The 41,513-nt window shown below is 48.4% G+C and carries 43 protein-coding genes and 1 pseudogene (1 of these 44 cut by a window edge); 42 read left to right on the top strand and 2 right to left on the bottom strand.

The window, feature by feature from the left end:
- From AC3WRW_RS03780 to coaD, 3 genes and pseudogenes are all read left to right on the top strand, one after another.
- Positions 1 to 249, top strand: a pseudogene (locus AC3WRW_RS03780) (hypothetical protein); the annotation flags it as partial.
- A gap of 830 nt (positions 250 to 1,079) precedes the next feature.
- On the top strand, positions 1,080 to 1,640 hold the full coding sequence (gene rsmD, locus AC3WRW_RS03775; RefSeq protein WP_492545019.1) for a 16S rRNA (guanine(966)-N(2))-methyltransferase RsmD: 561 nt from the start codon (positions 1,080 to 1,082) through the stop codon (positions 1,638 to 1,640).
- Between the two features lie 24 nt (positions 1,641 to 1,664).
- Positions 1,665 to 2,165, top strand: a complete 501-nt coding sequence (coaD, locus tag AC3WRW_RS03770; protein WP_492545018.1) for a pantetheine-phosphate adenylyltransferase — start codon at positions 1,665 to 1,667, stop codon at positions 2,163 to 2,165.
- An 89-nt stretch (positions 2,166 to 2,254) separates the two neighbouring features.
- Here the strand turns inward: coaD and AC3WRW_RS03765 are convergent, their stop codons facing one another.
- Positions 2,255 to 3,535, bottom strand: a complete 1,281-nt coding sequence (locus AC3WRW_RS03765) for a nucleoside recognition domain-containing protein (RefSeq protein ID WP_492545017.1) — start codon at positions 3,533 to 3,535, stop codon at positions 2,255 to 2,257.
- Between the two features lie 129 nt (positions 3,536 to 3,664).
- Here AC3WRW_RS03765 and AC3WRW_RS03760 point away from each other — a divergent pair, with 129 nt between their 5' ends.
- The 26 genes from AC3WRW_RS03760 (at position 3,665) to AC3WRW_RS03635 (ending at position 26,383) form a co-directional block, all read left to right on the top strand.
- Positions 3,665 to 4,789 carry a SepM family pheromone-processing serine protease gene (locus tag AC3WRW_RS03760; RefSeq protein ID WP_492545016.1) on the top strand — a complete coding sequence of 375 codons (1,125 nt, stop codon included), beginning with the start codon at positions 3,665 to 3,667 and terminating at the stop codon, positions 4,787 to 4,789.
- 89 nt (positions 4,790 to 4,878) lie between these two features.
- Positions 4,879 to 5,388: a YceD family protein gene (locus AC3WRW_RS03755; protein WP_492545026.1), complete on the top strand. Its 510-nt coding sequence runs from the start codon at positions 4,879 to 4,881 to the stop codon at positions 5,386 to 5,388.
- 38 nt (positions 5,389 to 5,426) lie between these two features.
- Positions 5,427 to 5,600 (top strand): 50S ribosomal protein L32, encoded by a 174-nt coding sequence (rpmF, locus tag AC3WRW_RS03750; protein WP_029195321.1) that lies wholly within the window; start codon positions 5,427 to 5,429, stop codon positions 5,598 to 5,600.
- Positions 5,601 to 5,719: 119 nt separating this feature from the next.
- A complete protein-coding gene (gene fapR, locus AC3WRW_RS03745; protein ID WP_164819829.1) occupies positions 5,720 to 6,334 on the top strand; it encodes a transcription factor FapR in 615 nt (204 codons plus the stop codon).
- Positions 6,318 to 7,322 (top strand): phosphate acyltransferase PlsX, encoded by a 1,005-nt coding sequence (gene plsX, locus AC3WRW_RS03740; RefSeq protein WP_492545015.1) that lies wholly within the window; start codon positions 6,318 to 6,320, stop codon positions 7,320 to 7,322. Before fapR ends, plsX begins: the two co-directional genes overlap by 17 nt.
- Positions 7,319 to 8,305: a beta-ketoacyl-ACP synthase III gene (locus tag AC3WRW_RS03735; RefSeq protein ID WP_216625882.1), complete on the top strand. Its 987-nt coding sequence runs from the start codon at positions 7,319 to 7,321 to the stop codon at positions 8,303 to 8,305. Before plsX ends, AC3WRW_RS03735 begins: the two co-directional genes overlap by 4 nt.
- Before the next feature lie 48 nt (positions 8,306 to 8,353).
- Complete coding sequence (gene fabD, locus AC3WRW_RS03730; protein WP_492545014.1) at positions 8,354 to 9,307, top strand: ACP S-malonyltransferase; 954 nt, start codon at positions 8,354 to 8,356, stop codon at positions 9,305 to 9,307.
- Positions 9,294 to 10,034 carry a 3-oxoacyl-[acyl-carrier-protein] reductase gene (gene fabG, locus AC3WRW_RS03725; RefSeq protein WP_492545013.1) on the top strand — a complete coding sequence of 247 codons (741 nt, stop codon included), beginning with the start codon at positions 9,294 to 9,296 and terminating at the stop codon, positions 10,032 to 10,034. The genes fabD and fabG overlap by 14 nt, the downstream gene beginning before the upstream one ends.
- Positions 10,035 to 10,118: 84 nt before the next feature.
- Positions 10,119 to 10,352, top strand: coding sequence for an acyl carrier protein (gene acpP / locus AC3WRW_RS03720; protein WP_028558238.1), 234 nt, complete (start codon positions 10,119 to 10,121; stop codon positions 10,350 to 10,352).
- 94 nt (positions 10,353 to 10,446) lie between these two features.
- Entirely contained in the window at positions 10,447 to 11,682 is a 1,236-nt protein-coding gene (gene fabF / locus AC3WRW_RS03715; RefSeq protein WP_492545012.1) for a beta-ketoacyl-ACP synthase II, read from the top strand.
- A gap of 60 nt (positions 11,683 to 11,742) precedes the next feature.
- A complete protein-coding gene (rnc, locus tag AC3WRW_RS03710) occupies positions 11,743 to 12,444 on the top strand; it encodes a ribonuclease III (protein WP_171686368.1) in 702 nt (233 codons plus the stop codon).
- 95 nt (positions 12,445 to 12,539) lie between these two features.
- A complete protein-coding gene (gene smc / locus AC3WRW_RS03705) occupies positions 12,540 to 16,115 on the top strand; it encodes a chromosome segregation protein SMC (protein WP_492545011.1) in 3,576 nt (1,191 codons plus the stop codon).
- 27 nt (positions 16,116 to 16,142) lie between these two features.
- On the top strand, positions 16,143 to 17,129 hold the full coding sequence (gene ftsY, locus AC3WRW_RS03700) for a signal recognition particle-docking protein FtsY (RefSeq protein ID WP_492545010.1): 987 nt from the start codon (positions 16,143 to 16,145) through the stop codon (positions 17,127 to 17,129).
- 154 nt (positions 17,130 to 17,283) lie between these two features.
- Entirely contained in the window at positions 17,284 to 17,634 is a 351-nt protein-coding gene (locus AC3WRW_RS03695) for a putative DNA-binding protein (RefSeq protein ID WP_492545009.1), read from the top strand.
- A gap of 25 nt (positions 17,635 to 17,659) precedes the next feature.
- A complete protein-coding gene (ffh, locus tag AC3WRW_RS03690) occupies positions 17,660 to 19,018 on the top strand; it encodes a signal recognition particle protein (RefSeq protein ID WP_492545008.1) in 1,359 nt (452 codons plus the stop codon).
- 36 nt (positions 19,019 to 19,054) lie between these two features.
- Entirely contained in the window at positions 19,055 to 19,327 is a 273-nt protein-coding gene (gene rpsP, locus AC3WRW_RS03685; RefSeq protein WP_127458431.1) for a 30S ribosomal protein S16, read from the top strand.
- Between the two features lie 26 nt (positions 19,328 to 19,353).
- Positions 19,354 to 19,584 (top strand): KH domain-containing protein, encoded by a 231-nt coding sequence (locus AC3WRW_RS03680; protein ID WP_028558246.1) that lies wholly within the window; start codon positions 19,354 to 19,356, stop codon positions 19,582 to 19,584.
- A 72-nt stretch (positions 19,585 to 19,656) separates the two neighbouring features.
- Positions 19,657 to 20,172, top strand: coding sequence for a ribosome maturation factor RimM (rimM, locus tag AC3WRW_RS03675; RefSeq protein ID WP_492545007.1), 516 nt, complete (start codon positions 19,657 to 19,659; stop codon positions 20,170 to 20,172).
- Complete coding sequence (trmD, locus tag AC3WRW_RS03670) at positions 20,169 to 20,927, top strand: tRNA (guanosine(37)-N1)-methyltransferase TrmD (RefSeq protein ID WP_492545006.1); 759 nt, start codon at positions 20,169 to 20,171, stop codon at positions 20,925 to 20,927. Before rimM ends, trmD begins: the two co-directional genes overlap by 4 nt.
- A 164-nt stretch (positions 20,928 to 21,091) precedes the next feature.
- Positions 21,092 to 21,433, top strand: a complete 342-nt coding sequence (rplS, locus tag AC3WRW_RS03665) for a 50S ribosomal protein L19 (protein ID WP_127458434.1) — start codon at positions 21,092 to 21,094, stop codon at positions 21,431 to 21,433.
- Positions 21,434 to 21,529: 96 nt separating this feature from the next.
- The gene (gene lepB / locus AC3WRW_RS03660) at positions 21,530 to 22,147 is read left to right on the top strand and encodes a signal peptidase I (RefSeq protein WP_492545005.1); all 618 of its coding nucleotides are present in this window, start codon (positions 21,530 to 21,532) and stop codon (positions 22,145 to 22,147) included.
- 12 nt (positions 22,148 to 22,159) lie between these two features.
- A complete protein-coding gene (gene ylqF / locus AC3WRW_RS03655) occupies positions 22,160 to 23,020 on the top strand; it encodes a ribosome biogenesis GTPase YlqF (protein ID WP_492545004.1) in 861 nt (286 codons plus the stop codon).
- Positions 23,021 to 23,167: 147 nt separating this feature from the next.
- On the top strand, positions 23,168 to 23,815 hold the full coding sequence (gene rnhB, locus AC3WRW_RS03650; RefSeq protein WP_492545003.1) for a ribonuclease HII: 648 nt from the start codon (positions 23,168 to 23,170) through the stop codon (positions 23,813 to 23,815).
- Between the two features lie 74 nt (positions 23,816 to 23,889).
- Positions 23,890 to 25,695: a TP0910 N-terminal domain-containing protein gene (locus tag AC3WRW_RS03645; RefSeq protein WP_492545002.1), complete on the top strand. Its 1,806-nt coding sequence runs from the start codon at positions 23,890 to 23,892 to the stop codon at positions 25,693 to 25,695.
- Positions 25,692 to 26,009: an EscU/YscU/HrcU family type III secretion system export apparatus switch protein gene (locus AC3WRW_RS03640; RefSeq protein ID WP_492545001.1), complete on the top strand. Its 318-nt coding sequence runs from the start codon at positions 25,692 to 25,694 to the stop codon at positions 26,007 to 26,009. Before AC3WRW_RS03645 ends, AC3WRW_RS03640 begins: the two co-directional genes overlap by 4 nt.
- Positions 26,006 to 26,383, top strand: coding sequence for a YraN family protein (locus AC3WRW_RS03635; protein ID WP_492545000.1), 378 nt, complete (start codon positions 26,006 to 26,008; stop codon positions 26,381 to 26,383). The genes AC3WRW_RS03640 and AC3WRW_RS03635 overlap by 4 nt, the downstream gene beginning before the upstream one ends.
- Positions 26,384 to 26,430: 47 nt before the next feature.
- Here the strand turns inward: AC3WRW_RS03635 and AC3WRW_RS03630 are convergent, their stop codons facing one another.
- Positions 26,431 to 27,993 carry a YifB family Mg chelatase-like AAA ATPase gene (locus AC3WRW_RS03630; RefSeq protein WP_492544999.1) on the bottom strand — a complete coding sequence of 521 codons (1,563 nt, stop codon included), beginning with the start codon at positions 27,991 to 27,993 and terminating at the stop codon, positions 26,431 to 26,433.
- Positions 27,994 to 28,179: 186 nt separating this feature from the next.
- Between AC3WRW_RS03630 and AC3WRW_RS03625 the strand changes: the two genes are divergently transcribed.
- From AC3WRW_RS03625 to fliF, 13 genes are all read left to right on the top strand, one after another.
- Positions 28,180 to 28,440, top strand: a complete 261-nt coding sequence (locus AC3WRW_RS03625; protein WP_492544998.1) for a hypothetical protein — start codon at positions 28,180 to 28,182, stop codon at positions 28,438 to 28,440.
- Positions 28,441 to 28,764: 324 nt separating this feature from the next.
- Positions 28,765 to 29,925 carry an ADP-forming succinate--CoA ligase subunit beta gene (gene sucC, locus AC3WRW_RS03620; protein WP_171686003.1) on the top strand — a complete coding sequence of 387 codons (1,161 nt, stop codon included), beginning with the start codon at positions 28,765 to 28,767 and terminating at the stop codon, positions 29,923 to 29,925.
- Between the two features lie 48 nt (positions 29,926 to 29,973).
- Positions 29,974 to 30,906, top strand: a complete 933-nt coding sequence (sucD, locus tag AC3WRW_RS03615; RefSeq protein WP_492544997.1) for a succinate--CoA ligase subunit alpha — start codon at positions 29,974 to 29,976, stop codon at positions 30,904 to 30,906.
- Positions 30,907 to 31,020: 114 nt separating this feature from the next.
- Complete coding sequence (gene dprA, locus AC3WRW_RS03610; protein WP_492544996.1) at positions 31,021 to 32,112, top strand: DNA-processing protein DprA; 1,092 nt, start codon at positions 31,021 to 31,023, stop codon at positions 32,110 to 32,112.
- 70 nt (positions 32,113 to 32,182) lie between these two features.
- On the top strand, positions 32,183 to 34,285 hold the full coding sequence (gene topA / locus AC3WRW_RS03605) for a type I DNA topoisomerase (RefSeq protein WP_492544995.1): 2,103 nt from the start codon (positions 32,183 to 32,185) through the stop codon (positions 34,283 to 34,285).
- A gap of 12 nt (positions 34,286 to 34,297) precedes the next feature.
- Positions 34,298 to 35,614: an FADH(2)-oxidizing methylenetetrahydrofolate--tRNA-(uracil(54)-C(5))-methyltransferase TrmFO gene (gene trmFO, locus AC3WRW_RS03600; RefSeq protein WP_492544994.1), complete on the top strand. Its 1,317-nt coding sequence runs from the start codon at positions 34,298 to 34,300 to the stop codon at positions 35,612 to 35,614.
- A gap of 197 nt (positions 35,615 to 35,811) precedes the next feature.
- The gene (gene hslV, locus AC3WRW_RS03595; protein WP_492544993.1) at positions 35,812 to 36,366 is read left to right on the top strand and encodes an ATP-dependent protease subunit HslV; all 555 of its coding nucleotides are present in this window, start codon (positions 35,812 to 35,814) and stop codon (positions 36,364 to 36,366) included.
- Positions 36,367 to 36,404: 38 nt separating this feature from the next.
- Positions 36,405 to 37,802 carry an ATP-dependent protease ATPase subunit HslU gene (hslU, locus tag AC3WRW_RS03590; RefSeq protein ID WP_492544992.1) on the top strand — a complete coding sequence of 466 codons (1,398 nt, stop codon included), beginning with the start codon at positions 36,405 to 36,407 and terminating at the stop codon, positions 37,800 to 37,802.
- Between the two features lie 38 nt (positions 37,803 to 37,840).
- Positions 37,841 to 38,626: a GTP-sensing pleiotropic transcriptional regulator CodY gene (gene codY / locus AC3WRW_RS03585; RefSeq protein WP_171685997.1), complete on the top strand. Its 786-nt coding sequence runs from the start codon at positions 37,841 to 37,843 to the stop codon at positions 38,624 to 38,626.
- Positions 38,627 to 38,852: 226 nt separating this feature from the next.
- Entirely contained in the window at positions 38,853 to 39,260 is a 408-nt protein-coding gene (gene flgB, locus AC3WRW_RS03580) for a flagellar basal body rod protein FlgB (protein WP_492544991.1), read from the top strand.
- Positions 39,261 to 39,266: 6 nt separating this feature from the next.
- Positions 39,267 to 39,716 carry a flagellar basal body rod protein FlgC gene (flgC, locus tag AC3WRW_RS03575; RefSeq protein ID WP_171685995.1) on the top strand — a complete coding sequence of 150 codons (450 nt, stop codon included), beginning with the start codon at positions 39,267 to 39,269 and terminating at the stop codon, positions 39,714 to 39,716.
- 20 nt (positions 39,717 to 39,736) lie between these two features.
- Positions 39,737 to 40,045, top strand: coding sequence for a flagellar hook-basal body complex protein FliE (fliE, locus tag AC3WRW_RS03570; protein ID WP_492544990.1), 309 nt, complete (start codon positions 39,737 to 39,739; stop codon positions 40,043 to 40,045).
- 43 nt (positions 40,046 to 40,088) lie between these two features.
- Positions 40,089 to 41,513 carry the 5' portion of a flagellar basal-body MS-ring/collar protein FliF gene (fliF, locus tag AC3WRW_RS03565; protein WP_492544989.1) on the top strand. 162 nt of this gene lie beyond the right edge of the window, so the window shows 1,425 of its 1,587 coding nt (coding positions 1-1,425); its start codon is at positions 40,089 to 40,091; its stop codon lies beyond the right edge, outside the window.

The following is a 41,513-nucleotide window of genomic DNA, read 5'->3' as shown; positions in this document are numbered from 1 at the left end:
CTACAATTTAATATATCGCTTAAATATGGAGTTGTGGAATTTATTTGGGCTGTATGGATAAACAATGAATTGCAGTCCGGTACAGGTGGTCCATGGGGAGTGTTAAAGCTGCTACTTGATGAAAAAGACGAGGATAAGGTAAGTAAACCTGTTTTTCGTAATTATAATGATTTAGAGGAAATACTACAAGAAGCATTTGAAATGTATGAGGATTTCAAACGAGAAGTACTTCTGATCTACAATAACTGATTGTCTTTTCAGTCTCGTCTAAGTGGCTAACGCTGTTCCAACCGGAGGGTTGTGACCAGTATAATTCCGATTGCGGTCTTTGAGAGATTATAGTTTAGGGGATGACAAAAGGGACATAGTGAAACAGTTTCAGTGTTGAGTCATACTGAAGAAGTGTATGGTATGGATTAAGATGATGTAGGACAGATCATAAAAGAAGACTCATGGTCTTCCGAACGAGGCTTCTTCAACATCTGCTTCTCGGTTTAAATTAATATTACTATTTATTGTATAACGTATCTATAGATTCATTTTATCTTTTAAACAATCTTTGGAGTTGTAAAAGGTGTGAATTACCTATGGTTTTTTACCTACATTATATATACAAAAGAATTCGGTTATTTGGAGATGTTTATGTAATATTGTTATTTGAGAATGGAAGCTTGAGTTTGCAATGAATTGTTGTATGTATGTATTTATCGATCGATCTTTTGTATTTGGTCGCCAAATGGTCGCCATCGAAATTACTAGTGTTTTATTACATCACTTTCTTTTTAACTAAATGCAATCTGAATCCCTTATTCCATAAGGGTTTCACAAAACTATCCCATAAAATAATAACGACGGCCCTTTTACAGGCCGTCTCATGGGAGAGGAGAAACCGGACGAAGAGCTTATGGGGAAACGTAAGTCTTCTCCGCGGTTGTCTACGACATTCTCTGATGTCGATAGTTCAAGGATGACCGTTTTACAGGAAAATTATACATGGCAGACACAAAATTTTTGTGTCAGAATAGTGCTTGTGGTACGATAGCAAAAGAATGAGCCAGCCAGAAGGGAAATAACGCAAGATGAGAGTGATTTCAGGCACTGCCAAAGGCAGGTCGCTAAAGGCGGTACCCGGTATCAGCACGCGACCGACAACGGATAAAGTGAAAGAAGCGATCTTCAGTATGATCGGTCCGTATTTTGAAGGAGGACAGGTACTCGACCTGTTCGCAGGAACCGGCGGACTGGGCATCGAGGCTCTGAGCCGCGGGATGGATAAAGCGGTCTTCATTGATATCGAGAAGAAAAGCATCGACACGATCCAGCATAATTTGCAAGCGGCCGGTCTTAAAGATCAGGCTGAGGTTTACAGAACAGATGCCGCTCGGGCACTGAAAGCATTAGCTAAGAGGCAGCAGCAGTTCCAGCTTGTTTTTCTAGATCCTCCATATAAAATGAAAGTGATTGTGGAGCTGATAAGCAGTATGGAAGCGCACACCATCGTCGATGCGAATACCACGATTGTTGTGGAACACGATGCGAAGGATGTTCTGGAAGACGTTATTGGCGGATTTAGACAACAGAGAAGAGCCGACTACGGAGATACCGCTGTAACGATTTATAAACAGTCCGTAGATGAATAGGCGATTAAAGGAGAGGACATCAGGATGAAACAAGAACACGGCAGTACCATAGCCGTATACCCGGGAAGCTTTGACCCGGTGACATATGGCCACCTTGATATTATACATAGAGCAGCGAAGGTGTTCGATAAGCTCATTGTTGCAGTACTTAATAACACGTCCAAGAACCCTTTGTTCACGTTGGAAGAAAGAATAGAGCTTATCCGCAAAGTCACGAAGGATCTGCCGAATGTAGAAGTAGACGGGTTTCGAGACTTAATGGTAAATTATATGAAATCCCGAAATGTGCGCCTCATTGTGCGCGGTCTTCGGGCCGTTTCTGATTTTGAATACGAACTGCAGATGGCGTCCACGAATCACAAGCTTAACTCGGATGTGGAGACTTTCTTTATGACATCGAAGCCCCAGTATTCCTACTTGAGCTCGAGCATCGTCAAAGAAATCGCTCGCTTTCATGGGCCTGTTGTGGATTTAGTTCCTCCTGAAGTGGAAGAAGCGCTGCAAAAAAAGTATCCGTTAACTTAGGAGCCGTCATTGAACCAGCCTTTGAACCGTCATTGAACCGCTTTTGAAACCGCCTTTAGATCCGCCTTTGAACCGCCTTTGAAACAGGCCTAACGAGCTCTTTTTCGGAAAATGCTTACGAAGGTTGAGACGATCAGCAGGGCGAAGAGGAGAAGCAGCAATTGAACAAGGGTAACTCCCCATAACCCCCAAACCGAACTGCCGTTCATCGGAGCTGTGAATAGCGAGTTAGCGTTGGATGTTTGGTCCGTCGGAAGAAAGAGAAAGCTTGGTTCCGCATCCATCAGAAGGAACTGCAACGGTTTCCAGAACACAATGGTACAAACGAAGGAGAGCACGGCGTGCAGTAAGCGGGACTGGAAGAAAAAGCGGTATCGTGCCTCTGTTTTCTGATGAAATCCAATAACCTGTGCATGCGCGGACAAGCCTCCCCAACCAAGAAATGCGCTAATAAGCGCCATTTGCGGAAGCAAGGAGAGCCCTTGGGCTTGACTCCAGGAATAGGCTCCGAGATGAATCTCCATCAACCCCATAATCCATTGTGGGGAGGTATCCGTATGGACATTGATGAAGCCGAGCAAGAAGGAAGTCAGCGGTTTAAGCGTATCCGTAAAACGGGTAATGGTAATGACATTAATCAACACGGAAAAAATCATCATATATCCGCCGATCACCATTAAGGTTTGAACGGAGGAAACGACGGCGTCGCCGAGGAGTTTGCCGAATGCGCGGCCATCGTGCAGGTAGGCTTGCCGCATGGTGGAGAGAGCAAGCTTCCAAACGGAGCCTGATGATTTAGGAACTGCAGATTCGGTAGAGACAGCAGAAGGCTGCTGGGGCGTTTTGGCAAATCTCATCAAAATGCCGGTGATCGCGGCTGTGACGTAATGGACGATGGCGAGCATAATGCCAAGCTTTGCGCTGTGCAGAAATCCGATCCCTACAACCATAACCAAAAATAAAGGACTGCACAGATGGGAAAGAGCGGTTAACCGTTCGGTCTCAAGTCCCGAGATGAGTTTTTTTTCACGGAGAGTGGCTGTAATTTTGGCTCCGCTAGGAAATCCTACAATAAGGCCTGAGGCTAACGCCCAACCGCTTACTCCGGGCAAACGGAATAGTATTCTCATCAATGGGTCCAGCAGAACACCCGTTCCTTGGATGACGCCAAATCCGATCAACAGCTCGGTCATAATCAGAAAAGGCAGCAGCGCCGGAAATACGAGTTTCCACCAAATCGTAAGTCCCTCAAGAGAAGACTGAAACGCTTTGTCTGGGAATAGGATGATAGATACGACTACAAGGGCGGTCAGAGCCCCCAGTACCAGCGTCATCAGTTTGAGCTTAGCGCTTGCTTGTGAAGGCTGCATGGTTTCACCTCATCCTTTAGCATGCTTCATTTGTACGCAAAAGGACAATGGTTTAGACCAAGCCTTCGTTGGTTCGGCGGTAAGATCGTCATCACTTGAAGTAGGCAGGCATCGGGAAGGGGAGCCTATATGGAAAATGAAGAAGAGAATCGGATACGCTCGTGGTCCAATGATTCTTATCAATATCCGAGAAGATCGTCAACCAGGCGTTATTTAGCATCTGCGCTTGTCGGAATAGTGATTGTCTATTTGTTGTTTTTTGTCCGTTTGCCTTTCTTTATTTTCATGCCGGGAACGGCGGAAGAAATTAAACCGATGGTAACGATACCCAAGGGCTCGGATCCGGAAAAGGGAACGCTGATGCTCACGACGGTGCGTGTGGCCGATGCCAACATGGTCAATTATCTCATTGGTCTTGTTCATCCCTATGAAGAGATTCAGCCGAAAACGAGTGTTTTGCGCAAAGGCGAGTCCGAGCAGGAATATACACAGCGTCAAGAATATGTGATGCTGACCTCCCAAGCGAGTGCGATTCAAGCCGCGTATACGCATGCGAAGATTCCTTTTCACATCAATCATGAGGGTGTTATGGTGCTGCAAACTGTTCCTGGTCTATCGGGAGAAAAGGTGCTCAAGCCCGGCGATGTGCTCCTGAAGGCGGATGCCAAGGATGTGAAGGTATCTCAGGATTTGTTTAACGCGCTCAAAGGGAAGAAAGCCGGGGATTCCATTACCATAACCTATGCCAGGAAAAAAGAGGAGCAGCAAGCGACACTGACGCTTGGAACCCTTCCTCAGCAGGAAGGAGCGAAAGGCGAGCCGCGTGCGGGGATTGGCGTCGTTCCGGCTGACATGCAGGCGGTTAAAGCGGATCAGAGCGACCAGCAGGTCTCCATTAAGGCGGGGGAGATCGGAGGGCCTTCGGCCGGTCTTATGTTTTCATTAGAAATCTATAATCAGCTTGTCCCGGAGGATATTACAAAGGGGTATCGAATAGCCGGAACAGGGACGATAGAGCCGGACGGCACTGTGGGTCCGATCGGAGGCATTCAACATAAGATCATAGCCGCGGATAGACAGAAAGCGGACTTTTTCTTTGCCCCCAAAGATGTGACGTACAAGGACGGGACCAAAATCACGAATTATTCGGACGCGGTTCAAAGAGCCAATCAAATTAAGACGAAGATGAAAATTATTGAGATCGGCTCCATGGATGATGCCCTGAAGTTTCTAGCGGCACTGCCTCCGAAGTAAGATACTTAAGAAGAGAGTAAGTAGATTTATAATTGACAAAAGGTCATTGAAATGGATATAATAATCTTTGTTTGTTTGGGGTGAAAAACATGCAAATTCGTTTTAGAGAGCTAGCTCTTAAAGGGCACGCGGTCCATATGACGGAAGAAATGAATCTGACGTCTCCATTCGAAGGACGTCAAGATGTGCTTAGTCATGGTCCTGTACGTGTCGATCTTCTTGCTACGCATGAAGACGGAGTAGCAAAAGTGAACGGAACGTTAACGCTAGACTTGGAGTTAAGCTGTTCACGATGCTTAACGCACACTAATCAAACAATCGAGCTTCCTTTCGAGGAAGTCTTCATGCAGAAGCCAGAGGAAGAAGATCCCGATCTTGACGAGGACATTCATTTGGTCGTTGGAGATAAAGTCGATTTAGAGCCTTACGTTGTAGAAAATGTAGTGGTCGGTTTACCGTACATACCACTTTGTGACGAAGCGTGCAAAGGTCTCTGTCCCGTGTGCGGAGAAAATCGCAATCTCAAGGATTGCGGCTGCAAGCAGGAGAAGATTGATCCTAGACTTGCAGGTCTCGCGGACTTTTTTAACAAAGAATAAGGCAATTTCCGAAATTCAATGAAGGAGGTGTTTTGAATATGGCAGTACCTCAACGGAGAACATCCAAAACTCGTCGCGACAAGCGCCGTACTCACTTTAAATTGGAAGTTCCAGGCATGGTGAAATGTGAACAATGTGGAGAGCTGAAGCTGGCACACCGCGTGTGCAAGTCTTGCGGAACTTACAAAGGTAGAGAGATCGTAAAAGCATAAGATTAAACATAGTACTTCATCCTAGTGTGAGGTGCTATTTTTTTTGCTTTCTTTTTGGTTCTAAATTTAATATACTACAGTTTAGTATCTGGTAATAAGATGAGATCTCACGAGATAAGGTGGTGCTAGCCATCGAACGCCTTCCTAAACGACAAAGGCAGCAGCAATTGCTCCAAGCCATTGAAGCAAATCCTTTTATGACGGACGAGGAACTGATGCGAACGTTTCAGGTTAGCATCCAAACCGTCCGGTTAGACCGATTGGAGTTAGGTATTCCTGAACTGCGGGAGCGCATGAAGCACATGGCGGTCAAAACGTACGATCAAGTGCGTTCACTGTCCATTGATGAAGTCATTGGAGAAGTGATCGATTTACAACTGGATCAAAGCGGTATTTCGATTTTTGAAATTAAAGAAGATCATGTTTTCTCAAGAACCAAAATTGCAAGAGGACATCATATATTCTCACAAGCAAACTCCCTCGCCGTTGCCGTTATCGACGATCCGATCGCCTTGACAGCCTCAGCAGATATCCGGTTTATACGTTCTGTAAAGCTGGGAGAGAAATGTATCGCCAAAGCGTATGTGCGTTCCGTTTCCAAAGGGAAAGCAAGAGTTGAAGTGTCTTCCTATGTTGGCGATGAGGCTGTGTTCCGTGGTAATTTCGTGATCTTTCATTCCAAGAAAGAGCAACATCTAGAGAGGGAGGACAAGCTGCATGCGGATCGCGATTGATGCCATGGGCGGCGATAATGCCCCTAAAATCGTAGTGGAAGGTGCACTTGCAGCGGCCAAAGAGTGGAAAGACGTACATATCATTCTGGTCGGCAACAGCGCCGCGATTGAAGCCCACCTCACAGAGAGGCCGGCAAATATAAGTATCCGTCATACGGAAGAGGTCATTGAAGCGGAAGACGAGCCTGTGAAAGCGGTCCGACGCAAGAAAGACGCCTCCATGGTTGTGGCGGGTAAATTGGTAAGAGAGAAAGAAGCGGAAGCGATGATTTCCGCTGGGAACACAGGGGCTTTGATGACGACAGGCTTGCTCGTCGTTGGTCGAATTCCGGGTATTGAGCGGCCGGCGCTGGCGCCTATGATTCCAACCATGGACGGTGGCGGCGTGTTGGCGCTCGACTTGGGTGCGAACATGGATGCTACGCCGGAGCAATTGCTACAATACGCAATTATGGGCAGTATTTACCGCTCCAAAGTACACGGGATTTCGAAGCCCCGCGTAGGCCTTTTGAACGTTGGAACCGAGGCGGCCAAAGGGAATGAATTAACGAAAACGGCATATCCTTTAATGGAGCAAGCGCCGATACATTTTGTAGGAAATGTGGAATCATCCCAGGTGCTCCGCGCCAAATGCGATGTTATCGTATGTGACGGCTTTGCCGGCAATATTATGCTGAAATCGCTCGAGGGAGCTGCGTCAACCATTTTTTCAGCATTGAAACAAGAGTTTACGAAATCAATATTCACCAAGCTTGCTGCGGCCGTCTTGAAGCCGGGTCTCACCCAATTCCGCAAAAAGCTGGATTATAACGAGCATGGGGCGGCGCCATTCTTGGGTATAGATGGATTGGTCCTGAAGAGTCATGGTTCCTCTGACGCAAATGCCATTAAAAATGCGGTTCGGCAAGCAAGAATAGCTTTGCAAAATGATTTGGTTGGCACGATATCTGCCGAAATAAGCCATGGGAAGAGAGATATAACAACATGAACCTAATACCAGTAGGGGTACTTGGTACAGGTAAATATGTACCTGATCGTATATTGACGAATCAAGAATTGGAAACGATGGTTGAGACGAACGATGAGTGGATCGTAACGAGAACGGGCATCCGGGAAAGAAGGATTGCGGCTGAGGCGCAAGCAACTTCTGATCTTTGCTACGAAGCTTCCTTGATCGCGCTGGCCAACGCTGGCATTACAGCGGACCAACTGGATCTCATTATTGTTTCCACAATCACTCCGGATATGGCATTCCCATCGACGGCATGCATACTCCAAGAGAAACTGGGAGCTAAGAAGGCAGCCGCATTTGATTTATCTGCAGCCTGCTCAGGATTCGTTTATGGACTGGCTAATGCTTCGAATTTCATTGCAACCGGAACTTATAAATATGCGCTTGTCATCGGTGCAGATTGTTTATCCAAGATAACAGACTATACAGACCGCAACACATGCATTTTGTTTGGCGATGGCGCGGGAGCTGTCGTGATCGGCGAAGTTCCGGAGGAAAGAGGATTCAAATCCTTCGAGCTTGGCGCTGACGGCACAGGCGGTCCGCTGCTCAAAATTGAAGGCGGAGGCTCGCGCAATCCTGCCTCACAGACGTCCATCGATCAACGTTTGCACTACATCTACATGGCTGGCGCCGAAGTTTTCAAATTCGCCGTACGGATTATGGGGAATGCAGCGGATGAAGCTTTGCGCAAAGCGGGCTGGGACAAAACGGACATTGATTTGCTGGTTCCGCATCAAGCCAATATGAGGATTATTCAAGCCTCCTTAAACCGTCTGGAATTGACAGAAGATAAATGCATGATTAATCTTGATAAATATGGGAATATGTCTGCCGCTTCCATCCCAGTAGCGCTTGCAGAAGCTGCCGAGCAAGGCAGATTGACGGAAGGCGACCGCTTAGTGCTTGTCGGTTTCGGCGGAGGTCTGACTTGGGGCGCGACCGCGATGGTGTGGTAGTCCATTTTTTGATTTAAAATCTATTGCCAAAGGGGAACCTATTCTCGTATGGGTAAAATTGCTTTTGTTTTTCCTGGCCAAGGCTCACAGACTGTGGGGATGGGTCATGATTTATACGCGAATCATCCGGCTGCCAAAGCCTATTTTGACCGCGCGGACGAGGCGCTGGGCTTTTCCTTGTCCGATCTGATCTTCCAAGGTCCGGAGGACCAACTGAAGATCACGTATCACACGCAGCCTGCGCTGCTGACAACAAGCATCGCTTGTCTGGAAGCGTTCAAGGCTGCGGGCATTGCCCCGGACTATGTCGCCGGACATAGTCTCGGTGAATACAGCGCGCTCGTCGCAGCCGGCGTGCTTGCGTTCGAAGACGCGGTCCGCACGGTGCGGGCCCGCGGCGAGTTCATGGAACAGGCCGTCCCTGGCGGCCTGGGGGCGATGGCGGCCGTGCTCGGAGCCGAGCGCGAAGCGCTTGCGGAGCTGTGCAAGGCCATCACAAGCGGCGGCTCCGTCGTGGAGCTCGCCAATGTGAACTGCCCGGGACAGATCGTCGTATCGGGCAGTAAAGAAGGCGTTGCAGCTGTTGTCGAACGCTGCAAGGAAGCTGGCGCGAAGCGTGCCATACCGCTCGAGGTGAGCGGGCCCTTTCACTCTTCGCTCATGAAGCCGGCTTCGGAGCGCCTCGCAGAGGTGCTCGCGTCCGTTGGGATGAGCGAGGCGACCGTGCCCGTTGTTGCCAACGTAACGGCCCGACCTGTCACAACGCCAAGCGATATTCGCGGCTTGCTAGTAGAGCAGGTATACTCCCCGGTACTATGGGAGGACACGATTGCTTACTTGATCAGCGAAGGCGTAGATACGTTCATTGAGCTGGGCTCAGGAACTGTGCTTGCCGGCCTTATCAAAAAGGTCGACAAAACGGTGAAAACCGTGTCGATCGGAAGCCTGGAAGCTTTGGATAAGTACTTGAAGGAGGCTGGTGACGATCATGCTAACAGGTAAAGTGGCACTGGTAACCGGGGCGTCCCGCGGGATCGGCCGGGCAATTGCTCTGCATTTGGCTGAGCATGGCGCCGATGTTGCGGTGAACTATGCAGGAAGTGAAGCGGCTGCCGGAGAAGTAGTAGCAGCGATCGAAGCAATGGGACGCAAAGCCATCAAACTGCGTGCCGACGTAAGCAGCTATCAGGAAGCTGAAGAATTAGTCAAGCAAACCATTGAAAAATTTGGTAAGATTGATATTCTTGTGAATAACGCAGGTATCACAAGAGACAATCTAATCATGCGAATGAAGGAAGAAGAGTTCGATCAAGTCATTGCTACGAATCTAAAGGGCGTGTTTAACTGTGTGAAAGCCGCTACCCGTCCTATGATGAAGCAAAGATCGGGTCGAATAATTAATATATCTTCTGTAGTCGGCGTGCTCGGAAACCCGGGTCAAGCCAACTATGTAGCAGCAAAAGCCGGTGTTATTGGGTTAACCAAAGCAACGGCGAAGGAGCTTTCCTCCCGGGGCATTACCGTGAATGCGGTGGCGCCTGGTTTTATCGAAACCGATATGACCGACAAATTGACAGGCGAGACGCGTGAGCAAATGCTGAAGCAAATTCCATTGGAACGCCTTGGTCAACCGGAGGAAATCGCGAAGGTTGTCCGCTTCCTGGCATCCGACGATGCATCCTACATGACAGGCCAAACACTCCATGTGGATGGCGGTATGTACATGTAAGATTCGCCAAAAAGAGAATCTCAAAATTGCCTACTGGCAATCTGTCAAAGATTCTCGTATAATACCAAAGAGGAGGTGAACCGGATGTCCGACGTATTGGATCGTGTTAAACGAATTGTAGTCGATCGTCTAGGGGTTGATGAAGCTGAAGTCACCCTCGAAGCATCTTTCAAAGAAGATCTTGGTGCTGATTCTCTCGATGTAGTTGAATTAGTAATGGAATTAGAAGATGAGTTCGATTTAGAAATTTCCGATGAAGATGCTGAGAAGATTACGACAGTAGGAGAAGTTACGAATTACATAAAATCTCATACGTAATAGTCTACAGAGTCCCGTTTCTAATCAAGACGGGACTTCTCTCCATTCTTAATCAATTAAAAAATGAAGATTCACTACATAGAAGGTGGTACAAATGAAAAGAGTTGTAATTACAGGTATGGGCGTAGTTACTGCCCTTGGTCAAGATTTGGATACGTTTTGGGGCAACTTGACGTCAGGCAAGTCTGGTGTCAGCTTGATCGAGAATTTCGATGTAAGCGAATACCCAACGCGCATTGCAGCAGAAGTGAAAGATTTTAATATCGAAGATTATGTGGATCGCAAAGAATCCCGCCGTATGGACCGTTTCGTACAGTTCGCTGTAGCAGGGGCGCTGAACGCTCTGAAAGACGCGAATTTGAACTTGAAGGAAGATACGGATCCTGAACGCGTAGGCGTATCGGTCGGTTCTGGCATCGGTGGTTTGAACACGTGGGAAGAACAGCATAGAGTGCTTTTGGAAAAAGGCCCGAAACGCGTTTCTCCGTTCTTTATTCCGATGATGATCGCGAATATGGCTTCCGGCCATATTTCGATGGTTACCGGGGCGAAAGGTCCCAATTCCACAGCTGTTACGGCTTGTGCGACAGGGACGCATTCCATCGGAGATTCCTTCAAAATGATTCAACGCGGCGATGCCGACGTCATGATCTGCGGCGGAGCAGAAGCAACGATTACGCCGATTGGCGTGGCTGGGTTCTGCGCACTGCGCGCGATGTCTACGCGCAATGACGAGCCTCAACTGGCCAGCCGTCCGTTTGATACGGACCGCGATGGCTTCGTGATGGGCGAAGGCGCGGGCGTGCTGATTTTGGAATCGCTTGAGCATGCGGAGCAGCGTGGAGCGCGCATCTATGCGGAAGTGATCGGCTACGGGATGAGCGGTGACGCCTACCACATGACAGATCCGGATCCGGATGGAGCAGCACGTTGTATGGCCAAAGCGATCAAAGATGCTGGCATTGCGCCGGAATCTATTTCCTACATCAATGCACACGGAACGTCGACGCCGGTTGGCGATAAGTCGGAAACGACAGCGATCAAGAAGGCGCTGGGCGACCATGCCTATAAAGTAGCGGTATCTTCCACGAAATCGATGACAGGGCACTTGCTCGGCGCTGCCGGCGGCGTTGAAGCGGTCATCTGCGGTCTCACGATTTCCAACAGTGTGATTGCACCAACGATCAACCTGGTTAATCAAGATCCGGAATGCGATTTGGATTATGTGCCGAACGTTGCCCGTCAAGCAGAGGTGGACATCGCGATGTCCAATTCGTTTGGATTTGGCGGTCACAATGCTACGATTATTATGAAAAGGTTCCAAGCATAATTTGCCTGCCTGGGAAGAAAGATAACGAAATAGCATTCTCTCTGGGTGGTGAATCAAGCAATGAACCGCAATATTAAGGAACTGCAGCAGCGAATTGGGATAACTTTTCGGAAATCCGAGCTGCTGAAGCAAGCTTTTACCCATTCTTCCTATGTCAATGAACACCGTATAGCGGGGCATAAAGATAACGAGCGTCTGGAATTTCTCGGAGATGCCGTGCTGGAGCTGACGGTTTCGGAATTTTTATATGATACGTATCCCGGGCGTTCGGAAGGCGAGCTGACGAAGCTGCGAGCATCGATTGTTTGTGAGCCGTCACTCGTTACGTTTGCTGAAGATTTGGATTTCGGCGCCTTCGTCTTGCTTGGAAAAGGAGAGGAATTGACCGGAGGCCGTCATCGGCCTGCGCTCCTTGCGGACGTTTTTGAATCGTTCGTTGGTGCTCTGTATCTGGATCAAGGTATAGACGTTGTCAAAGGCTTTCTGAAGAAGCATGTATTTGCGAATATTTCCAGCGAAGGCAAGCTGCTCGTTATTGATTACAAGACTCAACTCCAAGAGCATACCCAGCATCACGGCATGGGTTCTCTGGAATACCGCATCGTGAATGAGCGGGGACCTGCTCATGAGCGTGAGTTTGTAGCTGAAGTACACATGGATGCCGACCTTCTTGGAACAGGAGCGGGACGTTCCAAGAAAGAAGCTGAACAGCAGGCTGCTGCTCAGGCTTTGTTGAAATTGAATGTGACCGTACAGCGGTAAGTCATATAGCATAAAGAGGCAGCTTCGGCTGCCTTTTTTGTTTTTTTCTCTTATTTTTAGAAGGGATATGTTACAATAATTGCTGAGGTGAGACCATGTTTTTAAAACGGATTGAATTATCCGGGTTTAAGTCTTTCGCTGATCGAACGGAACTGGAATTTGTGCGCGGCATTACCGCGGTTGTAGGTCCGAACGGCAGCGGAAAAAGCAATATTTCCGATGGCATCCGCTGGGTGCTGGGGGAGCAAAGCGCGAAGTCCTTGCGCGGCGGTAAAATGGAAGATGTTATTTTTGCGGGCAGCGACGCGCGCCGGGCGGTCAACTACGGTGAAGTATCGCTGACGCTCGACAACACTTCGCAATCGCTTCCGCTGGAGTTCAATGAAGTCACGGTTACTCGCCGAGTACATAGAAGCGGGGAGAGCGAATATTTAATCAATAAGCAGCCCTGCCGTCTGAAAGATATTACGGAATTGTTCATGGATACGGGAATCGGGAAAGAGGCTTATTCCATTATCGGACAAGGACGTATTGAAGAAATTTTAAGTACGAAATCGGAAGATCGCCGTGGCATCTTTGAAGAGGCTTCGGGGATTGTTAAATATAAATCGCGTAAACGGGAAGCTGAGAAGAAATTAAGCGACACAGAGCAAAATTTGCTCAGGATTCACGACTTGGTTTCAGAACTTGAAGATCAGATTGAACCTCTCAAGGAGCAGTCAGAGAAAGCCATTCGTTACAAAGAGCTGCGTGAAACGCTCAAAAGCAGTGAAATCGCGATGTATGTCCATCAAATTGATCAGATCTATCTCTCTTGGAACGAAGCGACGCAGAAGCTGGAGAAGCTGGTGAAGGAGCAAACGGAGCTTTCCACCATCGTGAATCAGCACGATGCTCATCTGGAGAAGCATCGCTGGGAGACGCGCAGGCTGGAAGAGGAGCTGGAGAAGCTCCAGGAGAGCCTCCTGGGACTAAGCGAGGAGTTTGAGAAGTGCGAAGGACACGGGGAAGTTCTCAAAGAGCGCAACAAGAACTACGTGGCAAATCATCAGCAGTTGAGCAGTACAATTGCTATGCAGGAGCAGCGGAAAATCGACAAGGAAGCGGAACTTAGCGAGCAGCGCGAGAAAATCATTCAAATCGGCGCTCAGCTCTTTGAATTTCAAGCCAAGCTGACGGCGGAAGAACAGCGGCTGCTTGGGGTTAACGGAGGCATCAGCTCTTCGCCGGAGGATCAACTGAAAGGCGAGTTGTTGGAAACGCTGAACCGTATGGCGCAGGCGCGCAACGAAATTCGCTACGCCGAGCAGCAAACGGAAAGCATCGTGCGCAGGCTGGAGCGGCTTGACGATGAGCGCCAAAAATGGGCGGAACAGCGTGAGAAAATTGCGGTCCGCAAGCAAGAGTTAACGGTAAAACTCGAACAAACCGTCAAAGAAATTGAAGACGACAGACAAAAGTATGTCCAGCTGACGCAGAGCTTGAAAACCAAGCAGGGCTTGCTCGATGATGCTCAAGGCATGGTGCGCAAATGGGAGCAGAAGCTCGATGCGCTAATATCCCGCCGCGATACGATGAAAGAGATGGCCAACGATTACGATGGCTTCATGCAGGGCGTTAAAGAGGTGCTTAAAGCGAAAAGCCGCAAGGATTTGCGGGGAATTCGCGGTGCCGTGGCCGAGCTTGTGAACGTGCCGGCCGACGTTGAGGTTGCGATTGAGACCGCTCTCGGCGGCGCTCTGCAAAATATCGTGGTCGAGACCGAAGCGGATGGACGCGAGGCGATTGCCTTCTTGAAGCGCCGTCAAATGGGACGCGCTACGTTCCTGCCGATGAACGTTATTCGCGGACGGTCAATTTCGGATAACGAAATCAGTTCGCTGCGTTCTGCGAAAGGCTTTATCGGCATTGCGGTCGATCTCGTTTCGTTCGACAAGACGTATCAAAACATTTTCTCCAGTCTCCTTGGCAATGTAGTTGTCGCACAAACCCTGGAGGATGCTAACCACATTGCGGCGAAAGCGCAATATCGCTACCGGGTTGTCACGCTGGAAGGGGATGTTGTCAATCCCGGCGGATCGATGACGGGGGGGAGCTTACAGAAGAAATCGACGAATCTGCTTGGCCGTCAACGCCAAATCGAAGAGCTGGATAGTGAAATCAAACATTCCGAAGGGCAGCTCGGCGGCTTGCGCAGCCAGACCAGCGCAATGAAGCGTGAGATCACGGAAGAGATGATGACCATCGAGCAGCTTCGCCAGCAAGGCGAGCAAAAGCGTATCGAGGAGCAGCAAATCCGCGCGGAGCTGAATCCGCTTGAAGCGGAGAGCCGCACGGTGGAAGAACAGCTGTCTCTGGATAGTCAAGACAGGGGCACTTTGCTTGAAGAGCAAGCGGATCTTGGACGCCGGAAAACCGAGTCCGAGGCGACGCTGGCGGAGCTGCAGCAAGAGGAAGCTTCCTTGCAGCAAGCGATTCGCGATGCGGAACATTCGCGGAAAGCCAGCGAATCCGAGAAAGAAGAGCTGCAGAGCCAGCTGACGGATCTTAAGGTGAAGGTGGCCTCCATTTCGCAAGAGAAGCAGTCCCTTCAAGATCAGCAGAGGCGGTTGCAGCAGGATCTTGGGGAGTCCGATCGGGAGATGGAGACGAACCGGGGGCTCCTGCAGCAGCTCGAACAGGACATGAGTGCGCTTGAGCAGGAAACCGTCCTGCAAGTAGAGCTGCTCAATGATCTCAAGCTGAAGAAGCAGCAATGTACAGAAAGCATCGATTTCAAACGTGCAGAGCGCACCGAATGGCTGCTGAAGCTGGAGCGCGAAGAAAATGAAACGCGTGAACAGCGCTTGCAATTGAAGCAAGTTGAAGAGAGCTTGCACCAAACGGAAGTGCGTGTTACCAGGCTGGATGTCGAGCTGGAAAACATGCTGAAAAAGCTCGGCGAAGAATACGAGCTCAGCTATGAGCTGGCCAAAGAACGTTATCCCGTGCCGGAAGATATCCAAGGGACGCAAAGCAAAGTGCGTGAACTTAAACGCGAAATTGCTTCGCTCGGCGACGTCAATCTTGGCGCTATCGAGGAGTATGCAAGGGTCTCGGAGCGCTATGAGTTTTTGGATACGCAGAAAAATGATTTGATCGAAGCCAAAACGACGCTGTATCAAGTCATTCGGGAAATGGATCAGGAGATGTCCAAGCGTTTTAAGACGACGTTTGACGCCATCCGATCGCATTTCGGCGTTGTTTTCTCCAAATTGTTCGGCGGCGGCCGTGCGGATTTGATTTTATCGGAACCAGACAATATGCTGGATACAGGTATTGAAATTGTGGCCCAGCCTCCAGGCAAAAAGCTGCAAAATCTTCAGCTTCTATCCGGGGGAGAACGCGCGCTTACAGCTATTGCGCTGCTATTCTCGATCATTCGGGTTAAACCGGTACCTTTCTGCGTACTGGATGAAGTTGAGGCTGCTTTGGACGAGGCGAACGTATCCCGTTTTGCCGAATATTTGCGTGAATTCTCGGAAATGACGCAGTTTATCGTCGTTACGCACCGCAAGGGAACGATGGAAGAAGCCGATGTGCTGTATGGCGTAACGATGCAGGAAGGCGGCGTGTCCAAGCTCGTTTCCGTTCGATTGGAAGATGAGGAAGCGGCTATGTCCGCATCTTAATAAGTTTAAGTTATTTTGGGAGGAACTATGAGTTTTTTTAAACGGTTAAAAGAGAGCATTTCCAGCAAGGCCGAAGCGGTAACGAATAAGTTTAAAGAGGGATTAACGAAAACAAGAGACGTGTTCGTTGAACGGGTCGATGATTTATTTAGCCGCCGCAAAAAGATTGACGAAGATTTTTATGAGGAATTGGAAGAAATTCTGATTGGCGCCGACGTAGGCGTCAATACGGTTCTTAAGCTTATTGATCAGCTGCGTGCGGAAGTGAAGAAGCGTAAAATCGAAGATCCAGCAGAGCTGCAGCCGGTTCTTTCCGAAAAGTTGATCGAGCTGCTCAAGGGCGACGCAGATGCAGGCTTGAATTTAAATCCGAATGGTTTATCGGTTATTCTGTTCGTAGGGGTCAACGGGGTTGGAAAAACGACAACCATCGGTAAAATGGCCCATATGTTCAAATCCCAAGGGAAAAAGGTGCTCATGGCCGCCGGAGATACGTTCCGTGCCGGTGCGATCGAGCAGCTGGAAACGTGGGGCGAGCGCGTAGGCGTGGACGTGATTAAGCAGCAGTCCGGAGCTGACCCTGCCGCGGTCATGTACGATGCTGTGCAGGCGGCCAAAACCCGCGGCGTCGATATTTTGCTGTGCGATACGGCCGGCCGTTTGCAAAACAAAGTCAATCTCATGGAAGAGCTCAATAAAATTTACCGCGTCATTCAGCGGGAAGTGCCGGACGCTCCCCATGAGGTCATTCTTGTGCTTGATGCGACGACAGGGCAAAACGCGCTCTCCCAGGCTAAGCTTTTCGGCGACAAAACCGGTCTGACCGGGCTGGTACTCTCCAAGCTTGACGGAACAGCAAAGGGCGGAATTGTCGTGGCGATTCGTCAAGAATTGTCGCTGCCGGTGAAATTCGTCGGCCTCGGCGAAAAAATGGACGATCTTCAGCCATTCGATTCCGAGCAGTTCGTCCATGCCTTATTCGGCAAATGGATTGGCGAGCAAAAAGAAGCATAACACCGTAGAAAATCTCCTCTGCCGGGTGTCGGTAAGAGGAGATTTTTTTGTTTGGAAACTGACAAGGTAAAACGCTTGACATTCATCACGGAATTCAGTATGATAGGTTCTGTTGTGCTGCTGTCAAGGGTGCAACCTTTACGGAGGTGGATTCATGACTGTCGATCAAATGCTTGCGAAGACGAATCGCATCAATCTGCTATTTGACTTCTATGAACCGCTTTTAACCGAGAAGCAGAGAACATTTCTTCAATTGTATTTTCATGATGATTACTCGCTCGGAGAGATTGCCGAGAATTTCGAAATAAGCCGCCAAGCGGTATATGAACATATAAAACGCGCAGAATTGACTTTACAGGAATATGAAGCTAAACTGCACTTGTTACATAAGCATGAACAACGTATGAAGCTTCGCACAGAGCTGGATCGCATGCTGGAAAGCTGCGATCCGGAGCTAAAGAGGAAAACGGCAGAGCTTTTTGATACAATAGTAGGGATCGATTAAAAAGTCCAAGCAGGAGGTGAAGCGCATGGCATTTGAAGGATTGGCAAACCGGTTACAGAACGTGTTCGGCAAGCTGAGAAGCAAAGGTAAGCTGACGGAAGAAGATGTAGGCGAAGCGCTTCGCGAGGTCAGGCTCGCTCTGCTTGAAGCGGACGTTAACTTTAAAGTGGTGAAAGACTTTATTGCCAAGGTGAAGGAGCAAGCTGTCGGACAAGAAGTGCTGAAGTCCTTTACGCCGGGCATGGTCGTTATCGATATCGTTAACAAAGAGCTGACAGCGCTTATGGGCGGCACGCAAAGCAAGCTGGCCCGTTCCAATCGACCGCCGACCGTCATTATGATGGCAGGCTTGCAAGGGGCAGGTAAGACAACGACGTCCGGCAAGCTGGCGAAAATGCTCCAGAAACAAAACCATAGACCGCTGCTGGTTGCGTGCGACATTTATCGTCCTGCGGCAATTAAACAGCTAGAGGTGCTTGGCGAGCAGTTGAAAGTTCCCGTTTTTGCACTAGGGGATAAAGTGAACCCGGTTGACATTGCGAAAGCCGGTCTTCAACATGCGAAAGATAACGGCAATGATTATGTCATCATCGATACCGCGGGTCGCCTGCATATTGATGAGAATCTGATGGACGAACTGAAAAACGTTCGTTCCGCTGTTGAGCCTGATGAAATCTTGCTTGTTGTCGATGCGATGACAGGGCAGGATGCCGTCAATGTTGCAGAGAGTTTCCATCAGCAGTTGGAACTAACGGGCGTTGTACTGACCAAACTCGATGGCGATACGCGCGGTGGTGCGGCGTTATCGGTCAAGGCGGTTACAGGCTGTCCGATCAAGTTCGTAGCAAGCGGCGAAAAGATGGATGCGTTAGAACCGTTCTTCCCGGATCGCATGGCGTCAAGAATTCTTGGCATGGGCGATATGCTTACATTGATTGAGAAGGCGCAAGCCGGTATCGATATGGACAAGGCGAAAGAAATGGAGCGCAAAATGCGCAACGCCGAGTTCACGTTCGAGGATTTCCTTGATCAAATGGAGCAAGTGAAGAAGATGGGGCCGCTTGATCAAATTCTGGAGATGCTGCCAGGAGCAAACAAGATCAAAGGCATGAAGGATATGAAAGTGGACGACAAGCAGATGGCCCGTGTTGAGGCGATTGTGAAGTCGATGACGAAAGAAGAGAAACGCAAGCCGGAGCTTTTGAATGCAAGCCGCCGGAAGCGGATTGCGCTAGGCAGCGGCAACACGGTGCAAGAGGTCAACCGTTTCATTAAGCAATTCGATGATATGCGCAAAATGATGAAGCAGTTTTCCGGCATGATGGGACCGAAAGGCGCCAAGGGCATGAAGAAGTTAGGCAAGGGATTTAAATTTCCCTTTTAAATAAAGCTTTTTATTCTAAGTAGGAGGTGATTTTTCATGGCAGTACGTATTCGTCTTAAACGTGTAGGCGCTCATAAAGCTCCTTTCTACCGTGTGGTGGTTTCGGATTCCCGTTCCCCGCGTGATGGTCGTTTTATTGAAGAAATCGGAACTTATAACCCGATTGCAGAACCAGCAGCTGTAAACCTTGATGAGGAAAAAGCGCTGAAATGGCTTCAAACTGGCGCTCAACCGTCCGATACAGTTCGCAGCCTGTTCTCCAAAGCAGGTCTGATGACTAAGTTTCACGAGCTGAAATTGCAGAAGTAATCTGTTATCTTTCGGAGGGTGGGTTCATGAAGGATCTTATCACCGTTATTGCTAAGGCTCTTGTTGATCATCCGGAAGAAGTACGTGTCGCTGTTGTGGAGAAAGAGGACAAGATCGAGTACAGGCTGTCTGTTCACCCCGACGATGTCGGTAAAGTGATCGGCAAGCAGGGCAAGATCGCGAAATCGCTCCGCACGGTTGTCACGTCAGCAGCAGTGAAAGAAACGAAGCGGGTAGCCGTTGAAATCGTTTCATAAGAAACGAGGTTAGGATTCAGTTCCTAGCCTTTTTCTTGTAGGTAAATGAATATGGAGGTTGGGCAAGCGCAAATGACAGAAAAACTAATCACTGTTGGCAAAATCGCAAATACCCACGGGATACGCGGGGAACTGAAAATAGTGCCGGAAACCGATTTTCCTGAACGCTTTGATAAAGGCAATTCGTTAATTATCGTCGATTCTCAAAATAAGCAAACGCCGGTGACGGTGCAAACCTCCCGCTTACATAAAAATATGTTTATCGTGCAATTTGCACAGTTCGACAACATCAATGAGGTGGAGAAATTCAAAGGCTCGCTGCTTAAGATTGAAGCTAAGAATCAACAGCCTTTGGATGAGGGAGAATATTATTATCACGAGATTATTGGCTGCAAGGTCATAACGGAAGAAGGCCAGGAACTAGGACTTGTTTCTGAAGTGCTAACGCCTGGAGCGAATGACGTTTGGGTTGTGGACCTGCCTAAGGGCAAACAGCTGCTGCTCCCTGTGATTGATGATGTGATCCTGGATGTCAGCGTCGCTGAGAAAACAATACGGATCCATCTGATGGAAGGATTAATGGAATGAGAATCGATGTATTGACCTTGTTTCCAGAAATGTTTGATGGCGTATTTTCGTCGAGCATTTTGGGGAAAGCTCGTGACAAGGGAATTGTTAGTCTTAACACGGTAAATTTCCGTCAGTACGCCAATAATAAACACAATACGGTCGATGATTACCCTTATGGCGGCGGAGGCGGAATGGTCCTGAAGCCGGAACCGATATTTGCCGCTGTCGAAGATCTGCCTAAGCGCGAAGAGGCTGGCCAAGATCCGGTTAAACCGCGGGTCATTCTCATGTGTCCGCAAGGAAAACCGTTTTCACAGAAGATGGCGGAAGAGCTTTCTTCGGAAGAGCACCTTGTGTTTATTTGCGGCCATTATGAGGGCTATGATGAGCGTATCAGGCAGTATTTGGTGACCGATGAGCTGTCTATCGGCGATTATGTACTAACGGGCGGTGAATTGCCCGCTATGGTTGTTATAGACAGCGTAGTGAGGCTGCTGCCCGGTGTCCTTGGCAATGAGATGTCGGCGGTGACGGATTCTTTCTCTACCGGGCTTCTGGAGTATCCTCACTATACAAGGCCAGCTAAGTTTAGAGACTGGGAAGTTCCCGACATGCTTTTGTCGGGCCATCATGAAAATGTGAAGCGTTGGCGCCGCAAGGAATCCTTATTCCGCACGTTAGAACGCAGGCCTGATCTGCTTGAAGGCAGAGAGTTTTCCAAAGAGGAAAAAGCTTGGATCATGGAATGGCAAGAGAGGAAACAGACGAAGTAACCCCCCATAAACTTCTCTATTGAATTTCTTCTCGGTCTATGGTATTATATATTCTGTTGTGAATTTTTCAACAGTTCGAGTCTGGTGGTCCTCTACGCGTAACAGCTAAGACATACGAAGTAGATAAGCGGAATGAACACCTGTGTGGAAGGAGGGAGTCAACTATGAATCTTATTCAAGAGATTACGAAAGAGCAACTCCGTACGGATATTCCTAATTTCCGTCCAGGAGACACACTTAAAGTACACGTAAAAGTTATCGAGGGTACACGTGAGCGTATTCAGCTGTTCGAAGGTGTTGTTATCAAACGCCACGGCGGTGGAATCAGCGAAACGTTTACAGTTCGTAAAATTTCTTACGGTGTGGGTGTGGAAAGAACTTTCCCATTCCATTCTCCGAAGATTGAGAAGATTGAAGTGGCTCGCCGTGGTAAAGTTCGTCGTGCGAAACTTTATTATCTGCGTGGTCTTCGTGGAAAAGCAGCAAGAATCAAAGAAATTCGATAAGAAAACGGGGGGCTTGTTTAGGCAAGTCTCCTTTTCATTTTTGTAGGGCAGGGCAATCTATACACAAAACCAAAACTGGAAAAGAGGCAATCAGTGATGGAACAGAACGAGCAGGATCAGCCTAAAGTAAGCTCAATAACGAACGAGGAAGCCGCACCGGCAAAAACAGCAAAAAGTGAGACATGGGAATGGATCAAAGCGCTTGTTATCGCGGGAGTGCTTGTCATTATCATTCGCTGGTTCTTGTTCTCGCCTTTCATCGTTGACGGCGATTCCATGCGTCCGAATTTCCTGTCGGGCGAACGACTCATCGTCAACAAGATTGTGTATGACATACGCGCGCCAAAGCGCGGAGAAGTTATCGTTTTCCATGCGCCTGAAGGGAAAGATTATATCAAGCGTGTTATCGCTCTCCCTGGGGAAACGGTGAAAGTGACCGGCGATAAAGTATTCATCAACGGTCAAGAAATCGATCAGCCTTTCATTAAGGAAGCGATTGAACAAGCCAATAAAGAAGGACATGCCTACAACACATTGTCCGACTTCCCGGAAACGAAAGTGCCGGATGGCGAGCTTTTCGCAATGGGAGACAATCGTCCGAATTCCAAAGACAGCCGCGCTAAAAGCGTAGGCTTCGTTCCGTACAATAAAGTCGTCGGCCGCGCGGAAGTTATTTTTTGGCCGCTGAACAAAATTAGTTTTATACATTTTTGAGGTGAATAAGTAATGACCATTCAATGGTTTCCCGGTCATATGACCAAAGCTCGAAGGCAGATTGAAGACAAGCTGAAGCTGATCGATGTCGTCATTGAGCTCTTGGATGCCCGCGTACCGCTCTCCAGCCGGAACCCGATGGTAGATGAAATTTTGAAGGGCAAGCCCCGCTTGGTTCTTCTGAATAAAAACGATTTGGCGGATCCTCAAGTGACGTCGCAGTGGGTAAAGTATTTTGCTGATTTGGGTCTGCCGGCCTTGCCGATCGATGCGGCAAACGGAACCGGAACCAAAGAAATTTTGCCTCGCGTTAAGCAGCTGTGGGCGCACAAAATTGAACGTCAGCTCAGCAAAGGCATTAATCCCCGGGCGGTAAGAGCGCTTATCGTAGGTATCCCAAACGTTGGAAAATCCACGCTCATTAATCAGCTGGCGGGTAAGAAAATTGCAGCAACCGGCGATAAGCCGGGGGTTACGAAAGGTCAGCAGTGGATTAAAGTCGGGACGGAAATGGACCTGCTGGACACGCCGGGTATTTTATGGCCGAAATTCGAGGATCAGATGGTTGGTCAACGTCTTGCAGCCACCGGTGCGATCAAAGAAGAACTGCTTCATTTGGATGAGATTGCACTTTTTGTTGTCCGCTACATGGTTCAGCACTATGGAGAAGCACTCCAAGAGCGGTTCGGAATTACCGAGTTTCCGGAAGATATGGATAATGTGCATGAAGTGGTCAAGGTCATGGAAGCGATCGGCCGGAAACGCGGAGCTATTGTGAGCGGAGGCAAAGTCGATTTGGATAAAGCTTCTTTAATCATCATTCGCGATCTTCGTGCAGGTAAAATGGGGCGTATTTCTTTGGAGAAGCCTTAGCACATAAGCATCAAAATAACCACTTTCCGAACTCCGCTGACAAGGCGGGCCGGAGGTGGCTTTTTTATTTTTTTGTAGAAAAAAATGGGTATGGCTTGACGAAAGGGCAATCCCTTATAATGGTGGAATGGAAAGGGGCGAGCATCCTTGCTGGAGTACGAAAAAGAAGTATGGGATCAAGGCTTCGGCCTTGTTGCCGGGATCGATGAGGTAGGAAGAGGTTGTTTATTCGGCGATGTCGTTGCGGCTGCTGTGATTCTTCCTAAAGGCTTTGTGCTGGATGGGGTCAACGATTCAAAGAAGCTTTCTGAGAAGAAACGCGATGCGCTCTATGAACAGATCATGAATGAAGCGCTGGCTGTCGGGGTTGGCATCGTTGATGTGGAGCAGATCGAAGCGCTTAATATCAAGCAAGCGGCAAGATTGGCCATGAAGAAGGCTGTACAGCAGCTAAGCAATGTGCCTGATTATTTGCTGGTTGATGCGGAGAGCGTGGATACGGATATTCCGCAAACCGCCATTATACACGGAGATGCGTTAAGTCAATCGATTGCAGCCGCGTCGATTATCGCGAAGGTGACAAGAGACCGGATGTGCGCAGAATGGGACGAGCAGTATCCCGAGTATGGACTTGCCGTACATAAAGGCTATGCGACGAAGCACCACAGGGAGATGCTTTTGCGTTATGGTCCTACCCCGCTTCACCGTAAATTATTTATACGCAAAGTAATGGCGCAGCTGGAAGAAAAGGAAGCTCAGCCGCAGTCGGAACAATTGGAACTGGATTTCATCTGACTTCATCTTATTAAAAAATGGCTGGGGGCAGCCGATAATATACATAAGCGTAAGAAAGACTTGAGGTGAACGGGATGAACATAAGCGGATTAATTCGCAGCTTGGTTGGCGACCTAACGGCTTCGGACAGCAAGGTGCTTGAACTCAAAGTAGGGCAAGTTGTCAAAGGGGTCGTTCTTCAGCTGCTTAGCGATCAAGAAGCTATGCTTAACATTGGCGGCGTCCAGGTCAGGGCCAAACTCGAAACGCCTCTGAAGCAAGGAGATGTGACGTATCTGCAGGTTCAGCCGGAATCCAGCGGGGGCCAAATTTTGTTAAAGCCGCTGACGGCATCCGACGTACAGATCACGGAAGATTCGCTTGGCGATCTTCTTAAGGCTTTCACCGTTAAGGATACGGCGGGCAACCGGCAAATGGTTCAGCAGATGCAGCAGGAAGGCGTTCCGGTAACGAAGGAAAATGTTAAGGCTTTTGAGGCTTTGACGAGCAATTTGCCTGAAGGCGTAAATAAAGAAGAATGGGCTCAAGCGGCTGTTCTTGCTCATAAAAAAGGATTGCCCCTTACGCAGGAAACGGTGGGGGCTATCAGGCAGGTTACTTCCGGACCTCCGGTAGGGAAGGTGCTGGAACAGCTTGAACAGCAGGCTGCGGCATTATTGGAGCAGGAGCCGCAGCATCCGGCCGCGGACACTGCGAAGCAGGTTGTCGCGCTGCTGAAGGAGCTGCGCGCTTCCGCCGCAGCTGCCTGGCCTGCGCGGCCGCCGGAGGCGCCGGCCGCGGCACTGGCGCAGCCAGCCGCTCCGCAGGCTGGCACGGTAGCGGCGGCGCCCGCAGGGCCGCCGCCTCCGGCAACCGGCAGCGCGCCTGCGGCAGCTGCCGTAACGGCTCCGCCCGCTGCCGCTGCAGCGGGCGCTGAGCCCGCCGCCGCCCCGGCGCAGCCGGTGGCGGAACCGCAGGCCGCCCGCCCCGCTAGGGCGGCGGCCGTGCCGGAGGCTCAGGCGCGAAGCGCTGAGCCTGCGCCTGAAGGCGAACCGCCCGTGGCGGGTTCGCCCATCCAGCAGCCGCCTGCGAAGCAGAAGGCGGCGGAGCCCTTGGAGGCGCACAGAAGCGCGCCTCAGGCGCCTGAGGCTGATCCGGAGCCTAACTGGATCAGCCGGATGCTCAAGGCCGTCGGCGTGGAGCACGAGGCGCATCTGGCAGCGAAGCTGGATGAGCGCGGAGAGGTGCCGCTTCGCGGACGGCCTCGGACGGACGATCATCAGATGCCTAATCTGATCGGTGCGGCTTCCCAGCAGGACGATGCGGCGAAGCCTCCTGCTGCGGAAACGCTCAAGAGTCTGCTGCTGCAGCTGACAGCCTCCGATGATACGCCTGCGCCGCTCAAAGAGGCCGCGCAGCAGGCCATTGGGCAGATTACGGGACAGCAGCTGATGCTGTCAGGCGACAAATCCGCCATGTTTGCCCATATGACGTTGTTTGTTCCTTTTATGGATGGAACCGGTCAGCAGTCTGCTGCGATCCATATTCAATCCCGTAAAGGCAAACGCGGGGAAGTGGATGCAAGCAACTGCCGTTTGCTGTTCGACCTGCAAATGAAAGTGATGGGAAATACGCTCGTCGATGTGCATGTCGTGAATAAGATCGTCTCGTTGACGATTCATAATGATCATCCGGCATTGGCGCCGATGATGGAAGAGTCTAAGGAAGAAATGACGGCGGCGATGAATAAAGCCGGGTATCAGTTTATTTCATTAAAATGTGCGCCGTATCCACAGCCAATCGTCCAAGAGAACGAGGCGAAAGCCGTGACAGACGGTCGCGCAGATCTGCGTTCGCTTTTTCTTCCGAAAACGTACAAGGGGGTAGACTTCCGGGCATGACGAATCAGAAACATTCCGGCGGAATACCTGAGCCAACCCCGATCAAGAAGGCTGTGGCACTCCGCTATTCGCCGGAAACGCAGAAAGCGCCGACCCTCATCGCGAAAGGCAAGGGCCATATGGCTGAAGCTATTTTGCAAAAAGCGAAAGATAGCGGCATCCCGATTCAAGAGGATTCTTCGCTTGTGGAAGTGTTATCCAAGCTGGATCTGGATCAAGAGATACCTTCTGAGCTTTACCAACTGGTAGCGGAAGTGCTGAGCTTTATTTATCGATCGGATAACCGAATGCGTGAGCAGAGGAACAGAGGATGAACGAACGGGGACCAACGAACAGGAAGCAGCTCGGGAAGCTTGGAGAAGAAGCGGCGGAAGCATTCTTGAGCAAACAGGACTATCGGATTGTGGCGCGGAACTGGCGCTGCCGCACGGGGGAACTGGATATTATTGCCGAGCAGGCAGGCACGCTCGTATTCGTTGAGGTCAGAACAAGGCGTTCTTCGGGCCGGTTTGGGCTGGCCAAAGAATCCGTTGACCTTCGCAAGCAAATGAAAGTGAAAGAAACCGCTCAATTTTACTTGCACCGCTTTCAGAAATATGAGCTGCCCGTTCGTTTTGATGTGATTGCCGTTGAACTATCCACGGATGGAGCAGCGGTTCAGATTGAACATATAGAAGGAGCCTTTTGAGTCCACTGTCGTGCAGACGGTCTGGGCAAAAAAGGCTCTTTTTTGCGTTAACCGCCGATTTCTCTTTGCTGTTTATCGAGGTTTCGGTATTGGATGGCTTCAGCTAGATGATGAGGGAGAATATGATCGCTTTGCTCTAGGTCTGCAATCGTTAAGGCTAAGCGGAGAATACGGTCATGGGCTCTGGCGCTAAGTCCGAGAGCTTCGAATGAAGCTCTCAGCAGTTCCTCTCCTTCGGCGTTTAACTGGCAAATCTGCCGCATGAGGTTGCCGCTTAATTCATTATTGTGATGAATGCCGGTACCTGCATAGCGTTCCAACTGGCGCTGATGGGCAACTAACACCTTAGCCAGCATTTCTTTGGAGGAGAGCGGATTAGCGCGCGTATGTTCGTTCAGCTGGGCATAGCTGGGCTTTGGCACCTCGACATGCAGGTCGATGCGATCGAGGAGAGGGCCGGATATTTTAGAGCGGTACTGCATGATTTTGGCGGGAGAACAAATGCACGCATTAGCTTCGGTTTCAGCTCCATAGAAGCCGCACGGACACGGATTCATGGCAGCAGCTAAAATAAACTGCGAAGGGAACGTGTAGACTGCTCTAGCTCTGGCAATGGTAACGGAGCGATCCTCTAGCGGCTGCCTAAGCACTTCGAGCGCATTCCTTGTAAATTCCGGCAGCTCGTCAAGAAACAGAATTCCTCTATGCGCTAAGCTGACCTCACCAGGTTTTGGGATGGTGCCTCCTCCGACAAGCCCGGCAGCGGAGATAGTATGGTGCGGAGCCCGGAACGACCGGGTGCGCATCAGGGACGAACGGTCTGCAAGCTTACCTGAAGCGCTGAATATTTTGGTGACCTCCAGCGCTTCATGATCGGACATAGGCGGTAAAATGGAAGGCATACGCTTGACCAACATCGTTTTCCCGGTTCCCGGAGGTCCGATCAAAATAATATTATGCAAGCCCGCTGCCGCAATCATCATTGCCCGTTTAACTTGGTGCTGCCCGTTGACATCGGCGTAGTCATCGGGATGGTGCCGGTCTGCCGAGAAATTTGTCGAAGTTTCATGATTGCTGGCCTGCTGGGCAAATTCATGATGGGTTTGCTGGCTCCAATTTCTAAAATCGGAGAGATTGGTTAGCCCGCATACTTCGATGCCATCAATGAGTGCGGCTTCGGCGGCATTTAAGCGAGGTACGCAGACTCGTTTGATGCCAAGCTGTTTCGCTGCATGTGCCATAGAAAGCACGCCCGGCACGGGCCTAAGCGAGCCGTCCAGCGCTAGTTCGCCTAGAAACAAGGTCATTTGCAAAGGCTCGCTGTTTACCTGACCGGTTGTAATCAGAATGGCGACAGCAATGGCCAAATCGAAAGAGGAGCCCTCTTTGCGCAAGTCTGCCGGCGCCAGATTCACGGTAATGCGATCCATCGGAAACGTGAATCCGCAGTTTTTGATGGAGGTGCGAACGCGATCCACCGATTCGCGAATGGCGGAGTCGGGCAGCCCGACTAAATTCATTTGGGGTAATCCATTGGAGACGTCGACTTCAACTTCTATCGTTCGGCCTTCTATTCCTTGCAAGCAGGCACTCCATACTTTTCCGTACAAAAAAACACCTTCCTCTCCTTGTTAAGCAGCAGCGCGAAGCTGCATATCAGGATAAAAGGTGCTTCCTTATTGATCCGCATATTTCCCTCTATTGTATAGAAAATGGAAAATTTACGCAATGCGTAATTGATTGAAGGATGGTTTAAAAAAAGTCAACATGCACATACTGGAAGATGAGGTGATGATATGCAGGAGAAGCCGTATTTTTGTCCAAACTGTCGTTCTAATCGTATTAAATTCAGCGTAATAACCAGCTATGCGCAGTCATTTCTGAAGGATGCACTGTCCGGAAACATTACAGAGTTCAATGATCCTGACGCCATACCTGAGGATGAACCGATGATTCAATGTCTGGTGTGCAGCTTCACAGGCAATGAGCTGCGATTTATTAAGCAAGCGGAGCGCGAACCGCGAATCAATACACCTACAACCCCGCATTACGGATAAGTAAAAAGATGGACGTATTTTTCATTTTTTTGGAAAATGCGTCTTTTTTAATGACTGTTTCTATGTGAGGATCAGAATCTAAGGTTGCTTTTGATTTGAAAGTGATAGCTAAAGTTTTTCAGCGTGAAAGGAAACTTTGAATGAATTAACGAAAAAAATAAGGAAACTGTCGAAAATTAGTGATACAATGGTTAGGGCTTGTGAAGAAGTGTGATACTAATTCCGGCAGCAAGATTTATTTCGTGCACAACACAAATAGGAAATTACACTTTTCCCCTGTATAGCACGTATAGAAAGTCCATACTGATAGGAGGATTTTAGGAAATGAATATCCATGAGTACCAAGGCAAAGAAGTCCTGAGACAGTACGGAGTCAGCGTTCCTAACGGGAAAGTTGCTTTCACCGTTGATGAAGCTGTTGAAGCAGCGAAAGAACTTGGAACATCCGTCGTTGTTGTAAAGGCGCAAATTCATGCCGGAGGTCGCGGGAAAGCAGGCGGCGTTAAGGTAGCCAAAAACCTCGATGAAGTTCGTACATATGCTAGCGAAATTCTTGGCAAAGTACTTGTCACTCACCAAACAGGTCCGGAAGGCAAAGAAGTTAAACGTCTTTTGATCGAAGAAGGCTGTGACATTAAAAAAGAATATTATGTTGGTGTTGTTGTTGACCGTGCAACAGGCAGCGTCGTTTTGATGGCGTCTGAAGAGGGCGGTACGGAGATTGAAGAAGTAGCTGAACATTCTCCTGAGAAAATTTTCAAAGAAGTTGTGGATCCTGCAATTGGTCTTCAAGCTTTCCAAGCACGCAGACTGGCTTACTCCATTAACATTCCTAACGAGCTGGTTAACAAAGCAGTTAAGTTCATGCTCGCTCTTTATAAAGCATTCGTAGAGAAAGACGCTTCCATTGCCGAAATCAACCCATTGGTTGTTACAGGTTCTGGGGATGTTATGGCTCTTGATGCCAAACTAAACTTTGATTCCAACGCTCTTTTCCGTCACAAGGATATCGTTGCTCTTCGCGACCTTGAAGAAGAAGATGCTAAAGAAATCCAAGCTTCCAAGTATGACCTGAGCTATATCGCTCTTGATGGCAACATCGGTTGTATGGTTAACGGCGCAGGACTTGCGATGGCTACTATGGACATCATCAAGCACTACGGCGGAGACCCTGCTAACTTCCTTGACGTAGGGGGCGGTGCTACGAAAGAGAAAGTTACGGAAGCATTCAAAATCATCCTGTCCGATGATCAAGTTAAAGGGATCTTCGTTAACATCTTCGGCGGTATCATGCGTTGTGACGTTATTGCTGACGGCGTTGTTGCCGCGGCTAGAGAACTGGGTCTATCCCGTCCGCTTGTTGTTCGTCTTGAAGGAACAAACGTGGAACTTGGCAAAAAGATTCTTAACGAATCCGGCTTGAACATTGTTGCTGCTGATTCCATGGCAGACGGCGCTCAAAAAATCGTTGCACTTGTGAAATAATTAAACCCGTGCGGTTTTAAATAATATAGGGGATGTGAACAAAAGATCATGAGTATTTTGGTCAATAAACATACAAAAGTCATTACTCAAGGGATTACCGGCGCTACGGGTTTGTTTCATACCAAAGGCGGTCTTGAATACGGCACACAAATGGTTGGTGGCGTAACCCCAGGTAAAGGCGGAACAACAGTAGACATCACACTGGAAAATGGCGAATTAGTTCAACTTCCGGTTTTTAACACAGTTATCGAAGCGAAAAATGCAACTGGTGCTACGGCATCCGTTATTTATGTTCCACCTGCATTTGCCGCAGAATCCATTATCGAAGCCGTTGACGCTGATCTGGATCTTGTTATCTGTATTACAGAAGGTATCCCTGTTCTTGACATGGTTAACGTGAAACGTTACATGGAAGGCAAAAGAACCGTTCTGATCGGACCAAACTGCCCGGGCGTTATCACGCCAGGCGAGTGCAAAATCGGCATCATGCCTGGTTACATCCACACGCCAGGTCACGTAGGTGTTGTATCCCGTTCCGGAACATTGACTTACGAAGCGGTTCACCAATTGACAACTCGCGGAATCGGACAATCCTCCGCAGTCGGTATCGGCGGAGACCCTGTTAAAGGCTCCGAGTTTATCGATATCCTCAAACGTTTCAATGAAGATCCTGACACTTATGCGGTTATCATGATCGGTGAGATCGGCGGAACGGCAGAAGAAGAAGCGGCTGAGTGGGTTGCTGCAAACATGACGAAGCCGGTTGTTGGCTTTATCGGCGGTAAAACTGCGCCTCCAGGAAAACGTATGGGCCATGCCGGTGCGATTATTTCCGGTGGTAAAGGTACGGCGGCTGAGAAAGTTGCAACGATGGAAAGATGCGGAATCCGCGTAGCGGCTACTCCATCTGAAATGGGTTCAACACTTGTTAGCGTCCTTGAAGAAAAAGGCATGCTCGACAAAGTAATCACAAAAAAATAGTTTTTTCTGTCGAAGGTAAGCAACCTTCCATTTCCCTTTCATAGGGATTTGGGAGGTTTTTTCTTTTTCTAGCTTTGCAAAGATTTGTCATTCGAGTAAGGAGTGTATATACTTATGGATAATCGATTCATTTTATTTGGTCTCCACGAGCTGGAAGGGATCGGTTGGAAAACGATGCTTCAGCTCGTAAGCCGTTTCCCTGAGCCTCAAGTATTGTTGGAGCTCTCGGCGGCAGAGATTTCCTCCCAAGGCATACGAGCCTCCGTAGCTGAACTGATTTCCTCGCGGTTTACACGTGTTTTCATCGAGGAAAGGCTGCACGTATATATGAAGCAATCCATTCAAATTGTTACGATTTTGGATGAAGCGTACCCGCACATATTGAAAGAAATCGCTCAGCCGCCTTGGGTGCTGTATGTGAAGGGAAGTCCGGCTTTTTTGAATGGACGACTTCTCGGTATGGTCGGAACCCGAACCCCCACGATATATGGCAAAAAAATTGCCGAGGAGTGGGCGGCCGCACTTTCCAGAGCTGGATTCGGCATTGTCAGCGGCCTTGCCAAAGGCATTGACAGCAAAGCCCATATCGGCGCATTGCAGGGAAAGTCGAAGACGGTAGCCGTGCTTGGCTGCGCGATCAATCAAATATACCCGCGTGAGAATGCTTTATTATTTCGTCATATTGAGCGAGAAGGGGCTATCATTTCGGAATACCCGATTGGCACAGGGATGAGGCCGGGCATGTTTCCGCAGCGAAACCGCATCATTGCGGGCTTGTCGCTGGGTGTTACGGTCGTGGAAGCTGCTGAGGACAGCGGATCGCTGATTACAGTTGAGTTCGCTCTCGAGGAATCAAGGGATGTTTTCGCTGTTCCGGGACCGATCGATTCCCGTCTGAGCAGCGGCGTTCATAAGCTTTTGAAAGAAGGCGCCAAGCTGGTAACCCGTGTTGAAGAGATTGTAGAAGACTATAACTATATGATCAGTTCAGACGAGAAACGGGCGATAATGAAGCCTCTGGCATCCTATACATTGACCGACGAGGAAGACGAAATTTTTCGAAAACTGTCGAATGAACCTGTTTCGATTGACGCCTTATTGGATGGCGGACAATTTACGTTTGGACATTTGCATGCAGTTCTGTTATCTTTACTAATGAAAAAGGCGATTAAACAGCTTCCAGGTTCTACCTACATCCAAGCATAGGCTATTCAAGAAGTTTTTCTTCTCGCCAATAGACTTAACCTTGAAATCAAGAGGGGAGGAAGGACGATCCATGGCGGATTCTTTAGTCATTGTGGAGTCACCAGCAAAAGCCAAAACCATCGGCAAGTATTTAGGCAGCAAATTTATCGTAAAAGCCTCGATGGGTCATATTCGCGACCTTCCGAAAAGCCAAATTGGCGTAGAAGTAGATCGTAACTTCGAGCCTAAATACATAACTATCCGTGGTAAAGGTTCTATATTAAAAGAGTTAAAAGATGCGAGTAAAAAAGTTAAAAAAATATATCTGGCGGCTGACCCGGATCGTGAAGGGGAAGCGATTGCCTGGCACCTGGCGCATTATTTGGACGTTGGCTCCGATGAGCTGTGCCGCGTAGTATTTAATGAAATTACGAAAGATGCCGTGAAGGACGCTTTCAAAACGCCACGCCGCATTAATCAGGATCTCGTTAACGCGCAGCAAGCCCGGCGGATATTGGATCGGCTAGTTGGTTACAAGATAAGCCCGCTGCTTTGGAAAAAAGTAAAGAAAGGCTTATCGGCAGGCCGCGTGCAGTCCGTAGCGGTTAAACTGATTCAAGACCGCGAGAATGAGATTAAAGCATTTGAGCCTGAAGAGTACTGGTCCATAACGGTCCTCCTCGACGCAGGCAAAACGGTATTCGAAGCCAAATATCACAGCATAAACGGCGAGAAGAAGGAACTGCATTCGAAGGACGATGTTGACCAGGTTCTAGCTGCGATGGGCACCGGGAAATTTACGGTGAAAGAAGTGAAGGAGAAAGAGCGGGGGCGCAACCCGTCTCCTCCTTTCATTACGAGCTCCATGCAGCAGGAAGCTGCCCGTAAACTGAATTTCAGAGCATCCAAAACGATGTCTGTGGCGCAGCAATTATATGAAGGAATAGACTTGGGGAAAGAAGGAACCGTTGGTCTAATCACATATATGCGTACGGATTCCACACGAATCTCGCCGGTTGCTCAAGAGGAAGCGAAAGAATATATTTTAACGAAATATGGAGCAGCTTTCTATCCGGAAACGCCCCGTGTTTACACGAAGAAGAATGCTAACGCCCAAGACGCGCATGAAGGCATCAGGCCTACATCCGTACTTCGCGAGCCAGATCAGCTAAAAGAGTTCCTCAGCAGAGATCAATTTCGACTCTACAAGCTGGTATGGGACCGGTTTGTTGCCAGTCAGATGTCTTCCGCTATATTAGACACGATGACGATCGATTTGACGGCCGGCGACACGGTTTTCCGGGCAAACGGCTCGAAGATGAAATTCCCGGGCTTTATGAAGGTGTATGTGGAGAGTAATGATGACGGGACGACTGAAGAGGATAAATTGCTTCCGCCATTGTCTAAGGGAGATGCTTTGGACAAACAAAGCGTTGACCCTAAGCAGCACTTTACTCAACCGCCTCCGCGGTATACAGAAGCCCGTTTAGTAAGGGCGCTTGAGGAAATGGGCATCGGTCGGCCAAGTACGTATGCTCCGACGCTGGAGACGATCCAGAAACGCGGCTATGTGGCGATTGAAGAGAAGAAGTTCATCCCTACCGAGTTAGGCGAGCTAGTTATCCAATTGATGCAGGAGTTCTTCCCTGAAATTCTCGATATTGAGTTCACAGCCCATATGGAAGAGGAACTTGATTTTGTAGAAGAAGGGAAAGAGGATTGGGTCAGAGTCCTGGATACTTTCTATACATCCTTTGAAAAGCGGCTTGAATTCGCTGAAGAGGAAATGAAAGAGATCGAGATTCAGGATGAAGTGTCCGACGAAATCTGCGAGAAATGCGGGAAACATCTTGTCTATAAAATGGGACGCTTCGGCAAGTTCCTTGCCTGCTCCGGGTTCCCGGATTGCCGCAATACGAAGCCGATCATTAAAGATATCGGCGTCACATGCCCAAGCTGCCATACAGGCAAAATTGTCGAGCGCAGAAGTAAGAAGGGCCGGGTCTTCTATGGTTGCGATCAATATCCAACCTGTGATTTCGTCTCCTGGGATAAGCCGGTTAACAAGCCTTGTCCGGTTTGCAGCTCGATGATGATCGAGAAAAGAAGCAAGAACGGCCTAAGCATGCAATGTACGAAATGCGACCATAAAGAAGAAGTCAATGAAGATCAAAACGAAGATATGAAAGATTAGAGGTGTCCGATTTTGCCAGAATACCCAAGAGTAACAGTCATCGGTGCAGGACTCGCTGGAAGTGAAGCAGCCTGGCAGATTGCACGTCAAGGTGTGCCTGTTACTTTATACGAAATGCGAAATGTCCGTAAAACGCCTGCTCACATTACGGATCAATTCGCGGAGCTAGTTTGCAGCAACTCTCTGCGTTCGAATGGATTGACCAATGCGGTCGGCGTACTGAAAGAAGAAATGAGACACATGGACTCTTTAATTCTCTCCTGCGCTGACCGGCATGCGGTGCCGGCAGGTGGGGCTTTGGCCGTCGACCGGGATGGCTTCTCTCAAGCCGTGACCCAGACGCTGCGGAATCATCCGCTCATTGAGGTTATGAATGAGGAAGTTCAAGTTTTGCCGGAAGGCATTACCGTTGTCGCTTCAGGCCCGCTGACTTCGCCGGATTTGTCTGCCCAACTGAAAGAATTGATGGGCGAGGAATACTTATACTTCTACGATGCGGCAGCCCCGATCGTGGAGAAAGATTCCATCGACATGAACAAAGTTTATCTGGCTTCCCGTTACGACAAAGGCGAAGCGGCTTACCTGAACTGTCCGATGACGGAAGAGGAGTTCAATGTTTTCTATGAGGCCTTAATTACTGCTGAAGTGGCAGAACTTAAGGATTTTGAGAAAGAGATTTACTTCGAAGGCTGTATGCCGCTAGAGGTAATGGCAAAGCGCGGCAGGCAAACGGTCTTGTTCGGGCCGATGAAGCCGGTAGGACTGATTAACCCGCACACAGGAAAGCTGCCGCACGCTGTCGTACAGCTTCGTCAAGATAATGCCGCGGGAACCTTGTATAACCTGGTTGGTTTCCAAACGCATTTGAAATGGGGCGAGCAGAAGCGGGTTCTGTCTTTGATTCCCGGTTTGGAACAAGCCGAATTCGTCCGTTACGGCGTCATGCATCGCAACACATTTATTAATTCGCCGAAGCTTCTTGAGCCAACGTATCAGTACAAACGTCGCGAAAATCTGTTTTTTGCAGGACAAATGACGGGCGTGGAAGGCTACGTGGAATCAGCTGCCTCCGGGTTAATTGCAGGTCTTAACGCCGGACGGTTAGCGAAGGGGCAGTCTTGCCTGGTGCTTCCTGAGGAAACGACGCTAGGCAGCATGGCTCATTACATTACGACGGCTGACTTTAAACATTTTCAACCGATGAATGCAAATTTCGGATTACTTCCGCAACTGCCGGAAAGAATCAGGAATAAAAAAGAGAAATACGAGAAGCTGGCTAACCGAGCGTTGGAAAGTATTCAGAATTTTTCGAAAACAATTGCAGAATAGTTGTAAAGACACTGTACACTGTGTTACTATAATAATGTTTTGAATTATTACTCAATCGTTTACTCATACATGTACCTCTAGATGCGGTCTTTATTTCGATATTGACCTCGCTAGAGGTTTATCTCTTTTTATTAGACCGAAACCAACACAAAGATAAGTTCTTACGGTGTATGATTCCATTGGAGGGGTGAGAAGAGATGGATGCTAGTCAAGCGACATTCCATGCGACTACGATTTTTGCCATTCGTCATGAAGGTAAAGGTGCAATTGCCGGAGACGGGCAAGTAACCTTTGGAAACAGTATGATTATGAAAAACAGTGCCAAAAAAGTAAGGCGTTTACATAGAGGGAAAGTGATCGCAGGTTTCGCAGGTTCCGTAGCCGACGCGATTACCCTTTTTGAGAAATTTGAAGGCAAGTTGGAAGAACACCATGGCAATTTACAGCGTGCTGCGGTCGAGCTTACGAAGGATTGGCGTCAAGATCGTGTATTGCGACGGTTGGAAGCTATGATGATCGTGATGGACGCTACCGGTTTATTGCTGCTTTCGGGCAATGGGGAAATTATCGAACCGGACGATGGCATCTTGGCCATTGGTTCTGGGGGCAGCTTTGCGTTGGCAGCGGGAAGAGCGCTGCATCGCCATGCGCCAACGTTGAGCGCCAAAGAAATTGCGCATGCTGCACTTACGACGGCCGCTGAAATTTGCGTCTTCACGAACCATAACATTATTGTCGAAGAAATTGAGTAAGTGAATATCATTTCGCACTTTTTTAGGAGGGTACCCGAATGGCAAACAGCTCCCTTACACCTAAACAAATTGTCCAGGAACTGGATCGATACATTGTAGGTCAGAAGAAAGCAAAGAAATCAGTCGCTATTGCTTTGCGGAATCGTTATCGGAGAAATTTAGTGGATGAAGCCATTAGGGATGAGATTGTTCCCAAAAATATTTTGATGATCGGGCCAACCGGCGTTGGGAAAACGGAAATTGCCCGCAGATTGGCGAAGCTGGTCGGAGCGCCGTTTATCAAAGTAGAAGCAACCAAATTCACTGAAGTTGGCTATGTCGGCCGCGACGTCGAGTCGATGGTCAGAGATTTGATTGAAACTTCGATACGCATGGTGAAATCCGAGCGAATGGAAACGGTAAAGGACCGCGCAGAGAAGCTCGCTAACGAGCGAATTGTTTCTTTGCTTGCGCCGAGCCCTTCACGCTCCAAAACGCAGCGCAATCCGTTTGAAATGTTGTTTGGCGGCCAGAATCAACCCGAGCAGGAAGAAAGCACGCCTGACCCAAATCTCACGTCTAAAAGGACCCAAATCGCAGATCAATTGACTAGTGGTAAATTAGAAAATGAAATCGTGGAAATCGAAGTGGAAGATTCATCGCCGTCTATGCTGGATATGCTCGCAGGGCAAGGTAACGAGCAAGCCGGCATGAATATGCAAGAAATGTTCGGCAATCTCATGCCGAAGAAGATGAAGAAACGCAAGCTTCCCGTGAAAGAAGCCAGAAAAGTTCTGACGCAGGAAGAAGCGCAGAAATTGATTGATATGGATGATGTCATTCAAGAGTCCATTCATCGCGCAGAGCAGTCCGGCATTATTTTTATCGATGAAATCGACAAAGTGGCCAGCAGCTCCCGCGGCGGAAGCGGCCCTGACGTCTCCAGAGAAGGCGTACAGCGCGACATTCTGCCGATCGTTGAAGGTTCTACCGTTGTAACGAAATACGGGCCTGTGAAGACGGATTATGTCTTATTCATCGGTGCAGGGGCTTTCCATATCGCTAAGCCGTCGGATTTAATCCCAGAGCTTCAGGGGCGTTTTCCGATTCGGGTTGAGCTCAGTGATTTAACGCTCGAGGATTTCGTTTCCATCCTGCAAGAACCCAAAAATGCGCTGACCAAGCAGTATACAGCTTTGTTGCAAACCGAAGGTATAACAGTTGAGTTCGCAGAGGAAGCTATTCATGAAATAGCCCGCATCGCGGTTGAAGTTAATCAGAACACGGAAAATATCGGAGCTCGCCGCTTGCATACGATCTTGGAGAAATTGCTTGAGGACCTTTCCTTTGAAGCACCTGAAATTACATTGGAATCCTTTGTGATTAATCCGGAGTATGTGCGCGAAAAGTTGAGCGGTATTGTTCAAAATAGAGATTTAAGTCAATATATTTTATAACGAACGATTGCATGGTAATGTAAGTAGGAGGCAGTTACATGAGTTTACTAAACAAAACAAGAAGGCTAAATCGCTTGCTGCAAAAAGAAGCAGGAAACGCGGTTAGCTTTATGGATATGGCAGAAGTGCTTCGCGATATTGTGATTGCGAATATTTATGTGGTGAGCCGCAAAGGGAAAATTCTAGGCTATGCCACAACGAACGATCCCATTTCTCCTGAAATGAACCAGGCAATATTGCTTGAACGGAGATTCCCATCGGAGTCCAATAATCTGCTGCTTAAAATAGAGGAAACCACGTCAACTTCGGAGCCGAACAGCCCGTATTTTTACTACACGGAGCAAATGAAGGATATGTTCCCGTATACCCATACGACACTGGTTCCGATTATTGGCGGCGGCGACCGCTTAGGGACTCTGATTTTAAGCCGCAATGAAGGCATCTTTATTGATGACGATCTCATTTTGGCTGAATACGGTTCAACAGTAATCGCCATGGAAATATTAAGGGAACGTGCGGAAGAAATAGAAGAAGAGGCAAGAAGCAAAGCGGTCGTTCAAGTAGCCATTGGTTCCTTGTCATTTAGCGAGATGGAAGCAGTGGAACATATATTCGAGGAACTGGACGGCAAAGAAGGTCTTTTAGTCGCGAGCAAAATTGCTGACAGAGTCGGCATCACTCGTTCGGTTATTGTGAATGCGCTTCGCAAGCTGGAAAGTGCCGGAGTTATTGAGACGCGTTCGCTTGGTATGAAAGGCACTTATATCCGAATTTTAAATGAACAATTGATCCAAAGCATCGAACAGCAGAAGACAAAACTATAGCTCTGATCCGATTAGAAAGTCCTATCCGGTTAAAAGATAGGGCTTTTTTCTTATTGTAACTTAAGCTAATATCTTAGATGATTAGAGGGGGGTAGAGTTTACAAAATTCTACAATAAGGAACTATTTCGAATCATTTTTTGAAAATATTGTCGAAACAAGAAGGAATACTTACTTACTATGTGGAAGTATAAGTCTCGAATACTCTATTGAAAGGGGGTAACGTGTGTGTCTTTGTTAGACAAGCCTAGTTGGAACTTGATGGAGCGCTCGCTCGATGCCTCGACACTTAGACAAAAAGTAACAGCGAATAACGTCGCCAATGTGGATACTCCTTACTTCAAGCGTTCAGATGTCTTGTTTGAAGAGCTTTTGCAAGGAGAGATGAATTCATCAACGCCCTCTATAGAAGGTTATCGGACAGACCCTAGGCATTTCTTTATAGGCAAATCGACAAATTTGCCGAATTCTGAAATAAAAACCGACGAATCGACAGCGATTAACAATAATATGAACAATGTCGATATGGACTATGAGATGTCATTAATGGCTAAAAATCAATTGAAATACAATACGATGATTCAACAAATGAACAGCGAATTCAAGAAAATGCGCACAGTCTTAGGAGGGAAGTAATAACTAATGAGGCTTACAAACGGTTTTGACATCAGTTCATCGGCACTCACTGCACAGCGCTTAAGAATGGATGTCGTCTCTTCTAACATTGCGAATGCAGATACAACGCGTGCTAAGTTTGTAGATGGCAAGTGGGTTCCTTATACGAGAAAGTTAGTTTCTTTTGAGACGAAATCGCAACCGAGTTTTGCGCAGTCCTTGCAATCGGCTATGGCGGATGGGACAGGCGAGGGCGTGCGTGTTAATAAAATTTTTGAGGACCAGTCGCCGCTTAAACAAGTATATAACCCATCGCATCCTGATGCAGACGCAAATGGATTTGTTTACATGCCCAATGTCGATGTGCTCAAAGAGATGGTTGATATGATTTCAGCGACAAGATCGTATGAAGCGAACGTTACTGCACTGAATGCCAGTAAAGCGATGATAACGAAAGCATTAGAGATTGGTAGATAATCCGTACGGGAGGTTGCAGCATGATTGACAAAATTAGTTATAGTCCACTGAATATCACGAGTTCGGTTCAGCCCAAAGACAACTCTGGCGAAGGGGCTGCGGACCTTGGTAAACGATTCGGTTCTTTCCTCAATGAAGCCATTACAAATTTAAATGTCCAACAACAACAAGTTGATCAATTGAATCAGAGTTTCATCAAAGGAGAGCTTTCCGATGTCCATCAATTGACAATTGCCTCGGAGAAAGCGTCGTTAGGACTGGAACTTACCGTACAAGTTAGAAATAAAGTCCTAGAAGCTTACCAAGAAATGATGAGAATGCAGCTGTAATTAATTAGGTGCTGCTAAAACTTTGGTTCGATGGGGTGACAGAGTGAACGAGAATCTCCTCCAGTACTGGGAAAAAGTTAAGCAGTATTGGAATCGATATAGTAGAGCAACAAAAATTACTTTTATCGCAACGGTTGTCCTTCTGATTCTTACTGCGGCAATTATTAGTGTGAATTTATCTAAAACGGAGTACTCCTTAGCATTTACTGAACTGCAGCCTAGCGATGCGGCAGCAATCAAGGGTTATCTGGATACAGCTAAGATTCCATATAAGCTTAGTGCTGATGGTAAAAGCATCGAAGTCCCGACAAGTGAAGTTGCAAACGTGAAACTGGGTGTGGAATCACAAGGGTTGAATAAAAACGGTTCCCTTGGTTTCGGTGCTTTTAGCAGCAGCAGTTCATTTGGTATTACGGATAACGAATTTAAAGTAAAATACTTGAACGCGATTCAAGGCGAGCTGCAGCAATTGATCAATTCCAATCAGGCGATTGCCGGTTCAAAAGTTCTGATCTCCCTCCCGGAAGAAGGGCCGTTCTTACAGCAGCAGGCAGAGAAGGCGACAGCATCCGTTGTCCTGCAAATGAAACAAGGCTACAGCTTGGATCAAGGGAAAATTGATACGATCTATAACTTGGTTTCACACAGCATTAAGAATCTTCCGATTGAAAACATCACGATTTCAGACCAGTACGGACAAAGCTTGGTTTCTTCCAAAGCGGGCGGTCAATCTTCTTCAAGCCTGGTAACGAGCCAGTCCGACATTAACGATAAGTTTCAAAAGGATCTGCAGAAAAATATTACGAACATGCTGGGTACGATGTTTGGCCGGGATAAAGTGAATGTGAGTGTATTCTCAACCATGAACTTCGATCAAAAGAAGAGCCAGGAAAAGCTTGTCTCTGCGCCAAATCAAGTAGACCAAAAAGGTTTGGAAATTTCACTGCAGGAAGCTAGCGAATCTTACCAAAATAACGGAGCGGATACAGGCGGTGTGCCTGGTACGGGCACGACAGACGTTCCTGGATATCCGGGATCATCCAATTCCGGGAAATCCAACACCGAGAAGAACAGTAAAACCGTCAATTACGAAGTCAATCGCATTACGAACGACATTGTTTCTACGCCATACGTAGTGAAAGACTTAAGCATTAACGTTGGAATCGAACCGCCGGTTAAAGATGATCCGAACTCATTGACAGCGGAAACGAAAACTGCCGTGCAAAATGCTTTAGTCAATATCGTAAGGACAGCACTTGCAGATAATAAAGTTACATATACAGACGATGAATTGCAGAAAAAAGTTACCGTTCTTGCTCATTCTTTTGCAAGACCTGCGGATTTGTCCGTTTCCAAGACGACTACATACTTGACTTATGCTGGTTTGGCGCTTGCGGCGTTAGCAATCGGTGTGATTGCAGGATTTGCAATTAGAAAACGCAGAAAAGCGGCTCAGCAGAACTTGATG

Source organism: Paenibacillus sp. FW126-R14 (assembly GCF_058789495.1).
The sequence above is the reverse complement of the archived record's forward strand: the minus strand, read 5'-3'. Positions and strand labels throughout refer to the sequence as shown.

Bases quoted from the DNA above. Each gene is read 5' to 3' on its own strand.
- rsmD (WP_492545019.1), top strand. From the start codon at position 1,080: ATGAGAGTGATTTCAGGCACTGCCAAAGGCAGGTCGCTAAAGGCGGTA.
- coaD (WP_492545018.1), top strand. From the start codon at position 1,665: ATGAAACAAGAACACGGCAGTACCATAGCCGTATACCCGGGAAGCTTT.
- AC3WRW_RS03765 (WP_492545017.1), bottom strand. From the start codon at position 3,535: ATGCAGCCTTCACAAGCAAGCGCTAAGCTCAAACTGATGACGCTGGTA.
- AC3WRW_RS03760 (WP_492545016.1), top strand. From the start codon at position 3,665: ATGGAAAATGAAGAAGAGAATCGGATACGCTCGTGGTCCAATGATTCT.
- AC3WRW_RS03755 (WP_492545026.1), top strand. From the start codon at position 4,879: ATGCAAATTCGTTTTAGAGAGCTAGCTCTTAAAGGGCACGCGGTCCAT.
- rpmF (WP_029195321.1), top strand. From the start codon at position 5,427: ATGGCAGTACCTCAACGGAGAACATCCAAAACTCGTCGCGACAAGCGC.
- plsX (WP_492545015.1), top strand. From the start codon at position 6,318: ATGCGGATCGCGATTGATGCCATGGGCGGCGATAATGCCCCTAAAATC.
- AC3WRW_RS03735 (WP_216625882.1), top strand. From the start codon at position 7,319: ATGAACCTAATACCAGTAGGGGTACTTGGTACAGGTAAATATGTACCT.
- fabD (WP_492545014.1), top strand. From the start codon at position 8,354: ATGGGTAAAATTGCTTTTGTTTTTCCTGGCCAAGGCTCACAGACTGTG.
- fabG (WP_492545013.1), top strand. From the start codon at position 9,294: ATGCTAACAGGTAAAGTGGCACTGGTAACCGGGGCGTCCCGCGGGATC.
- acpP (WP_028558238.1), top strand. From the start codon at position 10,119: ATGTCCGACGTATTGGATCGTGTTAAACGAATTGTAGTCGATCGTCTA.
- fabF (WP_492545012.1), top strand. From the start codon at position 10,447: ATGAAAAGAGTTGTAATTACAGGTATGGGCGTAGTTACTGCCCTTGGT.
- rnc (WP_171686368.1), top strand. From the start codon at position 11,743: ATGAACCGCAATATTAAGGAACTGCAGCAGCGAATTGGGATAACTTTT.
- smc (WP_492545011.1), top strand. From the start codon at position 12,540: ATGTTTTTAAAACGGATTGAATTATCCGGGTTTAAGTCTTTCGCTGAT.
- ftsY (WP_492545010.1), top strand. From the start codon at position 16,143: ATGAGTTTTTTTAAACGGTTAAAAGAGAGCATTTCCAGCAAGGCCGAA.
- AC3WRW_RS03695 (WP_492545009.1), top strand. From the start codon at position 17,284: ATGACTGTCGATCAAATGCTTGCGAAGACGAATCGCATCAATCTGCTA.
- ffh (WP_492545008.1), top strand. From the start codon at position 17,660: ATGGCATTTGAAGGATTGGCAAACCGGTTACAGAACGTGTTCGGCAAG.
- rpsP (WP_127458431.1), top strand. From the start codon at position 19,055: ATGGCAGTACGTATTCGTCTTAAACGTGTAGGCGCTCATAAAGCTCCT.
- AC3WRW_RS03680 (WP_028558246.1), top strand. From the start codon at position 19,354: ATGAAGGATCTTATCACCGTTATTGCTAAGGCTCTTGTTGATCATCCG.
- rimM (WP_492545007.1), top strand. From the start codon at position 19,657: ATGACAGAAAAACTAATCACTGTTGGCAAAATCGCAAATACCCACGGG.
- trmD (WP_492545006.1), top strand. From the start codon at position 20,169: ATGAGAATCGATGTATTGACCTTGTTTCCAGAAATGTTTGATGGCGTA.
- rplS (WP_127458434.1), top strand. From the start codon at position 21,092: ATGAATCTTATTCAAGAGATTACGAAAGAGCAACTCCGTACGGATATT.
- lepB (WP_492545005.1), top strand. From the start codon at position 21,530: ATGGAACAGAACGAGCAGGATCAGCCTAAAGTAAGCTCAATAACGAAC.
- ylqF (WP_492545004.1), top strand. From the start codon at position 22,160: ATGACCATTCAATGGTTTCCCGGTCATATGACCAAAGCTCGAAGGCAG.
- AC3WRW_RS03645 (WP_492545002.1), top strand. From the start codon at position 23,890: ATGAACATAAGCGGATTAATTCGCAGCTTGGTTGGCGACCTAACGGCT.
- AC3WRW_RS03640 (WP_492545001.1), top strand. From the start codon at position 25,692: ATGACGAATCAGAAACATTCCGGCGGAATACCTGAGCCAACCCCGATC.
- AC3WRW_RS03635 (WP_492545000.1), top strand. From the start codon at position 26,006: ATGAACGAACGGGGACCAACGAACAGGAAGCAGCTCGGGAAGCTTGGA.
- AC3WRW_RS03625 (WP_492544998.1), top strand. From the start codon at position 28,180: ATGCAGGAGAAGCCGTATTTTTGTCCAAACTGTCGTTCTAATCGTATT.
- sucC (WP_171686003.1), top strand. From the start codon at position 28,765: ATGAATATCCATGAGTACCAAGGCAAAGAAGTCCTGAGACAGTACGGA.
- sucD (WP_492544997.1), top strand. From the start codon at position 29,974: ATGAGTATTTTGGTCAATAAACATACAAAAGTCATTACTCAAGGGATT.
- dprA (WP_492544996.1), top strand. From the start codon at position 31,021: ATGGATAATCGATTCATTTTATTTGGTCTCCACGAGCTGGAAGGGATC.
- topA (WP_492544995.1), top strand. From the start codon at position 32,183: ATGGCGGATTCTTTAGTCATTGTGGAGTCACCAGCAAAAGCCAAAACC.
- hslV (WP_492544993.1), top strand. From the start codon at position 35,812: ATGGATGCTAGTCAAGCGACATTCCATGCGACTACGATTTTTGCCATT.
- hslU (WP_492544992.1), top strand. From the start codon at position 36,405: ATGGCAAACAGCTCCCTTACACCTAAACAAATTGTCCAGGAACTGGAT.
- codY (WP_171685997.1), top strand. From the start codon at position 37,841: ATGAGTTTACTAAACAAAACAAGAAGGCTAAATCGCTTGCTGCAAAAA.
- flgC (WP_171685995.1), top strand. From the start codon at position 39,267: ATGAGGCTTACAAACGGTTTTGACATCAGTTCATCGGCACTCACTGCA.
- fliE (WP_492544990.1), top strand. From the start codon at position 39,737: ATGATTGACAAAATTAGTTATAGTCCACTGAATATCACGAGTTCGGTT.